Origin of the sequence: Paenibacillus sp. FSL R7-0128 (assembly GCF_038002245.1) — a bacterium.
Classification (GTDB): Bacteria; Bacillota; Bacilli; order Paenibacillales; family Paenibacillaceae; genus Paenibacillus_AQ; species Paenibacillus_AQ silagei.
In genome coordinates this window covers 1-45,967 of record NZ_JBBOCD010000002.1, presented here as the reverse complement: position 1 = coordinate 45,967, position 45,967 = coordinate 1, and the positions used below count along the sequence as shown (strand labels likewise).

The following is a 45,967-nucleotide window of genomic DNA, read 5'->3' as shown; positions in this document are numbered from 1 at the left end:
AAATAATTCGCAGATTCGTTTCGGATTCAGTTTTCAGGCGATCAAGCCTGGCAGGATGTTAAACCGATGGTTTGATATTTTCTGTAGCGATTTCGAGAAGCGTAGGCTTCGAAAAATCACGTTTGGTGGCGATAGCGGAGGGGTTCCACACGTACCCATCCCGAACACGACCGTTAAGCCCTCCAGCGCCGATGGTACTTGGACCGAAGGGTCCTGGGAGAGTAGGACGTTGCCAAGCACACATGACCACTGTTGAGAAATCAACAGTGGTCTTTTTGTATATCCGGTGGTGCAGCCGAAATTTGTTCTATTGTCCACTGGAGACGGACTTTAGTCCAAGAATTCGCTTACCGGAGGGCGGATTGCCTAATCCCTTCACAGAGCGGTGTAATATTCTTGACAGGCCAAATGCCCTTTGCTAAGATGGACAATAATATATTTTTGGACAAGCCTCTCAAACCTTAACAGAAGACACAATTATGTATAACTCCCAGGCCTCTACTGTTGTCTATCGGGTATGGACTTGACGCAGGAGTTTCTTTATTCATAAGTTGGCGGGCGGGTAGAGAAAAGAATTTAGAGGAGGAATGACCCAGGTGTGGGAAGATAAGTTTGGTAAAGAGGGATTCACTTTTGATGATGTGCTGCTGGTTCCGCGTAAATCCGAGGTATTGCCTAAGGAAGTGGACTTAACCACTGTACTCAGCAAGAATGTGAAGCTGAATATCCCTTTGATGAGTGCAGGTATGGACACAGTCACAGAAGCCGCTATGGCGATTGCTATCGCCCGTGAGGGCGGGATCGGCATCATTCATAAGAATATGTCCGTGGAGCAGCAGGCAGAAGAGGTGGACCGTGTGAAGCGCTCAGAGAGCGGGGTTATTACCAATCCATTCTCACTTACGCCGGACCACTGGGTATCCGATGCTGAAGTTCTGATGGGCAAATACCGCATTTCGGGTGTGCCTATCGTAAATGAAGAGGGCAAGCTTGTCGGTATTCTGACGAACCGCGACTTGCGTTTCATCCATGATTTCAATATTCAGATCAAAGAAGTGATGACTCATGAGAATCTCGTTACAGCTGCTGTAGGAACCACTCTTCAGGAAGCGAAAGGCATTCTGCAGCGCCACAAGATTGAGAAGCTGCCACTGGTAGACGAGCATAATATTCTCAAAGGTCTCATTACTATTAAAGATATAGAGAAAGCTATCCAGTTCCCCAACGGTGCCAAGGATGCTCACGGACGTCTGCTGGTTGGAGCGGCAATCGGGATTTCCAAGGACACGCTGGAACGGACTGAAGCACTGGTAAAAGCCGGCGTGGACCTGATTACCGTGGATTCCGCACATGGCCATCACATCAATATTATCGATGCAGTGCGTAAGCTGCGCGAGACTTATCCTGACCTAACCATCGTAGCCGGTAATGTGGCTACAGGCGAAGCTACCCGGGAATTGATTGAAGCAGGAGCCTCCGTAATCAAGGTGGGTATTGGTCCAGGCTCTATCTGTACTACCCGCGTAATTGCCGGTATAGGTGTTCCGCAGGTTACCGCGATCTACGATTGTGCGACAGTAGCCCGTGAATACGGCATTCCGGTGATTGCAGACGGAGGAATTAAGTACTCTGGAGAGATTACCAAGGCCATCGCTGCCGGTGCTGCTGCAGTCATGATGGGAAGCCTGTTCGCCGGTACGGAAGAGAGCCCGGGAGAGTCGGAAATCTACCAGGGACGTAAATACAAGGTATACCGCGGCATGGGCAGCATGAGCGCCATGAAGCAGGGCAGTAAAGACCGTTACTTCCAGGATGATGATAAGAAGCTGGTACCGGAAGGCATTGAGGGCCGAGTCGCTTTTAAAGGGCCATTGTCTGACACGGTTCATCAATTGATTGGCGGACTGCGTTCCGGTATGGGCTATTGCGGAACGAAGACATTAGAAGAGCTGCGCAATGATACCTCGTTCATCCGTATCACTGGAGCAGGCCTGCGTGAGAGTCATCCTCATGATGTACAGATCACCAAGGAAGCTCCGAACTATTCTCTATAAGCCGGGAAGAATCGCCTATTTTGTTGACAGGCAGGACTAATTTAGTCCTGCCTGTCTTTTTTTGCAGATACCCCTGTGTTAGAATAGAACAAGCACTGATTTGAGGATTAAAGGAGAGTTAATCATTGAAGGCCAAGCGAAAACTAAGCAGTAAGCAAATTGTGATTAAGACAGCGACAGTAGGTCTGCTTTTAAATATGTTGGCATTTCCTGCGGCTTCTGCAATGGCGGAGGCAGTAAATAAACCGGCTACAACCGAGGCGGGAACCAAAGCGGCGGCTACCCCTGCCAAGACAGCAGTAGCCAAAATCCCAACCGTGGAGTCTCTCGGACTGAAGCTGAAATCGGCAGTATTGATTGAGCCTACAACGGGTGAGGTTCTGCTCTCGCTTAATGCGGATCAGCCTATGCCTCCGGCGAGTATGACGAAGATGATGACAGAATACCTTGTAACTGAAGCGGTGAATAGCGGCAAGATTTCCTGGGATCAAAAGGTCATTATACAGGAGAATGCGTCCAAGCAGATCGGGTCTCGGATTTTTCTGGCAGCGGGCGATGAACATACGGTTAAAGAACTCTACATAGCGATGGCGGTAGGCTCTGCCAATGATGCTACAGTTGCTTTGGCTGAACTGGTAGCTGGCTCGGAGCAGCAGTTTGTGACCCAGATGAATGAGACCGCACAGAAGATGGGCATGAAGACGGCTTATTTCATTAATTCCACCGGTCTGGACCGGAAGGACATGCCTGCTAAATACCGGCCTGAAGAGGACCGTGAGACGGTAATGTCTGCGATGGATGCAGCGATTCTGGCCAAATATATTGTCACCGATCATCCGGAGTTTACAGATTTTACGACAATTCAATCGTATAAATTCCGCGAGCGTGATTCGAAGCCGATGATTAACTACAACTGGATGCTGGAAGCCAACAAGAATATCCCCAATTTCAAGGCATACGCTTATCCGGGCCTGGACGGACTGAAGACAGGACATACCACTAACGCCGGTAACTGCTTCACGGGTACTGCGGTGCGTGACGGCATGCGTCTAATCAGCGTAGTTATGGGAGCGGACTCTGAGGCCCACCGTTTCACCGAAACGAAGAAGGTGCTGGATTTTGGCTTCAATAATTTCGAGATTAAGCAGGTAGTTGCGCCTAAGGCCGTGATTGACGGCACTGAGACTGTGCCTGTGCTGAAGGGCAAGAATAAAGAGGTATCCGTAGTAACGGATGCTGGTGTAACATTCATGGTCCCTAAGGGTACTGTATCGCCGCAGATCAAGACCACTGTGGTCACGAATGATCCGGCTACGCTGGTCGCACCAATTGCCGGAGCCAGCAAGGTAGGTAAGGTCACGTACTCCTATAAAATTGAAGGAATGAATCAGACGCAAGAGAAGACGGTGAACCTGATTACTGCCGAGGAAGCGGAGAAGGCGGGCTGGTTCAAGCTGCTGCTGAGAGCCATCGGTGATTTTTTCGGTGATCTGTTCAAAGGAATTAAAAATCTGTTCTAACCTTAACAGGTGCATAGGTACTAGCTTCACGACAAAATCCCAGTAAATAGGTTGTATATATTACAGCCTTGCGGTAAAATAACATGTTAGATTAGGTTAGATCTAACGGGAGGCGTAGATATGGAAACAGGAACTTCGCGAGTCAAAAGAGGCATGGCAGAAATGCAAAAAGGCGGCGTCATTATGGACGTCATGAATGCAGAACAGGCGAAAATTGCTGAGGCCGCGGGCGCAGTTGCTGTTATGGCCCTGGAGCGTGTACCTTCCGATATCCGCGCAGCGGGTGGTGTCGCACGTATGGCTGATCCTACTATTGTAGAAGAGGTTATCAAGGTAGTGAGTATCCCTGTAATGGCCAAAGCGCGGATCGGTCACTATGTGGAAGCCAAGGTTCTCGAATCTCTGGGTGTAGACTATCTCGATGAGAGTGAAGTGCTAACTCCTGCCGATGAAGTGTTCCATATCAACAAACGCGAATTCACGGTTCCTTTTGTATGCGGAGCCAAGGATCTTGGAGAAGCACTGCGCCGGATTAGCGAAGGGGCCTCCATGATCCGCACCAAGGGTGAGCCGGGAACCGGCAACATCGTGGAAGCTGTCCGCCATATGCGCCATATCAACAGCCAGATCCGCAAGGTGACCGGCCTCTCGCTTGATGAGCTATATCATGAAGCTAAGACGCTGGGTGTTCCGTATGAGCTGCTGCTGGAGGTTCACGAGCTGGGCAAGCTGCCTGTCGTTAATTTCGCTGCCGGTGGTGTAGCTACGCCTGCCGATGCCGCGCTCATGATGCATCTGGGTGCTGATGGGGTGTTTGTCGGCTCCGGGATTTTCAAATCGGACAATCCTGAGAAGTTCGCCCGTGCCATCGTCGAAGCGACAACCCACTTCACGGACTACAAGCTGATTGCTGAAGTATCCAAGAATCTGGGCGCTCCGATGAAGGGGATTGATATCGCCACGTTGTCCCCGGCTGAACGCATGTCGGAACGCGGCCGATAATAGAGAGAAGGCTTCCGGATGAGAATTGGAGTGTTAGCGCTTCAAGGCGCTGTTACAGAGCATATTGTCAGTATTGAGAAGACCGGCGCGCAGGGCCTGCCTATTAAGCGTGTAGAGGAGTTAGACGGGGTAGATGGTCTGATCATTCCCGGCGGTGAGAGTACGACGATTGGCAAATTGATGCGCAAATATGGCTTTATTGAGGCTGTTCGTGAGTTCGCGGGTCAAGGGAAGCCTATTTTCGGCACATGCGCCGGGATGATCGTGCTGGCGAAGCGGATTGCCGGAGACGAGGCCGGTCATCTGGAGCTGATGGATATTACCGTGGCCAGGAATGCCTTTGGCCGCCAGCGGGAAAGCTTTGAATGTGATCTCGAGGTTAAGGGGATTGCTGAGCCTGTGCGGGCGGTATTTATCCGCGCTCCGCTTATTGAAGAGGTAGGTCCTGATGTTGAGGTGCTTACGCTCTATAAGGATGAGATTGTAACCGCGCGCCAGGGGAATCTGCTGGCCTGCTCGTTTCACCCGGAATTGACTGATGATTACAGGCTGCATCAATATTTTGCCGACATGGTAGAGGACCGTATTGCAGCCAATCTATAGAACCGCATATAAGGACACTTTGACTCTTTCAAAGCTGCAAACAAAACAGCATTTTGAAAGAGTTTGGGCTGTTTTCAGGAGGGAAACTTTGTGTTAGATGTTAAAGTATTGCGCAGCGATTATGCAAGAGTAGAAGAGGCACTGAATAAAAGAGGAAAGTCGCTGGATTTGATTGCCGGCTTCCCGGCTCTGGATCAGCGCCGCCGTGAGCTGCTTCAGGAGACAGAAGGGCTCAAGAACCGCCGGAACACTGTATCCGGAGACGTAGCCAAGAAGAAGAAGAACAAGGAACCGGCTGATGATCTGATCGCAGAAATGCGTACGGTATCTGACCGGATTAAGGAATTAGATGATGAGGTGCGTGAGCTTGAGGTCAAAATTGACGAGCTGACGATGAGCATCCCGAATATTCCGCATGAATCGGTGCCGGTAGGTACCTCCGAGGCAGACAATGTCGAAGTGCGCCGCTGGTCAGAGCCTACAGAGCTTGGTTTCACTCCGAAATCCCACTGGGAGCTGGCGCAGCAGCTGGATATCATTGATTTTGAGGCAGCGGCGAAGGTTACGGGTTCCCGGTTTGTCTTCTATAAAGGACTGGGTGCCAGATTGGAACGTGCCCTGATCAATTTCATGATGGACCTGCACAGCGGGGAACATAAATATGAAGAGATGCTGCCGCCTTATATTGTTAATAAGGACAGCCTCTATGGAACGGGACAGCTGCCGAAATTCGAAGAGGATCTGTTCAAGCTGCGGGATACAGAGTATTATCTGATTCCTACGGCGGAAGTGCCTGTGACGAACTATTACCGTGAAGAGATTATGACAGCTGGCGATCTGCCGAAGTATCATGTGGCCTATAGCTCTTGCTTCCGCTCGGAAGCCGGTTCTGCGGGACGCGATACCCGTGGTCTAATCCGTCAGCATCAGTTCAACAAGGTGGAATTGGTGAAGCTGGCCAGCCCGGAGAGCTCCTATGAGGAGCTGGAGAAGATGACAGCCGATGCTGAGCGCGTCCTGCAGCTTCTGGGACTGCCCTACCGCGTCCTGCTGCTCTGTACGGCAGATATGGGCTTCACCTCTGCCAAGACGTATGACCTTGAGGTGTGGCTGCCTGAGAGCGGCATGTACCGCGAGATCTCCTCATGCTCCAATACCGAGGACTTCCAGGCGCGCCGGGCCAATATCCGTTACCGCAAGGAGCCGAAGGCGAAGCCTGAATTCGTGCATACGCTGAATGGCTCTGCGCTGGCTGTAGGGCGTACGGTAGCAGCTATTCTGGAGAATTACCAGCAGGAGGACGGAAGTGTGCTGATTCCGGAATGCCTGCAGCCGTATATGCGTAATGTGAAATCCATTTCTGCAAAAACAGCTCAATAATAATAGTTGCATATTATTTGTGGGGCGTGGTATAATTCCTAATGCATGTGAAATTTCAGTGCATTGGAGAGGTACCGAAGCGGTCATAACGGGGCGGTCTTGAAAACCGTTAGGGTGCAAGCCCACATGGGTTCGAATCCCATCCTCTCCGCCATTCCTTTACATCTAAATAAGTGCAGATAGAAGCCGTTCTCTCAGGAGGACGGTTTTTTTGTTTGAAATATAAGAATTTATATTTTTCACGCTATAAATTATCCTTCTATTTCTCGCCAAAACGGTACCGTCCTTTAAAAGGACGGCAATGCCGTTTCCACTTGCCAAGGCCTCTTTTTCACAGAAGCGGTTCCAACGGGAATAAAAAGCCGTCTTTCTCCGCAATGTATTAGAGAAGGAGGCTGATAATAAAGATGGACCGACAATTGCAAGTAGATCAGCAGAGTCTGGTGTCTGCCTGGCAGGAGCGGCTGCCGGAACTGATGGAGAGTGGGGATAGCTTCAGTGTGCAGGGAGATGCGGCGAACCAGAACAGTCTGCTCATCCATTTCAATGCAGCGGGACGGCAGGGGTATTCTCTGGATTTCCGCTGCACCTATGTGGATAGCCGCGAGGTTGCTGTAGATTTGCTTGACGCCGAACAGGCCGGGGTACACGCGGATGAGCAACTGGATGCTGTTCAGCTTTTGGCGCAGCAGTATACGAGACAGATTCATGAGTGCGCACAGGCCCTTCAGGGCTTAACTAATCCATAGGAGGTAATCGAAGTGAGTAAACCCAAGAGCATGCCTGTACCCGGCGTACAGCAGGACAACCAGGGGCCCCGCAAGGAGCACCATTCTTCAGGTCCGGCGCCGTTATCCGGGTCTAAAAAGGTGAAGCAGGCCAACCATGTGGACCATAATAATCCGCAGGGTTAAACACATTTAACAATGAAAATGAAGAGAAATGTTTCTCATAATTGCCAAATGGTTTATCATTAGGGAGGGGAAAGAAACTTTTTACATGGGAGAGGAGAAAAATAATGAACAAAAAGTGGGGGTTATCCGCTGCCGCGTTACTGTTAACTGCTGCAGTAATTCTGCCGGGATGTGCAAAGAAAGAGGAGCCGAAGGAGGCTCTGACTTCAGCTGCGGCCAAAGCTACAGCTATGACATCTTACGAAATGAAGAGTAAGGTGGTCATTAACGATCTGACGATAGACACCGGTACTAATGAGGCTGACGCTTCGACGGGTCAGATTCTAAGCATGCTTAAGAATGCAGAGCTTACGATTGATGGAGTCTATCAGGCTGAGCCGATGCAGACAGAGCTTACAACGGTTCTGAATCTGAAGGGGGATATGGCTATGTCCTTCACGGTTCCGATGGTTATGTCCGGACAGAAGCTGTACGTCAAAGTGCCTTCGATTCCGTTCCTGCCGATTCCTGAGACGATTGTCAATAAATTCGTAGAGGTGGATCTGAAGAAGCTGGCCGAAGAGCAGGGAACAGAATTCAATCCTGCGCAGATGGATGCACAGAAAGTGCAGAAGCTGTCGAATGAAGTGATGAATACGCTGCTGGGCGAGTACGATGAAGCGAAATACTTCAACAATATCAAACCTAAGGATGCCGGCCTGCCTGAAGGCGTAGATGCCAAGCAGGTGGTTCAGTTCCAGGTAACCAATGATAATGTCAAAGAGGCGCTTACGATCCTCGTGAACAACGCATTGCCTAAGATCATGGATATTTTGAGTAAGGATGAATATAAAGATCTGCTGCAGGTTGACTCCGCTGATCTGGCCAAAGCCAAGGAAGAGCTGCAATCCAGCGAAGCACGTGCCGAGTTTGATAAGAGCCTGGCTGATCTGAATAAATATCTTACCATTAACCAGTTCCACCTGAACACTGCGGTTAATAAAGATGACTATCCGGTATACCAGGATATGCTCATGGACATCAAGGTTAATGATCCTGACAAGGGTGAGAACGTTACCTTATCTATGAATGCAAGCAACCAATACAGTAAGATCAATGAGAAGCAGACCTTCAAGATTGGCATTCCGCAAGGCGATGATGTCATTACTCTGGAAGAGCTGCAGCAGCAATTCGGAGGCATGGGTACGGGTACTTATTAATACCATAGTTCCGCACGCCAAAAACCCGTATGAGCAAATTGCGCTCATACGGGTTTTTGTGTGGACATATGAAGGTTAAGGGGATTCCTGTCCCTCTGGCAGGAATTCCTCAGCCAGAATGGCGTAGGTGCGGTGATCCTGCCATTCGCCGTTGATCCGGATGAAGCGGCGCGCGAGTCCTTCGGCCTGGAAGCCGTTCTTCTCCAGCACTCTGCGTGAACCGGTATTATGGGGCAGGATGGCAGCCTGTACCCGGTGAAGCCCCAGAGAGCGGAAGGCATACCCGAGGATCAGGTGTACGGCGGCACTGGTATAGCCTTGCCCCTGCTGCTCATGATCGATCAGATAGCCGATATCGCAGAATTGTCCGACTCCCCGCACTACATTGGAGATCGTAATCTGGCCGATCAGCTCCCCGCTGAGCAGATAAATCCCGAACATATACGCGCTGTCCTGCTGCGCATCCAGAATACGCTGGGTAATCAGCTGCCGCTGGCTCTCCAGGGTGAAGTAGTCTTCACTGCGCAGCGGTTCGAATTGCTGGTGAGCGATGCGGTTACGCAGACGGAGGCTAAGCAGCTCCTCAGCATCCGTAAGCTCCAGCAGCGAGAGATAGATCCCCTGTGCGTTGTTATACAGCTTGTACGACATCTGGCATTCTCCTTATGAGCATAATATAAGTGTTAATGGGCGTTCTAGAGCTTCGCAGGCCGCTTCCGCAGCTTGCGGAAGAAGGAGGTCAGAAGCTCCGCGCATTCCTCCTGCAGCACGCCCTGGATGACCTCTGTACGGTGATTAAAGCGAGATTCCTCCAGCAGGTTCATCAAGGTCCCTGCACAGCCGGCCTTGGGGTCTGGAGTGCCATACACGGTGAGCGGCACCCTGGACTGCACCATCGCTCCTGCACACATAGGACAAGGCTCCAGGGTAACATAGAGCTGGCAATCGAGCAAACGCCAGGAGCCCAGGGCTGTACTGGCTTCCCGGATCGCTACCATCTCCGCATGGGCAGTGGAGTCAAGCGTCGTCTCACGCAGATTATACCCGCGGCCTATAATTTGGCCTTCGTGGACGACCACGGCACCAATCGGCACTTCGCCCAAGGCCTCGGCCTTGCGGGCTTCTCCTATCGCTTCTGTCATCCAATGTTCATGAATGGCCCGCTCCTCCGCCGGCAGTTCTTCAAGCCTGGTATTCAAATGCATCTTCCCTTCTTCTATGCCCATTGTACAACGAACAAATATTCGTTCTTAACAAATTGTGGACAACTCTGTGGATAACGACCGACTTATACACAAATTTGTGCACATCGCGATTTGGCAAAATGTTTATATGTGCATAACCTGTGGATGGTTTCTTACCTATTGTAGTGAAACTGCCCCGATAATTCAATATCTGCCAGCACCCGGCTGTGGGGAAAGGCCTTTTCAAATGGGAGGGCAAAAGGTATGATTATGTTGAATGCCCGCTAGGATTTACCAGCGGATAAGAGGTGAACAATACGCTTGTCCATAAAAACGAAATTATCAGCGATTATATTTGGCTCGGTGCTCTTAATCTTGATGCTTAATCTTTCGCTCAATCTTTATGCTGCCCGGAATAATCTGCGGAATGAGAGTGTAAGCAACATGAAGATCACTGCGAAGCAGGTTGCAGTATCGGTGGAGCAGAGCGGCTACAGCTCGAATTACGTGCAGGATAAAATTGCCCAGAACCTGCGCTTGACCGCCATTCTGGCGTCCTATGAGCTGGACCCGGATATCAGGAATATTACCAATCAACAATTGAAGGCGCTATCCACCAAGCTGGGGGTGTCGAATATCTCGCTGCTGGTGAAGACTGCGGATGATATTATCGTAGCCAAATCTTCAGATCCTGCAGAGATTGGACTTTCGACCAGAGGCATGGGTTTTTGGTATGTGGCTTTTCTGGAGCTGTTTGCAGGCCAGCGGGTATCTGTCGATCAGGGGCAATCCCTGGAGAATTTCTGGTCCGGGCCGTTTGAATATTCAACCTCCAATCCGGAGTATATTGATAAATGGGGCTATTATTATGACGGGGCCCGCAATTATATCATAGATCCGTTCGTCCGGAGCACAGCGGTAAGCGATTATGTCAAAATTATGAGTCCCGATGAGATCATCCAGGAATCCAAAGCTGTAAATCCCGGAATTCTGGAGATTACGGGAATCAATCCGAAGACCTTCGGGGCCTCAAGCATGCTGCCTGATGGTACAGATCCCAAGAACACGAAGCTGCGGAACCGCCCTATTCAGTACGGAACCTATTCCTACGGCAATATTGCAGAGGACAAGGCGGCAATCCGTGAAGCATTGAACAAGGGCGAGCCGGTAACGCTGGATACGAAGGCATTGGGTAAAAGAGTGCTCAAAAGCTTCATTCCGATTGAGCGGCCGGGAGCGGCGGATTATGTGATCAGTGTAGTCATGGACTACCAGGCGATCTCCTCAGTCATCCGCGAGCAGCTGTTCAATAATATCACCACCTCGGTACTGCTGCTTATTATCTTTCTCTTGGCGAGTTATGTCCTGGCCGGTGTTGTTACACGCCCGATTCAGGATATACTGGCTAAGGTCAATGATGTGGCCAAGGGCAAGTTCGAGCCCCCGCTTAATGTATCCAGCCGCGATGAGCTTGGACAGCTGGCCCAGCGCATCAATGCGATGACCTCACATCTGCTGCAGCACACGAACCGGCTGGGGCAGACACTGGAGGAGAACCGTGCGGTTAAGGAGCATCTGGAGTCGGTCATTAACGGCACTTCGGATGCCATCCACACGGTGGATATGGAAGGGCGGATCATCAGTACGAACAGAGCGTTCGAGGATCTCTATGGATGGGGCGCTGCGGATGCTCTGGTCAAGCCGCCTTATCTGGTTCCGGCCACTGTGCAGCAGCAGGAGAGTATACGATTGCAGCAGCTTAAGGACGGGGCATCTCTGCCGCCTGTGGAGACCGTCAGGCTGAAGCGTGACGGTTCCCTGGTAGAGGTCAGCGTCAGCAGCTCGGTTATCCGGGATGAAGAGGGCCAGCCGCAGTCGGTTGTCCATGTATCCCGTGACATGACCGAGCGCAACCGGATCGAGGAGCTGCTCAGACGCTCGGAGAAGCTGACTACAGTCGGCCAGCTTGCCGCAGGCGTTGCCCATGAGATCCGTAATCCCTTGACCACCTTGCGGGGCTTCCTGCAGCTTCAGCAGGAGAAGAAGGTTCTCGTTCCGCTGCATATTGATCTGATGCTCTCGGAGCTGGACCGGATCAATATGATTGTCAGTGAGTTCCTGATTCTGGCGAAGCCGCAGGCTGTTCATTTCCAGCAAAGGGATCTGCGGCATATTGTCGGCGATGTCATCTCCCTGCTGGACAGTCAGGCCCACCTGTTCGGCATTGAATTCACCACACATTTCTCGGGAGTACCCGCCATGGTGCACTGTGAGGAGAATCAGCTGAAGCAGGTATTTATCAATGTAATCAAAAATGCGATCGAAGCGATGCCGGACGGGGGAACGATTACCGTGGAGCAGCAGGAGCAGGATGATTCTGTGGTTGTTGTGATCACGGATGAGGGCGGAGGCGTCCCTGAGGATATGCTGCCCAAGCTGGGAGAGCCGTTCTTTACGAACAAAGAGTCCGGAACCGGTCTCGGCTTGATGGTCAGCCAGCGGATCATTCAGGCTCATAAGGGCAGCCTGGAGATTAGAAGCGAGTATGGCCGGGGGGCACAGGTAATTATCAAGCTGCCTGAAGCGAAGGAGCCAGTACCGCCGGCCGTTATGAATATAGAACGGAGTGAAGACGAACATGAGAATCAATAAATTCATCAGTGAGACAGGCTATTGTTCACGCCGTGAAGCAGACAAGCTGGTCGAGGGAGGGCGGGTCACCATCAACGGGGAGCCCGCTATGCTGGGCAGCCAAGCCGAGGCCGGAGATATTGTCCTGATTGACGGACAGCCGCTTCAGACGGGCAGCAGGATCGTGTATATCGCGCTTCATAAGCCGGTTGGCATTACCTCTACTACAGAAGCGCATATTCAAGGCAATATTGTCGATTTCATAGGGCATGAGGAGCGGATTTTCCCGATCGGGCGGCTCGACAAGGATTCAGAGGGATTGATTCTGCTGACCAATGACGGTGACATTGTTAACAAAATTTTACGCGCAGAAGGCAAGCATGAGAAGGAATATGTGGTCACTGTAGATCGGCCCGTCACGCCTTCTTTTCTGACCGGTATGTCCACCGGCGTGAAAATTCTGGGCAGTAAGACACTTCCCTGTGAAATTACGCGTATTAGTGAGCGGGTATTCCGTATCGTTCTGACTGAGGGCAAGAACCGGCAAATCCGCCGCATGTGCAGTGCCTTCGGTTATGAAGTCCGGCGGCTGCAGCGCATCCGGGTAATGAATATCCGCCTTGGCGCACTGAAGACTGGAGAATGGCGGGAGCTGTCCCAGGAAGAGAAGCAAGAGCTGGGGGCTATGCTGAACTATCAGCTGCAATAAGATTATAATGCCCATACCTATAATAAGAGCTGCTCCGATAGACCCCTGGTAGGGCCGTTCGAAGCAGCTCTTATTTGTTTCCTTACTATCAGGGAGCTGTTACATTAGAGACATCCGTTGTCTCCGCAGCAGCGTCCTTATATTTACGCAGGATGGATACTTCTACCCGGCGGTTCTTGGCCCGCCCGGCAGCCGTAGCATTGCTAGCGATGGGATGATATTCGCCAGAGCCGGTCGGGCTGAACTTCGTCGGGTCCAGGTTGGGATTCAGCAGCAGAATCTTCATGAACTCAAGGGCACGATCTACACTAAGATCCCAGTTCGAGGAGTACGTGCTGTTGGAGATCGGAACATTATCGGTATGCCCCTGCACCAATACTTCATAATCAGGGAATTGCTGCAGCATAGTTGAGATCGACTTGGCCAACTGGCGGGATTCATCTTTCACTACAGCCTGTCCCGAAGCGAAGAGGGCATTGTCGCTAATCGTGATCATCAGCTGGGACTGATTCAGCTTGGTGCTAAGCAAGTCAGTCATTCCGTTGTTCTTGATGTACTGGTCGAACTGCTTCTTCAGCTTCTCCAGATCCTCCTGCTCCTTGGCACGGAGCTTGGACAGATCGGAGGTGCCGGTGTTCTTGGAGATCACGCTGTTCATTTTATCCTGCTTGCCCTGGTCCAGCTGGGTGCTGGTCGGAGAATCCGACCGGTACTCCAGGACGCCGCCGCCGCCGCTGAGCGCTGAATTGAAGGCTTCAGCCATTTGCTGGAACTTCACGGCGTCCGTAGCGCTCATGGCGTACATAACAAGGAACAGAGCAACCAGCAAGGTCATCAGGTCGGAATAGGGAAGCAGCCAGGATTCATCGGCGTGCTCTTCATGTTCCTCATGCCTAGTCTTTTTGCTCACTGGAAGCCCCCTCCTTCTCGCTCAGCTTGGCACGCTCGGACGGAGTCAGGAAGACGGACAGCTTCTGGTTAATAGCTATGGTAGACACCCCGGACTGGATGGAGAGCAGACCCTCCACCATCATCAGGCGGACTTCAATCTCGCGTTTGGATATCCGCTTCAGCTTGTTGGCCATAGGGTGCCACATGACATAACCGGTGAATATCCCGAGCAGGGTTGCAATGAAGGCACCGGCAATCGCGTGGGCCAGGACGTCCATATTACTCATATCACCCAAGGCGGCAATCAGCCCGATAACAGCCCCGAGTACCCCTAGTGTAGGGGCATACATCCCGGCTTGGGAGAAGATCAAGGCTCCGGCTTTATGTCTGTCTTCAGTGGCATGAATATCTTCCATTAATACATCACGGACGAACTCCTGATCATTGCCGTCAATAATCATCCGCATGCCGTTTCGGAGGAAATTATCTTCAATTTCATCGACATTGGACTCCAGAGCCAGCAGCCCTTCGCGGCGGGTAATGGATGCCCATTCCATGAACATGGTAATCAGTTCGGGCTTACCGACCATCTTTTTCTTCGTAAACAGGATCTTCAACAGCTTAGGGAAATTCTTGACTTCCGACATCGGAAAGGCCATGAAGATGGAGGCAGCCGTGCCAAGAAAAATAATGACATAGGCAGCGGGGTTGTTCAAGCTTGCAAGTGGAGCATGCTTGAGTATCATCCCCCAGATTACTGCGATCAGACCAAACACCAGGCCTAGAATTGTTGAGATTTCCATTTATGCACCTCGTCCATGAGAATTAAGAAGTGATCGACTAACCGCGTAATTCGTCCTTGAACCGCGGGAGAACACTCTGTTCGTAACCAAATCACGTATATTCTTCTTTATCGACATCATTCCCTTTTTTGTGAAGTGATTTTTTCGGCTATAATAGATAAGGTAGGTTATTATTCATCAGCGAAGAAAACGGAGTGATTGATGTGGGAGTTAAGCATGGCAGGGATTACGGTGAAATTCTGGTTGAACTGACAGGAGCCGTTGGACGGATTACAGACGGGTACATTTTTTTTGAAATGGAGCCTGAAGAGTGGACGAATCTGCCGGAGGAATCGAGGCAGGAGGTCTGGGAGGCGCTTGCGGAAGACCTGTTCTACGCACTGGGCAACGAGCCGGTCATTCAGGTGGGCAGCGGAGTTGTGATGTACGATAAAGAAACACACCGCATTAATATTCTGCTGGGCGATGAGGATCTGGCTTCGGTCGTTCTTGTATAAAGCAGGGGAAAAATGCGGCAGCGGGTTTGTCCCGGGCATCCGGCCATGTTAAAATTGGAAGTGGAGTACTAATTGCCGGGATGTCAGAATACATTTAATCAAAAATCTTTGGCCTGGCACATCCCTTGGACTTTCAGAAGCTGAGGGATGTTTTATTTGAAGGAGAAGAGCAGGCTGAAGGAACCGTTAACTTAGCAAGGGAGGAAACGAATTGCAATTAACTGAGGAACAACTGCAGGAGCAGATCGGCAAGCTTGAGGGCTGGAAGCTGGAGAGGGATAGGCTGGTGCGCAAATATATGTTCAGTGAATATATGAAGGGAATTGCCTTTGTGGATGAGGTAGCGACAATTTCGGAGGCCTTTGACCATCACCCGCATATCACCATTGATTACAAGACGGTTGTTCTGCGGCTGGCTGCAGATGTGGAGAAGCTTGATCTCCGCCAGGCGCATGAATTTAATGAGGCATTCGAGAAGACCCGCTAGAGGACAAGGCCCCTATGGAGACAACAGGAATATCTAATTAATAGAAATGCCCGTGCAAGGATCGTTCGTTATCCTCGTCACGGGCATTATACATTTAAAATGAGGAGCATGGTGTGAGTACAGGTTGCGGATTATTTCTTCTCGGCCAGCCATAGGGCTACATTCGCAATCTCTTCAGGGGCCAGCCTGTCTTTGAAGGGAGGCATCTGTCCGCGGCCCTTGGTGACTATGCTGAAGATCTGAGCTGCGTCATGCGAAGCGCCTTCCTGCTGCAGGCTGGGTCCCGCCCCGCCCTGAAGCTGGTCTCCGTGGCAGGAGATACAATTGGCCTTCACTGTGGCTTCTGCGCCCGCAGCGTCCAGCACAACCTCCGGCATGGTCGGCTTGTTCTGCTCCGCCACCTCGGATTTACCGGGTAGGGTAAACATTAAGATTACTGCAAAGGCACAGGCGGCAAAAAACAAACCGCTCATGATCCATTTCTGCATCTGCATCCGTCCCTCCATGTAAGCTGCTGTCTCCATTATAGCGGATGGTGAAGCGTTATCATAGTATGTGTGTCAAAAAAATGAACACAAATGATCCATTTTTTGCAAAACTCTCTTGTCTCCGGTGCTATTCCTCATAGACCATGCAATAAAAAGGCTTATTACCGGTCGGAGTGCGGCGTTCATAGGTATCCGTTATGGTGAACCCGCATTTCTGGTAGGCGCGGATGGCGCGCTGGTTCCAGGTCAGCACCTCCAGGTCGATCTCACATTCCGGGTAACGCGACCGTGCTGCCTGCACAATAGCCTTCATGAACAGATGCCCCATTCCATGGCCGCACAGCTCGGGCCGCATTCCGACACCAAGCCGGACTACCCCCTCCATCGGAAAGAGCTGGGCGAAGCCGCACAGATCCCCCTCTCCATTCACAACCGATACATATTGCCTACTTCGCAGCTGCGGGTCTCCGAACTCCACGCCCAGCGCCTGCATCTGCTCCCAGGACATCCAGCCGTAAATATTATACGGCGGCTTGTAGCTCCACTCACAGATCTCAGCGGCATGCTGCGGCTCCATAGGCACCACGTAAAAGGTTAGCGGGGAGCTAATCATTAGGCGAGGCCTCCTTCCAGGGGAAATAAATTCAATATAATTATATACAAAAACAGCGAGTTTCGACGCAATTTCCGTGCGGAAATCCAGAAACTTGACAAACGCCAAAATATATTTTCCGAAAGCGCAGAATCAGTGTTTTACAAATATAGAGAGGGGTAAGTAATTTTATAGACAAAAAAAGCCCTTCTCCAAGATTTCGGCAAAAATCTCGGAAAAGAGCGTTAGGTTACAAAGGATTATTGTACATCATCGTTGTCTTGGGAATCCGAAGCTACAGTCTTGTAGGCATCTGTACTCATGATTCGCTTGGCGCCAACGTAGCGGTTGACGTAATAGCTGTCACTCAGCGAACTGATGGTTACACCACGTGAGGAAGAGGCATGGGCGAATTCGCCGTCACCAACATAAATACCTACATGGGATATGCCCTTACCGCTTGTATTGAAGAATACAAGATCGCCCGGTCTCATCTCGTCACGGGACACGGCAGAGCCCATCTGATACTGGGAGCCGGATTGATGGGGCAGGTTAATGCCGATCTTATCAAAAACATACATTGTAAATCCGGAGCAATCAAACCCGTTAGTTGATGTACCGCCGGACACGTATTTGGTTCCGATGGCTTTGTCGATCACTTTATCCATTTTGGAATCCGCGAAAGCGCTTCCTGCTCCGATGGTGAAGATAATGGACAAGCTTAGTACTGCGGCTGCTAGCTTCTTCTTCAAAAGTAAATACCCCTTCCAATGCCTACGAGGTTAGCTTAAGGGTTCGGTTGAAGGTCCCCTATGACCCCTCTTAGAATAGGAGGTCAATTCACCCAAAGTGGTTCCCCCGTTTCCCTAATTCATTAGGGAACTCGGCACGACTGTTGATTAGGATTAGCGGTTCATTCAATACATGACAAAACCTTTGTTAAAATCGATTCAATAATTACAAAAATGTTACTAAAAACTCACTGCGATAATTGTAACAAAGACTTCGGCGCTTGGCAATCACTTATAACATATTAATGCATCTTTTTTGCTGTTTTTTAGAGTTATAGCCCTTTCCAAAGACTCATATCTATGCGCAGGGGTTAATTTATATGATTATTTCTTTGTTTTTGCAAAAAAATGCTGTTTCAAGGCTGCGAATTCGGTGTAAAAGGTAGAATAAGGAAAAGGAAAAACCCGGAAATGATTACGGCAATAATCATCCCGAGCTCGTATAAGTTACATTTAGTTGTTAGAGGCTGAAATATTCGGGGTATGCTTCAAGGGGTCAATCGTAAGCGACAGCTTGGTAGGCTGTTGTGCTCATTACTCGTTTGGCGCCAACGTAGCGGTTGGCCCAGTAGGACTGGCTCATCGAACTGATGGTTACACCACGTGAACTTGAGGACTGTGCGAACTTCCCGTTTCCAACATAAATACCGACATGGGACACTCCGTTACCCAGGGTATTGAAGAACACGAGATCACCGGAACGCAGATTGCTCTTGGATACACTTGTTCCAACTTTGAACTGTGCTTTGGAGGTACGGGGCAAGGTAAGCCCGACATTCTTGAACACATACTTGGTAAATCCGGAACAGTCGAAGCCGCTGGTGGTTGTGCCCCCGGTTTTATACGACGTTCCAATGGTTTTTGAAATCACAGTATCCATTTTGGAATCTGCGAAGGCACTGCCCGCTCCGAGTGTGAATACCATCACAAGACCCAGCGCTGCTGCGGTGCATTTTTTCTTGAAATTCTGACTAATCAAAAGATGTACTCCTTCCAGGGCCTGCGAGGTTAGCTTAAGGATTCGGTAGAAGGTTCCCCTATGACCCCTCTAAAGCGAGATCAATTCACCCAAAATATGGTTCCCCCACTTCCCGGTGCAGGGAATTCGGCGTTTTATGCACCAGAACAGTGACTTATCGGTATTGCTTAAATTGCAAGAGTTACGGAATATTTTGCTTGAAAGATTACAACTTTGTTACTACTGGTACAGCCATCATTGTATCAGAGGATTTCCCCTTTTGCAAATGCTTTTGTCCTCCGTTCAAGCAAAAAAGAGTCCTGCTCCCTGATAAGGGGCTGTGACTCTCTTTAGTATGCCGCTTCAGCAGCTTATTATTGTGGAAATGATTTACTGGACCAAAGGTGGTACTGGGCAGCGATTCCCCACATATCGAACAGCGTGGAGGGCAGCGGAGCTGCCTGGCGGAGCATAAGGGCCGGCAATCCGGGATAGAACAGAGCAGAGGCGCTGCAGAGCAGAATTACGGCCAGGCTTCCCGCCCCCAGAACGATGGATATACCGATCGAAGGCAGCAGCATCTTCAGGCAGATCAGCAGTGAGGAGAACATGCCGGTACCGGCGGTATAGCCGAATTGCATATAGAGCAGAAGCTTGCGGACAAGGAAGAGATAGAGCAGCCAGCCCAGCACATAAGGCACCAGCTTCAGCAGAAGCTGGACATCGAGAACACCGCTGAGCAGATGACGGTACATACGCGGAAGCAGCCAATAGAGCGGCAGGAGGGTTAGCGCCCATTCGATGAGGCTGAACACCAGCACCGGCAGCCCATATTTTCTCATTCCGGGAAAAAAGAACAGTCCCCGCGCTCCGTCGCGCTCCTGGTGAAGCTCGTGCAGCAGCCCTGCACGGATAAAGGGAGTCACCAGCAGCCTTAGCACTGTCAGCGCAAGCAGCATCCACAGCCAGTGCTGGACGGCGGGGTCGGTGTGCAGCGCGGTCTGCCCCTCGATATAATACAGCAGCCTGCCTATTCCGCTGCCGCCGGCATTCGCATCCGGGTAGCGGAGCAGGACGGGGACAACCGCGCTTTTAATGAATTTGTACAGGAAATATCCCCAGAACAGCCGGTAGATAAATAGCAGAATCAATATATAGAATTGCTCTTTCATGCTGATCCAACCGCGGGCAATTGAACTTTTCACCATTCCTTCACCTCACCAGACAAGAGTTCCGAGCAGGGTTTCAAGCAGAGTTGATGCACTAAGCGTCCAGCGGGAGAGTGTACGAGGCTCAAGCTCCGCCATTCTGAAATTATTAAGATGCCTGCTCTCCAGCAGAATGGAATGCCCCGGATCGATCTCTGCGGAGACCAGCGGCGCTTTATACGCTAACTCAAAGGAAGTAGCCTTACCCTCGCCATTCCAGTATTGCTGCACTGTGTACCCGTCTGCGAAGGTGAATTTCACGGGAACATCGGGGTACAGGCTGCCCTTATTGCTTACATCAACCACAGCGCTGTAGCGGCTCCCCCCGCCGTCACTGTTGTCCTGTCTGACGGTGAGCCTGATATCGTCGACTGCGAAGTCGGGTGCACCCCCGCTATAGACATACCGCTCAAAATAAGTCTGCCAGGATTGCTTGGTCACTTTCTCCACAACCTTCTGGAAGTCGGCGGTGGACGGATGCTGGAAGCGGTATTTGCGGGCATAGGCGGCGAGGATGGCATCCATATTCTTGGTCCCGGCGATGCGTTCGATATCCTTCAGCACCAGCTTGCCCCGGATGTATACATTGCGAGTGTAGGCGTCATCACCGGTGTATTTCCAGGTCTCCAGCTTAAGCGGCTGTGAAGAGGAGACCAGGCTGGACTGCAGCGGGAGGCTTGAGACCACACCGTATTCCTGTTCCATCAGCCGGTCTTCGGCATAAGAGGTGAAGCTCTCATCCAGCCAGGCTTCTTCGAATTCATTGCTAGCCACCAGGCCGTAGAAATATTGGTGCCCGATCTCGTGGATGATCGTGCGCTCCAGGGAGGTGCCCGGTGAAGTGTCCGTGGCGCCGAATGCGGTAATCAGGGTCGGATACTCCATTCCTCCGGCCCCGTTGCCGGACTCCGGCGGGACAACAATCGATAAGGTGGAGTAGGGATAAGGGCCGTACCACTTGCTGAATGCCATCAGTGCAGCCTCAGCCGCCTGGAAGTAACGCTCCTGGAGATGCTTATGCAGCGGGTCCAGATAGAGCTTAATCTTCACCCCGGGCACCTGCGGCGCGGAGAAGGCCTTCTCGGCAACCACGAAATCAGGCGATGCCGCCCAGGCGAAGTCGTGGACGTCATCTGCATAGAACTGATAGATCTTGCGCCCCTTCACCACCTTGGCGTCTCTCACCGGAAACCCGGTTGCGGCGACCTTATACTCGGGCGGGACAGAAATCGATACATTGTAAATTCCAAAATCACTGTAGAACTCGGAGTTGCCGTGGTATTGATGCAGGTTCCAGCCTTCTTCCTTGAGTCCTCTTCTGCCGGCAGGCTCATAGACGCTAAGCTTCGGAAACCACTGGCCGGCCATCACGAAGTCGTCAGCGGTTCCCATCCGGGCAAAAATTTTAGGCAGCTTGACCTCGAATTTAAGCCTTACTGTAACGCTCTCACCGCCGTTCACCGGCTGCGGCAGATGGACCTTGAGCAGTGTTCTGTCATTGACATTGCCGTCATCCGGCTGCACATATTGGGTGCGCTGCATCAGCGAAATGCCCTCGGAGGTCCGCAAATCTGTCAGGGTAATGCTCCCGTAACCCCCTGCAGGCATGGTGTCACCGCGAAGCGTGCCCCCGGACTCCTTCATGAAGGTAGTGCCGGCGGATGAGAATGCATTGGGATACAGATGAAAGTAGAGCTCCTGGACCGGCTTTGCGCCCGGATGGGTCCAGGTCAGCGTCTCGGAGGCGACCAGGGTCTCCGCACCCGGCAGGAGCTCCACATCCATGTGATATTCAACCACGCGCTGGCTTAAAGCCTCTGTCTCCGATGTGTAGATCGTATCTGAGAGATCGGACTGCACGGGCTGCTGCCGGGGGATAATGGCGGGGGACTTGGCCTCTTTTGGAACAGAGGCAGTCCATACGGCAGGGCTATGCCCTGACAGAAACCATATTCCGCCTCCAAGCAAGGTGAGGACAGCCAGGACTGCGAAGATGAGGGTATACCTTAATGAATGTGGCTTCATACTATGATTCCTCCCGTGACAAGCATCTACGGGATGTATATGTTTGCAATCGCCGCATTATTAGCTAAAATTAAATAATTAGTGAATGGAAAGGATGTGCACATGTGGATAACGTACAACCGGAGGGCAAAAAACAAATTGCCTTGAATATTGTGAACGCCAGAGCCAAGCATAAAGGCTTCGGTGCAGGCTCGATTGATCTGAACAATGTATCGCCTGTCATTATTGATCAGGGCATCGCCGTTATTGATATAGGTGCCATGCATGCCAAGAGCAAAGTGGAGAAGGGAATTAAATTCTCTATGAACCGTGAGGATGTTCCGGCGGGAAGACAGGTATGGGTCGTATGGGTCGCCGTTGACCGTACCCCGGAGGGACAGTTCTACGGCGGAATTACCGCCTGTGAGATGTGGATTGACACCGAAGCGCGGCGCGGCTGGAAGATTCTTGCGGATCATGTCAATAAGCTGGATGCGGCCTTGAAGCGCAAGCTTATTCTGGATGGACTTGGAAGTGCTGAGCGGGCAGCGCTGAAATCCCTGCTGATGGCCCATAATGAAGAGTGGTGGGCCGCTTCGCCTGAGGAGCTGAAAGCTGCGCTATCGGAATAGAATATCAGGTTATATGCTTCGCCCAAAAATTAAGGCTTGGCCCCAACGGGGCCAAGCCTTATCTGATGTCTAAACAGGGATGAATGGATAACGGTTACTGCGGATCTGTTCTGCCGGGAGTGTTCAGCTTGCGCTTGAGCTGGCTGACTCTGGCTTGGCTGATGCCGAGAACCTCGGCAAGCTCCTTCTGGTTGGCATAGGGATGATCTTCGATCGCTTTCATAAGACGCAGACTCATTTCTTCGGTCTTGCTTCTCCGTCCCCCGCGGGCTGGCTCGGGATGCTCTTCTGCTGAACTAGGGGAGGCATGGATGGGTTCTGATCCGCGGTCGGGGTCACTAAGCTCCTTCAGACAGGTGTTGCAAATGAACTGATCCTTATAGTAGGTCACATGATCAAGACTTCTGCAAAAGGTGCATTCTGTGGAGGTGTACTTTCGGAGGACGATGATATCCTCATCCAGTATAAAAAATTCGATAGGATCCCCAATGTCAATATTACGTGTCATGCGGATTTCTACGGGAACCACAATTCTTCCGAGACTGTCTAAGCTTCGGATCATGCCTGTATCTTTCATCCCATGTCCCTCATTTACATCTTTATATTTTTTGTAGATATATATGATTATAGCAGTAATTGTAAGTTTAGAGAACGGGGGAAGCGTATACAAATAGGGGGATTTATTGTCATTTTATAGGAGTGTTTATCATTTTTTGGCGCCTGAGGGTGCGGAGATCAAAATATAGAAGAAAAACCTCTCCGCCTGGAAAGTTCCAAGGGAGAGGCTGATTAGGGTTCTCTTATTAATACCCAATATACCACAGCCGAAACAGCAGTATAGGCCTTTAGACCAGCCTGTGGGGCTGTGCCTGCGGATCGCTGACCGAGACATAAGGATTGCCCTTCAGATAGAAGCGCCAGGGGCGCCCGGCATACTCTTCCGCATAAGGAATATTGATGCGCGGGGCCTCGACAATATCCAGGGACTCCGGGTCATCCCCCTGCTCGATGCTCAGCGGGCCTTCCGGCAGATCGAACCTGGTATTGTTAAGACTCTTGTCAATCCGCAGCGCCCGGCACAGCTTGCCCGGCCCGCCCGAGAGATCCGAGGGCTTCCTCACGGCAACTCCCCTGTATGCCTTCATAAGCTCGGCATCTCTCTCCGTAAGCGGTTCTACTGCCCGGATCAGAACGGCATGAGGCTCGTCCTGTGCAGCAGTTACGACATTCAGGCAATGGTACATGCCGTAGATCAGGTATACATACACTGCGCCTCCGGCGCTGAACATGACCTCTGTACGGGCGGTCCGGCGGCTGCCATACGCATGGCTGCCTTTATCCTCAGCGCCTCCATAGCTCTCTGTCTCCACAATACGGCAGCGGATGTCCCCGTCTTCTGTGCGGCGGACGAGATGCTGGCCAAGAAGGCGCGGTGCTGCTTCAACTGCCGGGAGCTTGTAGAGCTCAGGCTGGAGCAGCTGTGGCGCGTCCGGCTCAAGGCCGGCGGAGTGATTCGGCTTCATGAATGGATGACACACCTTCCTGCGGCGGAGTTAGGCGGGCGTACGCCTCTGCCAGTCTCCCCATCGTATCGCAGACAGCGGGGAGCGGCAATCCCCGGTTAGTTCATCCACCAGCGCTTGATATTATTCCATAGGGAATGCTCTTCCTTGACCGGATCGGCAGGGCCGGAAGGATCGGAGCTTCCGGAAGCACCGGGTTCACCGGAGCTATGCTGGTCACAATATGCGGTAGGCTCTGTGCCGCTGATGAAGGTCTCCAGCTTTTTCTCCGGACAGTCTGCTGTAGCCAGCATGCCGGACAGCGGATCGACATATACGCTGACCACGCCATCGGGAATGGGAAAAATCTTCGGCGGCACATTCTCCAGTGCTTTTTCCGTGAATCCGGCAAAGATCGGTGCTGCCCGCCTGCCGTCGGTGGTCGCAATATCGCGGCCCTTATCGTATCCGACCCAGACGGCGGTTGAGAGCTCAGGCGTGAAGCCTACCATCCATCCGTCGGTATCTGTAGTGCCGGTCTTGCCGGCAACCGGACGCTTGATCATCGAGGCCACCCGGTTCCCGGTGCCTCCGCTCTCGAAGACCCCCTCCATCAGCCGGGTTAACACGTAAGCCGCTGCCGGCTCAACCACGGGCTGACCCTCTGGCTGCGGAGCTTCATATAGAAGATGTCCGCCCGCATCCGTGATCTTCAGGACCGCAGTGACCGGCTGCTTCACTCCGCCATTCGCAATCACTGCGAAGGCTGCGGCCATCTCCAGCGGGCTGACAGGCGAGGTTCCAAGCGCCAGAGAAGGAACGCTCTGCAGCGGGCTGTTAATCCCCATGGCGGCCGCCATGGCGGCGACCTTATCTGCCCCGATCTTCATAATAGTATTCACTGCATAGATATTGTCGGACGCAGCAATGGCCTGCCGCATATTAATCTCTCCCAGATATTTATCCCCGAAATTCCGGGGCTGGTACGTCTTGCGGTTGTTATCATAATGGAACAGCGTCGGCTGGCTGTTGAAGACGGACAAGCCGGTCATTTCTTTGGTCGACAGCGCCGCCAAATACATAATCGGCTTAAAGGAAGAGCCGGGCTGGCGCGTCTTCGCCAGCGCATGGTTGAAGGAGCTGGTCCGGTAATTCGTGCCCCCGACCATAGCCTTCACATAGCCGGTGCGGGGATCAACAGAGACGAGGGCCGTCTCCAGCTCGCTGCTGTGGTCCATCCCTTGATCCACCGCCGCTTCCGCAGCCTGCTGCATATCCGGGTCAAGCGTTGTATAGACATTCAGCCCGCCCCGGTCCAGCTCGTCACTGCTGATATGCAGGCTGTCGATCACCTGACTGCGCACATAATCGCGGAAATAGGGTGCAGCCACCGTGGTATCCTTTTGACCCTGCGGGCTCAGCTTCAGCTGCTCCTTAGCGGCCTCCTGTGCCTGCGACTCCGTAATATCCCCCGTCTCGACCATGGCAGCCAGGATAATGCCTTGACGCTTCAAGGCGCTGTCCAGATGATTATAAGGAGAATAATAGGTGGGTCCCTTGGGCACTCCGGCCAGCAGGGCGCTCTCCGCCAGATCCAGATCTGCGGCAGCTTTGCCGAAATACATCCGGGCCGCAGCCTCGATTCCGTAAGCGCCGTGTCCGTAGTAGATTTCATTTAAATACATATTCAGAATTTCATCCTTAGAGTATTTCATTTCCAGCTGCAGAGTGTATAGCGCTTCCTTGGCCTTGCGGGTCCAGGTCTTCTCATGGGTCAGGTACAGATTGCGCGCGAGCTGCTGGGTTAAGGTGCTGGCCCCTTGCGTGCGTCTGCCCGCCTCCAGATTGGCGAGCACCGCTCTCCCCATGCCTTTCAGATCAAAGCCGATATGATTATAGAATTTCCGGTCCTCCACAGCCAGCGTGGCCTTGATGAGCAGCGGGGAGATCCGGTTAAGCTCAACAGGCTCGCGGCTGCGGCCGTCTGTAGTGAAGGTGGTCATCACATTGCCCCGTGCGTCAAGCAGTCTGGAGCGGACATCATCCCCGAGCGGGGGGAGCGGCTTCTGATATAGGTATCCAAGCAGAGCGCCGGCTGCCAGGAGGAAGAGCAGGGCGGAGACGGCCAGCAGCCGAAAGAGCAGGCGGAAGCGGCGTTTGCGGACTTTGGGTGTGGCAGAATCGCGCGTCATGGTATCAGGCTCCTTCGAATTCAAGCAGTGACACAGGCTGGCCCCGTGAGGGCTGCCGCGGCTTGTATTCCTCATTATGGGAAAGGATGAGAGGAGATATTCACCATTGGCAGAGAAAGCGGAACTTGCCCGACCCGGCGGGGAACTTGGGAGTGTCCTTTAAAAGGACGGCAAAGCCGTTTCTACTTGTGAACGGTTATGGTAAAATTTTAGATACTTATGAAAATGCATGTAACTATCATGCCCGGGAGGACTGCCGCCATGGCTTTTCGCGTATCTGCTGTACAATATCATCTGCACACCATCTCCTCCTTCGGGGAGTTTGCTGCCGAGTGTGAGCACTATATCAAGACGGCCGGCGAGTACGGCGCCGAATTTATTCTCTTCCCTGAATTTCTTACGACACAGCTGATGTCGATCGGAGGCGAGGACGGGGAGGCGCTGGGGATTGAGGATCTGCCGCAGTTCACGGATCGTTACCTGGAGATGTTCTCCGGGTACGCGAGGAAGTATGCGGTACACATTATTGGGGGGACCCATGTGCTGCGGCGCAGCGGCAAGCTGTATAATGTAGCCCATCTTTTTTACCCGGACGGAAGAATTGCCGAGCAGGCCAAGCTGCATATTACCCCTGCTGAGGTAGAGGGCTGGAATATGGGGGCGGGTGAGGAGCTTCAGGTATTCCAGACAGATCATGGGACCATTGCCATGCTGACCTGCTATGACATTGAATTCCCTGAGATTGTGCGCATGGCCCGGGCCAAGGGCGCAGATGTGATCTTCTGCCCGTCCTGCACGGATGACCGCCACGGCTTCCACCGGGTACGGTATACAAGCCACGCGCGGGCTATCGAGAATCAAGTCTACGTGGTGCTGACCGGGACCGTAGGCTCCTTACCTACCGTTGATCTGATGCGGGCCAACTTCGGCCAGGCGGCGATTATCACACCCAATGACATTCCGTTCCCTCCGCAGGGTCTGCTGGCCGAAGGAGAGATCAACAACGATATGATCATCACCGCCGATCTGGATCTGGAGCTGCTGTACCGCGTCCGGGAACACGGATCTGTAACGACGTGGCGTGACCGCCGCACCGATCTGTACACCGACTGGACGTAAGGGGGAGACAAACGGATGTATTATAAGAAGTTCTACGCTCTGGACGGCAAGACGCCGGTGCCTGCGGTGATCCGTTCCTATACGGAAGCTGACTTCACCGAGCTGATCACGATTCAGTCCGAGGCGTTCCCGCCGCCTTATCCTGCGGAGCTGTGGTGGAACCGGGAGCAGCTGCTGAATCACGTGACACTTTTTCCGGAAGGGGCCTTATGTGTAGAGGTGGCCGGGGAGCTGGCCGGATCGGTTACCGGATTCCTGATGAATTTTGACCCGGAGGCGCAGGCGCATCATCATACGTGGTCAGAGGTTACGGCAGACGGTTATCTCACTACGCATCAGCCGGGCGGGAACACGCTGTATATCGCGGATTTGTGTGTCCGTCCCGGATACCGCAAGCTGGGTCTGGGCAAGGAGCTGGTCCAGTCGTTATACCATGTGGTCGTGGAACAGAAGCTGGAGCGGCTGCTGGGAGCGGGCCGGATGCCGGGCTATCACCGGGTGGCCGGGCAGATGACAGCGGAAGAGTATCTGGCCGGGGTTATCGCCGGAAGCTGGTCTGATCCGGTGATTACTTTTCTGCTGCGGTGCGGCCGGTCTCCCGTTCGTGTGGTCGCAGGTTATCTGGAGGACGAGGAATCAGGGAATTACGCAGCGCTGATGGAATGGCGGAATCCTTTTCAATAAATGAATACAGCCTATCACTTGGAGGAGATCCCTTGACTATGGATTATAGAAGAATTACAGATATTGCCGACCCGTTGTTCAGAGAGGTGCATCAGCTGCTGTCGGATGTATTTCCGCCCGAGGAAGTGCTGGAGTACAGCTTGTGGAAGGAGCCGCTTGCCGATCCGGGAATACGCGTGTTCGCTGCGGTGCATGAAGGGAAGGTTGTAGGCACTACGGAATACCGTTACTATGCCGACTGGAATGTAGCGATGACCGATTTCACCATCATTGGACGGGAAGGGCTGGGCATTGGCCGTTTTCTGGCGCGTCAACGCTTGAAGGACCTGGAGAAGCTGGCGGCTGAGAATCACACGGAGCTGCTGGGGATGTTCGCTGAGATCTATGATCCGTACCGTGTGGGATATGATTTTGGCGGAATTAAGCCGATGGACCCGTACGTCCGCCGTGAAGTTCTGTCGCATTTGGGCTATAAAAGAATAGATATTCCCTATGTCCACCCTTCCTGGCAGGGAGATGGCGAGGCCGTGTCCGGTCTGGACCTCTGCTTCATGCCCGGAGATGAGGAGCTGGAGAGCCTCGCGGCGCCGCTGGTGGCCGATTTCCTGACCCGTTATTACGCCGTGCTGGAGGGCAAGCCGGAAGCCTGGACATCGATGATCAGCCAGCTTCGCGGCAGGGAGAGAGTGGCGTTATTGCCGCTGTGAGGGCCAAGGCAGATGAAAAAGCGATTGAATTGCCCTCCTGATCTGGATATAGTGTACAATGGGAAAGCGAATATGACCTCTATGATTACAAGTACGAATAAGCGGGGAACATGTGATGACTGAAGGACCGCAAGGCAAATACGGCGTTTCGGTAACGCTGGAGAGTGTGCAGGGCACAGAGCGTAGTGTGGTACATGCTGCAGGAGAGGCTATTGCCAAGGGGCAGGCGCTGTACATCATTTATGAAGAGCAGCAGACCGCGCCCGAAGGCGCAGCAGTTGCGGTACGCAACACACTGAAGATTTCAGAGGGCAGAATCAAGCTGATCCGCCATGGCGCTGTCCAGTCGGAGCAGTCCTTTGAGCTGGGGCAACCGCTGCCCGGATTCTACCGCTCGCCTTATACACAGTTCAATCTCACCACAGACACGAAGACACTGGACATCAAGCGCGAAGGAAGATCGCTTGCCGTTTCATGGGAATATGATCTCTACGTATACGGGGAAATATCAGGACAGTTCGCTATAAGTTTGAATATACAGGAGGAACCACAATCATGACACAATCTTTAAATCCGCTCCAGCTTGCCCATGAACGGGTGAAGGAGGCCATCGCCGATGCGGTCGTAGCCGCAGGTCTGGTGTCCCGCGAAGAGCTGCCGGCCATTGTGCTGGAAGTACCGAAGGACAAGGCCCATGGAGATATGGCTACGAATGCTGCGATGCAGCTGACCAAGATAGCTAAGCGTAACCCCCGGCAGATCGCCGAGGCGATTATAGAGCATCTGGATACGGGCCGCGCTTCTATCGAGAAGGCGGAGATTGCCGGACCGGGCTTCATTAACTTCACTTTGTCCAAAAGCTATCTCTACCCCGTGATCGCACTTGTGGCCGAGCAGGGTGACGGTTATGGCCGTGTGAACATAGGCCAGCGCAAGCGTGTAGAAATGGAGTTCGTCAGCGCGAACCCTACCGGGAGCCTTCATCTGGGACATGCCCGCGGGGCTGCGGTCGGCGATGCCCTGTGCAACGTGCTGGATTATGCCGGCTACAACGTGACCCGGGAATACTACATTAATGATGCCGGCAACCAGGTCGCCAATCTGTGCAAATCCATCGAGACCCGGTACCTGCAGGAGCTGGGCCAGCCGGCCGAGATGCCGGAGGACGGTTATCATGGAGAGGACATCAAGGGCTTCGCCAAGGAGCTGGTGGCGGAGAAGGGCGATTCCCTGCTGGCTATGACACCGGGCGACCGGGCGGCATTCTTCCGTACCTACGGGCTTGCCAAGGAGCTGGACAAAATCAAACGCGACCTCAGCCGGTTCCGGGTTAACTTCGATATCTGGTTCAGTGAAACCTCCCTCTATGAGAACGGAGAAGTGCTGCGTTCACTGGATGAGCTCCGCGAGCGCGGAGAAGTCTATGAGAAGGAAGGCGCCACCTGGCTTGCGACCACCAAATACGGCGATGATAAAGACCGTGTGCTGATCAAGAACGATGGCACGTATACGTACCTCACACCGGATATCGCCTATCACAGCGACAAATACGGCCGCGGCTACGACACGATGATCAACATCTGGGGAGCCGACCACCACGGCTACATCCCACGGATGAAGGCGGCCATGGCGGCGCTCGGCAATGATCCCGAGAAGCTCGTAGTGCTGATCGCCCAGATGGTCAGCCTGTTCCAGGACGGCGAGAAGGTCAAGATGTCCAAGCGTACCGGCAAAGCCGTCACGATGGAAGACCTGATGGAGGAAGTCGGAATCGACGCAATCCGTTACTTCTTCACCATGCGCAGCATGGATTCGCATCTGGACTTTGACATGGATCTGGCGATTTCGACATCCAATGAGAACCCTGTATTCTATGTACAATACGCACATGCGCGGATTTGCAGCATATTCCGCCAAGCGGAGGAGCAGGGGATTGTAGTGCCGGATGCAGCCCAGATTGATTACAGCAAGCTGACTGCCGTACATGAATATGATCTGCTCCGCAAAATCGGTGAACTGCCTGCAGAGATTACCATTGCCGCCGAAGGCTATGCGCCGCACCGCCTGGTCCGTTATGTATACGACCTGGCTTCGCTGTTCCACAGCTACTACAAGGCAGAGCGCGTAATCACTGAGGATGCTGCTCAGACGGTAGCCCGCCTTGCCCTGCTGGGCGCTGCACGGACGGCCATTGCCAATGTCCTGCGGCTGGTTGGTGTTACCGCACCGGACCGGATGTAACTATACTTGGAAAGCGCCGCCCCTATTTTCTGGGGGCGGCGCTTTTTGATCTCATTATGCCACTGTACCTTACGCCTTTGCCGCCGCAGCGGCCTTCGCTCCGCTGCTGCTTCCGCCGCTGCCACCGGCTCCGCTGCCTGCGGCGCTAGCGGCGCTGCCGCTGCCGCGCCGGGCCCGGATGCCTACGCGCAGCAGCCGCAGCGCATCGGCCGCGCCGCCGCCCAGCGATGCGCGGCGCTGGCCCTTACGCAGCCGCACCGGCGAGGCGGTGCGGCGCAAGAGCAGCTTCAGCTCGCGGGGCGACAGCCCCGGCCGCAGCGCGAGCAGCAGGGCCGCGGCACCGGTGACATGCGAGGTCGCCATGGAGGTGCCGCTCATTTCCTTGTACCCCTCCCGCAGCCAGCAGGAGGGGATGCCCTCGCCCGGACCGTACACATCGATGTACGGTCCGCGGTTGCTGAAGGCTGCGACGCGCTGCCTTCTGTCAAGGGCGCCTACGGCAATCGTCTCCGGATAGCGCGCGGGGTAATCCCCGCCGCGCTTGCCGTCGTTGCCGGCGGAAGCGATGATGGCAATCCCGGCCCGGTAGGCCTTGATCACCACATCATGCAGAGCCTTGCTCCGGTTCCTCATCCCGAAGCTCATGTTAATGATATCGATTTTGTTCTGTACGCACCAATCGATGCCAAGGACAATATCCGACACATAAGCGGAGCCGTTGTGGTCGAAGGCCTTGACCGGATAGAGCAGCGCCCGGGGGGCTACGCCCATCATGTTGCGCGCGCCCCCGGCCGCCGCCAGGGTGCCGGCAATATGCGTGCCGTGGCCGTTGTCATCCAGCGGCATCATGCCGCGGTTCAGCAGGTTGACCCCGGAGGCCAGAGAATGCCGGAGATCGGGGTGGCGGAAATCGACGCCCGTATCGATGACGCCGATCTTCACATGGACGCCGGTCGATCTGGACCAGGCCTGCGGAGCACGGATGGCCCTGATCCCCCAGGGCATCAGGGCGGAACCGCTTTTGTCCGCCAGGGGCGAGTGAACCTTAATCCGGTGGTCTTCTTCTATACTGAGGGAATCTGCATAACGGTCCATCAGCCGCTCTGCTCCGGCGGCGGGCACGAAAAAAGCCCGGATCAGCGTAGAGACCTGAACCTGCCGCAGGCCAGGCTTTTTACTCTTCAGAGATTTCCACTGCGACAAGGCGCCGGCATACATGCGGGGGTCGTTGAAGGTCACAATGTGCCGTGGTGCACTTTTGGAGGCAGCCTTCATTTCTTCAAGCAGCATCTGCCAAAATCCGTAATAATCCATAGGTTACGCCGTCCCCTCCTCGGTGCCGTGCTGCCATATTGTATGAAAGGGGGATGGCGTCCGAATGGGAACTTGCCCTTTTTTAACGAAATAGGCTGCCCATCGTGTCAAAAGGCTGGAGTTTACATAAAATAAACAGAGGGAACCGCGAGGCGCCCTGCAACATCCCGTAAGGAGCCGATCCTTGGCGTGGATACAGTCATGCGCGGAGGGGTAACCCCTCCGCCTTTTTGGAATGAAAAGCCCGTCCATGCTCATCCCATTTATTGCCCTGTCCAGGCGGACAAGCCTTCTTCCAGCGGCAGGACCGCAGAATCTGTTTCCCTGATCTTGCTGCAATAGACTTGCAATTTACCCGCAAATAGGTTTTACTTAGTTTTGTTAATGGATATCATGAATGAAGCATGATTGAATGTGAACAATGCGTGAGAGGAAGTGTCCTTTAGTGAGTACGCCACTCAATTTAAAGCTGGACCCTGAGAAAGTAAAAGAAATGCCGATGGTAGACCTGGCCTTCCTGGTGCTTAAGGCAGCCAATACGCCTTACTACTACCGTGATCTGATGGTGGAGGTTGCCAAGCTGCGCGGGTTGACCGATCAAGAGAGCCAAGATACGATCGCCCAGCTATATACCGAGATTAATATTGACGGACGTTTTGCCTGTGTCGGAACCAACCTGTGGGGGTTGAAGCGCTGGTACCCGCTCGAACGCTCCGATGACCCTGTCGGCAACACCAAGCGTGTGCGGATTATCAACGACGAAGACGACGATCTGGAAGATGACGACTTCACTGATGAAGAAGAGAATTATGCTGCCGAGGAAGAGGATTTCGATGCGATTGACGAAGATCGCGACGACCTCTATTCTGACGACGACAGCGAAGAGGAAGTTGACGAAGATGTGGTCATCGATGAAGACGACATTGACGAAGACGAATCGGATGATGAAGATTCCGAAGACGGCGAAGAAGACGATGCCGACGATGAGGACGAGGAAGATAAATTTTAGAACAGTCTTTGCAGCGCGCAATTCCTCCCTTGACAGGGGCGGGACGCTCAGAGTAAACTATTGCATGGGCTTATAATGAAAGTTAATATTGTTTTCTAAAATAAAAAGTGCCCCGGGTCTACGGGTGTCACTTTTTTGTTTTTTTACAAGATAAGAAGGAATAGGCTTCGCTTAATTTGTATGCCAAGAAGCTGCGGTTTTCCGCGATTTCCAGGCTGCCGGCCTTGAATTTTGGCGGGTGGAAGCAACTTTCGGGTTCCCCGGTTGGATGATGGAAAAAAGGGATACGATAAGGGGCAAGCGTCCCCTGAATTTCTGGACTTTATTTAGGAGGGTTTTACAGTGACAAAGTATATTTTCGTAACGGGTGGCGTTGTGTCTTCCCTTGGCAAAGGCATTACCGCTGCTTCGCTGGGCAGACTGCTCAAGAACAGAGGGCTCAAGGTAACGATCCAGAAATTCGATCCTTACATTAACGTGGACCCGGGAACAATGAGTCCTTATCAGCACGGGGAAGTATTCGTGACCGATGACGGCGCGGAGACCGACCTCGACCTTGGGCATTACGAGCGGTTTATTGACATTAACCTGTCCAAGAACAGCAACGTAACCACAGGCAAAATCTATTCCTCGGTCATCAGCAAAGAACGCCGCGGGGAATACTTAGGGGGAACCGTACAGGTTATCCCGCATATTACGAACGAAATCAAGGAACGCGTCTTCCGTGCAGGCCGTGAGACCGGCTCCGATGTAGTGATTACCGAAATCGGCGGCACCGTGGGCGACATCGAGAGTCTACCGTTCATGGAAGCCATCCGTCAGATCAAGAGCGACATCGGCCGGGAGAATGTCATGTACATTCACGTAACCCTGATTCCTTATATCAAAGCAGCCGGAGAAGTGAAAACAAAGCCGACCCAGCACAGTGTCAAGGAGCTGCGCAGCATCGGGATTCAGCCCAATGTGATCGTATGCCGTACGGAATATCCGCTCACCGACGATATGAAAGCCAAGCTGGCTCTGTTCTGTGATATTGATGCGAACGCCGTTGTGGAATGCCGCGATGCCTCGACGCTCTATGAAGTGCCGCTGAATCTGCGCGACGAAGGTCTGGATGAGATCGTCGTCAATCATTTGAAGCTGACCACTCCTGCACCGGATATGCGCGAATGGGAGAGCATGCTGGAGCGGATTCAGAAGCTGGAGCGTACCGTTGAGATTGCCATCGTCGGCAAGTATGTGGCGCTGCACGATGCTTACCTGAGCGTGGTTGAATCCTTGTCCCATGCCGGGTTTGCCTCCAATGCCGAAGTGAAGCTCCGGTGGGTTGATGCAGAGCTGGTGACGGATGAGAATGTGGACGAGCTGCTGGGCGGCATCGGAGGTATTCTGGTTCCAGGCGGCTTCGGTGACCGGGGAATCGAAGGTAAGATTTCGGCCATCCGCTATGCGCGGGAGCAGTCCATTCCGTTCTTCGGCATTTGCCTGGGAATGCAGGTGTCTGTCATCGAGTACGGCCGTTCCATGCTGGGACTGGCAGGAGCGAACAGCTCCGAGATCGATCCTGCGACTCCGCATCCGCTGATTGACCTTTTGCCAGAGCAGAAGGATATCGAAGATATGGGCGGCACGATGCGCCTCGGCCTGTATCCTTGCAAGCTTTTGCCGGATTCCCTGGCTATGTCCTGCTATGACGATGAGCTGGTCTACGAACGTCACCGTCACCGGTATGAATTCAATAATGCGTACCGTGATGAGATGGAGAAGGCAGGTCTGGTTATTTCGGGAACCTCGCCTGACGGACGTCTGGTGGAGATTGTGGAGCTGCCGGGTCATCCGTGGTTCCTGTCCGTGCAGTTCCATCCGGAATTCACTTCCCGTCCGAATCGTCCGCAGCCGCTGTTCCGTGAATTTGTCAAAGCCTCGCTTACACATTCCGAGCAAATGTAACTATAGAATGAATAGGCCAGACAGGCCTGTGAGGAGCTCCCGGTACGGGGGCTTTCTTTTTGACAAAACACCCTTTGCACAATAGCTCCCGGAATGCAAGGGGACTGTATTCCCGCTTTTTCGCCGGAATTCCTCCTTTATATGGCATAGATTTACGCATTTTAGCCAATTAGCAGGATTTTGGCTGCAAAGCACGAATAATAGGTTTCGTATAGACTAAGTTGAAGCGGGGCCGTTAGCTGTTGAGAGGGCGCGGTATGGACAATCTGCCTTAAACTCTGGGAGGGTAACGTATGGAAAAGAAAAAAGTGTTAATCGTCGACGATCAGAATGGAATCCGGATTCTTCTCATGGAAGTATTCAATAGTGAAGGTTATGCCACCTTTCAGGCAGCTAACGGGAAATTGGCGCTGGACATTGTCAGGAACGAATCGCCGGATATGGTTTTGCTGGATATGAAAATTCCGGGGATGGACGGACTCGAGATTCTCAAGCATCTGAAGGAGCTTAATCCGGCGATCAAGGTCATTATGATGACGGCCTACGGAGAGCTGGACATGATTAAGGAAGCGACCAAACTGGGAGCCCTGATGCATTTTACCAAGCCGTTTGATATCGATGAGATGCGTGTTGCCGTCAATATGCACCTGCACAACAAATCAGTAGATCAATGCAGCTAGCTTAGAAATTATAGTTTGGGGACATCCTGTTATGGATACGCTAAAATGAGCAAATGGTCCGCCGGCAAAGGGTTGGCTGAATATCGTCCCACCGGGACATTTTTTTGTGTATCCTATTTAGTATTTAACACAGGATGTGCTATAATAGGCCTGTATGTGATGTCGGCTTATATAAGCAACCCAATATTTTAGGAGGATTGAAACCATGCCATTAGTATCTATGACAGACATGTTGACCAAAGCACTTGAAGGAAAATATGCAGTTGGCCAGTTCAACATCAATAACCTGGAGTGGACGCAAGCGATTCTTGGTGCAGCAGAAGAAGAGAAGTCACCGGTAATCCTTGGCGTATCCGAAGGCGCAGCTCGTCACATGGGCGGCTTTTACACAGTAGTTAAGATGGTTGAAGGTCTTATTCATGACATGAAAATCACCGTTCCTGTAGCCATCCACTTGGACCACGGTTCAAGCTTTGACAAATGTAAAGAAGCTATCGATGCCGGATTTACTTCCGTAATGATCGACGGCTCCCACCACCCGATTGATCATAACATTGAGATGACCAAGAAGGTTGTTGATTATGCTCACGCTAAAGGTGTTTCTGTAGAAGCAGAAGTTGGTACTGTAGGCGGACAGGAAGATGACGTTATCGGCGGCATCCAATACGCTGACCTTAACGAATGCGTACGCATTGTTAAAGAAACAGGCATCGACACTCTGGCTCCTGCACTGGGTTCCGTACACGGTCCTTACCTGGGCGAACCAAACCTTGGATTCAAGGAAATGGAAGAAATCCGCGATGCAGTTAACCTTCCGCTTGTACTTCACGGCGGTACTGGAATCCCGGTACATGACATTCAGAAATCCATCTCCCTGGGTACTTCCAAGATCAACGTTAACACTGAGAACCAAATCGCGTTCGCTAAGGTTGTCCGCGAAGTTCTTGCTGCTAAGCCGGATGCTTACGATCCGCGTACATTCATCGCACCGGGCCGCGATGCTATCAAGCAGACTGTTATCGGCAAAATCCGCGAATTCGGATCCAGCAACAAAGCCTAATTACCCTGCCGCATAACGTTTTTCCGCACAAGCTATTTCGTTTTCCTCAGAAACGGGTGCCGTCCTTCAGGTAAGGGCGGCGCAGCCGTTTCTTCTTCTAATCACCAATCACAAGCAGTCCTTATGTCACCTTAAGCCACAACTGGTATTGCCACAACAAGCTGCAATACACGTAGGGGGAACCAGATAAATTTATGGAAAAATTAATGATTGGCGGCGGACGTCCGCTAGAGGGCGTTGTTACCATCAGCGGAGCAAAGAATAGCGCCATTGCGCTTATTCCTGCAGCCATTTTGGCGGAGTCTGAAGTTGTGCTGGATAATTTGCCTGCGCTTAGTGATGTTGCCGTTTACTCCGAGATTCTGGAGGAGCTTGGCGCGAGCGTGTCATGGACAGGCAGCCAAATGAGAATTAATCCCTCCCGTATCGTATCCATTCCCATGCCTAACGGACCGGTGAAGAAGCTCCGGGCCTCTTATTATATGATGGGCGCACTTTTGGGCCGGTTTAAGGAAGCGACCATTGGATTACCCGGCGGCTGTAATTTTGAGCCCCGTCCGATTGACCAGCATATCAAAGGCTTTGAGGCGCTTGGTGCGACTGTTACCAATGACCATGGCTCGATTCACCTGTATGCCAAAGAACTGCGCGGTGCCAAGATCTATCTGGATGTATCCAGTGTCGGCGCCACTATTAACATTATGCTCGCGGCCTCCCGTGCCAAAGGCTCTACAATTATTGAAAATGCGGCTAAAGAGCCTGAGATTATAGATGTAGCTACCCTGCTCAACTCCATGGGCGCTGTTATTAAGGGCGCCGGTACCGAAACAATCCGGATTGAAGGCGTAGACGAAATGCACGGTTGCCGACATTCGATTATTCCTGACCGTATTCAGGCTGGAACTTACATGATTGCCGCAGCGGCTACGCGGGGCAATGTCTTAATTGATAACGTGATTCCCAAGCATCTGGAGGCGCTCACTGCCAAGCTGCTGGAAATGGGAGTTGACATAGAAGAACTGGATGAGAGTATCCGGGTGATCGGCAAGGCCAAGTACCAGCACGCGGATGTCAAGGCGCTGATCTATCCCGGTTTCGCGACCGATCTGCAATCTCCAATGACGAGCATGCTGACTCAGGCTGAAGGCGTTAGCGTCCTGAGCGATTTCGTCTACAGTAACCGGTTCAAGCATGTTCCTGAATTGGTCCGCATGGGCGCTAAGATTCGTGTAGAGGGACGTTCCGCTATCATTGAAGGGGGCCGGCTCAATGCAGCCAAGGTGAAGGCTGCCGACCTCCGTGCAGGCGCAGCGCTGGTGATTGCCGGTCTTACTGTTGAAGAAGGTATCACCGAAGTGACAGGTGTAGAGTATATTGACCGCGGTTATGACAACCTCGTAAGTAATCTTCGCAGTCTGGGAGCCGATGTCTGGCGCGAGAACGAATAATGAGAATACCCGGATTGGCAAGGGCAGAAATTGGCTGCTTAAATGCATATCTCCTTCCAATTCGGGTAATCCTATCCTAATAAGCATTTTCATAGACTCATAGTTTAGAACTCATCATACACAAATTGAATAGGTGGTTATAGCACATGGATCTTCAAATTTCCGATCTGGAAGAAATGAAGCTTACCGATCTGTATAAGCTCGCCAAGAAATACCAGATTCCTTATTACGGAACGCTTAAGAAGCGGGAGTTAATCTTCGCTATTCTTAGAGCACAGGCAGAGCAGAGCGGTCTAATGTTTATGGAAGGCGTGCTTGAGATTCTGCCGGAAGGCTATGGCTTCCTTCGGCCGATTAACTACTTGCCGAGTGCGGAGGATATCTATATCTCTGCATCGCAGATCCGCAAGTTCGACCTTAGAAGCGGTGACCTGGTCTCCGGGAAATGCCGGACGCCGAAGGAGAACGAACGCTATTTCGGACTCTTGCAGGTGAATGCCGTCAACGGCGAGAACCCGGCAACTGCAGCTGAACGGTTACATTTTCCGGCGCTTACGCCGCTTTATCCGCAAGATAAGCTGCCGCTCGAAACATCCCCAACTCATTTATCGACCCGTATCATGGATTTGCTTGCTCCTGTAGGTCTGGGGCAGCGCGGTTTGATTGTAGCACCTCCCAAAGCAGGGAAGACGCTCCTCCTCAAAGAAATTGCCAACAGTATCTCTACGAACAATCCCGAGATTGCACTGTTTGTTCTGCTGATCGATGAACGTCCCGAGGAAGTAACGGATATGCAGCGTTCGGTAAAAGGTGAGGTAGTGGCTTCGACATTTGATGAGCTGCCGGAGAATCATATTAAAGTGGCAGAGCTTGTGCTTCAGCGCGCGCTGCGTCTGGTAGAGCACAAGAAGGATGTCGTTATTCTGCTGGATAGCATTACCCGTCTTGCCCGTGCCTACAATCTCGTAGTTCCGCCATCCGGCCGGACACTTAGCGGAGGGATTGATCCTGCCGCGTTCCATCGGCCTAAGCGTTTCTTCGGTTCCGCACGTAACGTGGAGGAGGGCGGCAGCTTAACTATTCTTGCCACCGCACTGATTGATACCGGCTCACGGATGGATGATATTATTTATGAGGAATTCAAGGGTACAGGGAACATGGAGCTCCATCTGGACCGTAAGCTGGCTGAACGCCGGATCTTCCCGGCAATTGATATCCGCCGTTCGGGTACGCGCCGTGAAGAAGTATTGCTTAGCAAGGAAGAGCTGGATACCATCTGGTCGATCCGTAAAAATATGAATGAATCCTATGACTTCGTAGAAGGATTCCTGAAGAAGCTGCGTGACAGCAAGACGAATGCGGAGTTCCTGGCCTCCTTCGATGTGGCTGGAGGCAAGGATTCCTCGTCAGCAAGCGGTACGGCCAGCAAAGGCGGTACCTCGAACAGCGGCTCGTCCGCCCGCCGCACCACGCGTCCCAAGGCGCCTTCTGTGCCGACTACCTGAGAATAGATAACAAGAGGAGAATAACATGTATTTGGTATATGCCGACGAACAAGGAAACGTATATGATCATCCCGAGCTGTATGCCCTGGCCCGCAGTGGCGATATGATCGTTGAGATACTGGAGGAAGAGCTGGTTCCGCTGCCTGAGGGGGCCACGCTGGTCGGGCTCCCGAGCACCCGGGCGATTGGGATGAATCCGGAGACCGGCGAGATGCTGCCCCTGCCGGCAGGTTCGCAGGCTGTTGGAGCCTTGCTGCCGCAGGGATACACCCGTCTGTGCCTTCCCGGTTACGTCAAGACAGACAAGACCTACAAGCTTCCGCTCTTCGGATATTCCGCTGTAGTATGGAAGGACGGCGGATTCTATGTGGCGGCTGATCTTACGGATGATCCGGAGCAGTGGAACCCGCTTAACTGCGACCGGGACGATGTGAGGACTGGTGTGGGCGAACTGACTGCCAAATACCCGGAGAACCGTCTGTATAATCACTTGTCCAACTGCGCGCTGGAATATGAATGCTTAACCTCGTCCAATACCTTCCTCGGCCGCTGGGAAGGCGCTGTTCCGGTCTCATACTCCTGCAACGCCGGCTGCTTCGGTTGTATCTCTGAACAGCCCGATGACAGCGGGTTTGTGTCCCCGCAGACACGGATGAGCTTCCGTCCGGCAGTGAACGAAGTATCGCAAGTGATGCTGGAGCACCTGAAGACGCCGGAATCCATTGTCAGCTTTGGACAGGGCTGTGAAGGTGAGCCTTCTACGCAGGCGAAGCTGATTATTGAATCTATCCGTGAAGTCCGGTCCATTACGGATATGGGCTATATCAATATTAACACCAATGCCGGCTTAAGCGATCATATCCGCGGCATTGTCGATGCCGGTCTTGATCTGATGCGGGTTAGTACCATCAGTGCGCTGGATGACCATTATAACGCCTATTACAAGCCTCGCGGGTATACGCTGGCTAACGTGGAGAAGTCGCTGAAGTACGCTGCCTCACAAGGCGTATACACCTCCATTAACTATTTGATTTTCCCGGGGGTTACAGACCGTGAGGAAGAGATTGAAGCGATGGTGGAGTTCGTCAGACGTACAGATCTTAAGCTCATTCAGATGCGTAATCTCAATATTGACCCGGAGAGCTATCTGGAGCTTATTCCCCCTGCACGGGGTGAGATCCTTGGAATGAAGACCATGCTGGAGATCTTCCGTGAGGAGCTCCCGGAGGTTGTGATTGGTTCCTTTACCCATGTCCCCCCTGCTGAGCTGGCCCGTGCCAAGCAGCGCAGAGTGCAGCTTTAGGCCTTAGGTTTTTAAGAACGGCTGGCCTATTGCAGGGCCTGGGCCTTGCATGCTAGAATGTAGCTTGCGTAATCATATAACTCTAGGCCCGCATGAGGCTTAGGGCGTGAGAGGTGAGATTTCATATGCAAACAACCATTCAACCCAAGTACAATGTAACGAAGGTAACCTGCGCTTGCGGCAACACGTTTGAAGCCGGCTCGACAGTACAGGAGCTTCGCGTCGAAATTTGCTCAAGCTGTCACCCGTTCTTCACCGGTAAGCAGAAGTTCCTGGATGCCGGCGGCCGTGTGGACAGATTCAAGAAGAAATACGGTGTCTAATATTGCATAGTTGATTTTTGCCTGTCCGTAAGCTATACTTATCTTCGCCGTGCTAGACGGGGAGGTAGCGGTGCCCTGTAACTCGCAATCCGCTGTAGCGAGGTTGAATTCCTGTTAGAGGTGCTGTCGATGTGAGGCCTTGGTTCCTATGGGCTGTGTTGACGGTTGGGTCCTCCGCAATGAGTGCTTGTGAACCTGGTCAGGTCCGGAAGGAAGCAGCCATAAGCGAGTTTGCTCTTGTGCCGGAGGGTGGCCTAGCCCGAGCAGTTTTGTAGGGTTACCGCTTGGATCGCAGCCATCAATAACAGGTGCACGGTTTAAATAAGGATGATGATAGCGTCTTTGCTACAAGCAAAGATGCTTTTTGTTTTTCTAGGTATCCTAGGTAATAAGATATTATTCCCGCTCTGACAAATATCCTTACCTTTCGGACGGTGAGCCGCTTCTGCTTGGTCAAAGACTTGGGAATATAGTATAATAAATTAGCGACAAATGCCGGAAAGCGGCAGCCTGAGAGAGGGTAATGCATAGTGGAACATATCGCGCTGTACCGTGCCTGGCGGCCGCAGTCGTTTCAAGATATGGTAGGGCAGCAGCATATTATCCAGACGCTGCAGAATGCGATCCGTGAACAGCGGGTTTCGCATGCCTATCTGTTCAGCGGACCGCGGGGGACCGGTAAGACGAGTGCGGCCAAGGTATTGGCCAAGGCAGTCAATTGCGAGCGGGGCCCGGGTCCTGAGCCCTGCAATGAGTGTCCGTCCTGCCTGCGGATTACGGCAGGCAACATCATGGACGTTCAGGAGATCGATGCGGCATCCAACCGGGGCGTTGAAGAGATTCGCGATCTGCGGGATAAGGTGAAATATGCACCTACCGAAGTACGCCGTAAAGTGTATATTATTGATGAAGTGCATATGCTGACAACAGAGGCATTCAATGCTCTGCTGAAGACGCTTGAAGAGCCTCCGCAGCATGTGATGTTTATACTGGCGACTACCGAACCGCACAAGCTGCCGGCTACGATTATCTCGCGTTGCCAGCGGTTTGACTTCCGCCGGGTCTCACTGGAGGAACAGACGGGCCGCCTGACCGAGATTTGCCAGAAGGAAGGCATTACAGCAGATGCAGATGCGCTCCAGTATATCGCCCGCCTGTCTGACGGGGGAATGCGGGATGCGCTCAGCATCCTGGATCAGATCTCATCCTTTACAGATGGGAATGTGACCTATCAGCAGGTGCTGGGAATGACCGGGGGCATCCCCTCCGAGCAGTTCGCGCGTCTGGCGAATGCTATTCTTGAGAGTGACATGGGGCAGCTGCTGGAGCTTGTGGAGCAGATGATGCATGAGGGTAAGAGCGCAGATAAGTGCCTGGAGAATCTTCTGTATTATTTCCGCGATTTACTGATGATCAAGATGGTGCCTGGAGCGGATCAGCTAACGGACCGCGTGCTGAATCCGGCAGATTTCCGCGATATGGCTAAGGCCTTTACCCGCGACCGCTTATTCCTGATTGTGGAGACGCTGAGCCGTTATCTGGGAGAGATGAAGTATGCTACACATCCGCAGACCATATTCGAGGTAGCGCTGATGAAGCTGTGCAGCGGTCCGCAGGATGCTGCTGCTCCCTCTGTAGGCGATCCGGCAGTGAATGCAGCCGCACCTGCAGCTGCAAATGGTTCTCCGCAGGTACAGTCCGTTGAGCTGGATCAGCTCAGAGCGCAGATTGCCGCGCTGGAGAAGAAGCTGGAGCAGGCTATTCAAGCCGGCGGAGTTGCCGGCGGCGGGCGTGAGCAGGCAGCGCAGCGTACTGCCCCGCCAAGCGCTCCGCGCGTATCCTCGGCCTCTAAGCTTCCCCCGCAGCTGGATAAGTTTATTGCGGGTAAGGACAGTCCTGATTTTAGCGCGGTCTATAAGCAGTGGAGTCTTGTTCTTCAGGGTGTGAAGGAAGAGAAGGTCACGGTACATGCGTGGTTTGTGGACGGTGAGCCGGTGGCGGTGATGGAAGATGCCGTGCTGGTTGCTTTTAAGAATACCATTCACCGGGATACTACCGAGAAGCCTGCGAACCGGCAGGTCATCGAGAACGTAATGAATGCCAAGCTGGGTAAGCCATTCCGGCTGGTAACTATGATGATGCGTGACTGGAATGAAGCTGCGACGAAATCTGCGGCTTCGGCCGGAACAGAGGAGCTGCGTCTGGAGCATGAGCACGAGAGCGGCGAAGGCAAGTCCGAACCATGGATTGATGAGGCGATCCAGCTCTTTGGAGAAGACCTTGTTGTCATAAAAGAATAAGGATTCAGCTATCAGCGCGAAGATGCGCATCCCAAAGGAGAGATGATCTATGAATAATATGAACCAAATGATGAAGCAGGTTAAAAAAATGCAGGAGCAGATGCTCAAAGCCCAGGAAGAGCTGGGCAGTAAGACGATTGAAGGTTCATCCGGCGGCGGCGTGGTTACCGTTCAGGTGAACGGACACAAGAAATTGCTGTCCATTCAGATCAAACCGGAGGTTGTAGATCCGGAGGATATCGAAATGCTGCAGGATCTGGTGATCACTGCTGTTAATGATGCTCTTACCCAGGCAGAAGAGTTGGCGAACAACGATATGGGTAAATTCACAGGCGGAATGAAGATTCCTGGCTTGTTCTAGGCTTACTCCACTCCCTGCCAAAGGAGAACCGATACTTTGTATTATCCAGAACCGCTAGCCAAGCTAATAGAAGCTTTTACACGTTTGCCCGGGATTGGCCCGAAGACAGCTGCCCGGCTGGCCTTTCATGTGTTGAACATGAAGGAGGACGAGGTGATTGATTTCGCCAAAGCCCTGGTCAGCGTCAAGCGTAATCTTCATTATTGCTCGGTCTGCTGCAACATAACGGATACCGACCCGTGCCGGATCTGCCAGGACAAAACCCGCGATGCTTCGGTAATCTGTGTGGTTCAGGACTCGAAGGATCTGGTGGCTATCGAACGAACCAAGGAATTTGACGGCTATTATCATGTGCTCCAGGGTGCAATTTCGCCGATGGAAGGCATAGGGCCGGATGATATAAGGCTGAAGGAGCTGCTGACCAGACTCAGCGATGAGCGGGTGAAGGAGCTGATTATGGCTACCAACCCCAACATTGAAGGGGAAGCCACTGCCATGTATATCTCGCGTCTTGTCCGTCCCTTTGAGATCAAGATCACCAGGATAGCCCATGGCTTGCCTGTAGGCGGCGATCTTGAGTATGCGGACGAGGTAACCCTGTCGAAGGCGCTGGAAGGCCGTCGTGAGCTGTTCTGAGTGTTGTGCTGTTGTATTATAAGTGTAGGGAGCCCTCGGGCTCCTTTTTTGATTTTCGGAAGAAGCGCTCATATTCTGCTAAAAGTTCTGCTAAGCCCCTTCTCCCGGTTCTAAGTTTGTCCCTATTCCGATATGTATGAGATTAACGGGTGTGAATCACCGGTTGTATCTGCAGTTATTCATATATCTTAGGAGGGATTGCAATGGGTTGGTGGAGTACCAAGTGGTTGAGCGGGAATACGGATAAGGAAAAGGCAGTGCAGACGGAAGAGGAATGGGGGACAGTATACCAGGAGGTACGTAAAGCGCAGTCTGAATGGGAGCGGGCTTACCTGATGTTTGATGAGGCGCTAGGCCAGGATCAGATTGACTATGCAATCTATATCCTGGAGGCGGCTGAGCGCAAATATCAGATACACCTTAAGGATGCCAAGCGGCTGGGGCTTAACCGGAGCCAGCTGCAAGTATGAACAGAATGAGTCAGCGAGGAGGAGAACAATGCTAAGAACTGTTGCGATGGGTGTGCTGATTATATCTACAGCGCTGCTGGTCCTGATTGTATTCAGGAAAAGACTGGGCTGGGCTTGGTTGAGTGTATTTGGAACCCATCTTATATTGGCGGCGCTCGGGATTTATATCGTTAATTTCTCAGGAGTTGTAAGCGATCTGCACATTCCGCTTAACCCTACAACCATAGGTGCTGTAACCATTCTTGGGCTGCCGGGAGTGGCGCTGTTATTGGGATTAAAATTAACTTTGTTTTAGAGGTTGACGAAGGCTCCTGATTCATGATACATTAAGTCTCGGCCCTTTGGACAGGAGATCTTCGGATCACTTGCTGGAAGCTAAAGCGAAAAAAGAAATTAAAAAAACGCTTGACTGAAACAAGGGTGCTGTGATATATTATAAAGGTCGCTGCTGAGACAAACATCAACGACAAAAGATGAGACATTGATCTTTGAAAACTGAACAACGAGTGAGTGGGAAATCACTTCGGTGAGATCCAAATTAGAGAATATAACAATTCTCGTCAGATGTTTCAAAATGAGCAATCGCTCTTTCTAAATACCAATTTGGAGAGTTTGA

The 45,967-nt window shown here is 52.4% G+C and carries 45 protein-coding genes, 1 tRNA gene, 1 rRNA gene, 1 other RNA gene and 2 riboswitches; of the genes, 34 read left to right on the top strand and 14 right to left on the bottom strand.

Features of this window, described 5'->3' with window-relative positions:
* The first annotated feature begins 121 nt into the window (after positions 1 to 121).
* The 10 genes from rrf to NST26_RS33885 all read left to right on the top strand — a co-directional run bounded on the left by rrf (position 122) and on the right by NST26_RS33885 (position 8,672).
* A 5S ribosomal RNA gene (gene rrf / locus NST26_RS33930) occupies positions 122 to 238 on the top strand.
* Between the two features lie 358 nt (positions 239 to 596).
* The gene (guaB, locus tag NST26_RS33925) at positions 597 to 2,054 is read left to right on the top strand and encodes an IMP dehydrogenase (protein WP_209879538.1); all 1,458 of its coding nucleotides are present in this window, start codon (positions 597 to 599) and stop codon (positions 2,052 to 2,054) included.
* Between the two features lie 125 nt (positions 2,055 to 2,179).
* Entirely contained in the window at positions 2,180 to 3,574 is a 1,395-nt protein-coding gene (locus NST26_RS33920) for a D-alanyl-D-alanine carboxypeptidase family protein (RefSeq protein ID WP_339312207.1), read from the top strand.
* A 120-nt stretch (positions 3,575 to 3,694) separates the two neighbouring features.
* Complete coding sequence (gene pdxS / locus NST26_RS33915; RefSeq protein ID WP_036724406.1) at positions 3,695 to 4,576, top strand: pyridoxal 5'-phosphate synthase lyase subunit PdxS; 882 nt, start codon at positions 3,695 to 3,697, stop codon at positions 4,574 to 4,576.
* An 18-nt stretch (positions 4,577 to 4,594) separates the two neighbouring features.
* Positions 4,595 to 5,179 carry a pyridoxal 5'-phosphate synthase glutaminase subunit PdxT gene (pdxT, locus tag NST26_RS33910; RefSeq protein WP_036724408.1) on the top strand — a complete coding sequence of 195 codons (585 nt, stop codon included), beginning with the start codon at positions 4,595 to 4,597 and terminating at the stop codon, positions 5,177 to 5,179.
* Between the two features lie 90 nt (positions 5,180 to 5,269).
* Complete coding sequence (gene serS, locus NST26_RS33905) at positions 5,270 to 6,559, top strand: serine--tRNA ligase (protein ID WP_340980916.1); 1,290 nt, start codon at positions 5,270 to 5,272, stop codon at positions 6,557 to 6,559.
* Between the two features lie 65 nt (positions 6,560 to 6,624).
* Positions 6,625 to 6,713: transfer RNA gene (locus NST26_RS33900), tRNA-Ser, on the top strand.
* Positions 6,714 to 6,966: 253 nt separating this feature from the next.
* The gene (locus NST26_RS33895) at positions 6,967 to 7,308 is read left to right on the top strand and encodes a hypothetical protein (RefSeq protein ID WP_036724411.1); all 342 of its coding nucleotides are present in this window, start codon (positions 6,967 to 6,969) and stop codon (positions 7,306 to 7,308) included.
* Positions 7,309 to 7,320: 12 nt separating this feature from the next.
* Positions 7,321 to 7,473 carry a small acid-soluble spore protein P gene (locus NST26_RS33890; protein WP_036698929.1) on the top strand — a complete coding sequence of 51 codons (153 nt, stop codon included), beginning with the start codon at positions 7,321 to 7,323 and terminating at the stop codon, positions 7,471 to 7,473.
* A 104-nt stretch (positions 7,474 to 7,577) separates the two neighbouring features.
* Positions 7,578 to 8,672 (top strand): DUF6612 family protein, encoded by a 1,095-nt coding sequence (locus tag NST26_RS33885; RefSeq protein ID WP_036724413.1) that lies wholly within the window; start codon positions 7,578 to 7,580, stop codon positions 8,670 to 8,672.
* 75 nt (positions 8,673 to 8,747) lie between these two features.
* On the opposite strand, the gene NST26_RS33880 is transcribed toward NST26_RS33885, so the two are convergent.
* Positions 8,748 to 9,323 (bottom strand): GNAT family N-acetyltransferase, encoded by a 576-nt coding sequence (locus NST26_RS33880; RefSeq protein WP_340980914.1) that lies wholly within the window; start codon positions 9,321 to 9,323, stop codon positions 8,748 to 8,750.
* A gap of 44 nt (positions 9,324 to 9,367) precedes the next feature.
* The gene (gene tadA / locus NST26_RS33875; RefSeq protein ID WP_268748444.1) at positions 9,368 to 9,871 is read right to left on the bottom strand and encodes a tRNA adenosine(34) deaminase TadA; all 504 of its coding nucleotides are present in this window, start codon (positions 9,869 to 9,871) and stop codon (positions 9,368 to 9,370) included.
* Positions 9,872 to 10,234: 363 nt separating this feature from the next.
* On the opposite strand from tadA, the gene NST26_RS33870 reads away from it, so the two are divergent.
* Both NST26_RS33870 and NST26_RS33865 read left to right on the top strand, forming a co-directional pair.
* On the top strand, positions 10,235 to 12,508 hold the full coding sequence (locus NST26_RS33870; protein ID WP_245368690.1) for an ATP-binding protein: 2,274 nt from the start codon (positions 10,235 to 10,237) through the stop codon (positions 12,506 to 12,508).
* Positions 12,495 to 13,196, top strand: coding sequence for a pseudouridine synthase (locus tag NST26_RS33865; protein WP_209879523.1), 702 nt, complete (start codon positions 12,495 to 12,497; stop codon positions 13,194 to 13,196). Before NST26_RS33870 ends, NST26_RS33865 begins: the two co-directional genes overlap by 14 nt.
* Positions 13,197 to 13,284: 88 nt before the next feature.
* Here NST26_RS33865 and motB read toward each other — a convergent pair whose 3' ends face one another.
* The gene (gene motB, locus NST26_RS33860; protein ID WP_339252727.1) at positions 13,285 to 14,106 is read right to left on the bottom strand and encodes a flagellar motor protein MotB; all 822 of its coding nucleotides are present in this window, start codon (positions 14,104 to 14,106) and stop codon (positions 13,285 to 13,287) included.
* Complete coding sequence (gene motA, locus NST26_RS33855; protein WP_036724422.1) at positions 14,090 to 14,890, bottom strand: flagellar motor stator protein MotA; 801 nt, start codon at positions 14,888 to 14,890, stop codon at positions 14,090 to 14,092. The genes motB and motA overlap by 17 nt, the downstream gene beginning before the upstream one ends.
* A gap of 203 nt (positions 14,891 to 15,093) precedes the next feature.
* On the opposite strand from motA, the gene NST26_RS33850 reads away from it, so the two are divergent.
* A complete protein-coding gene (locus tag NST26_RS33850; RefSeq protein ID WP_339252729.1) occupies positions 15,094 to 15,387 on the top strand; it encodes a hypothetical protein in 294 nt (97 codons plus the stop codon).
* A 211-nt stretch (positions 15,388 to 15,598) separates the two neighbouring features.
* Positions 15,599 to 15,874 (top strand): 4a-hydroxytetrahydrobiopterin dehydratase, encoded by a 276-nt coding sequence (locus tag NST26_RS33845; RefSeq protein WP_036724424.1) that lies wholly within the window; start codon positions 15,599 to 15,601, stop codon positions 15,872 to 15,874.
* A gap of 131 nt (positions 15,875 to 16,005) precedes the next feature.
* Here NST26_RS33845 and NST26_RS33840 read toward each other — a convergent pair whose 3' ends face one another.
* The 6 genes from NST26_RS33840 to NST26_RS33815 form a co-directional block, all read right to left on the bottom strand.
* A complete protein-coding gene (locus NST26_RS33840; RefSeq protein WP_036724468.1) occupies positions 16,006 to 16,362 on the bottom strand; it encodes a c-type cytochrome in 357 nt (118 codons plus the stop codon).
* A 127-nt stretch (positions 16,363 to 16,489) separates the two neighbouring features.
* Positions 16,490 to 16,975 carry a GNAT family N-acetyltransferase gene (locus NST26_RS33835; protein ID WP_036724425.1) on the bottom strand — a complete coding sequence of 162 codons (486 nt, stop codon included), beginning with the start codon at positions 16,973 to 16,975 and terminating at the stop codon, positions 16,490 to 16,492.
* 239 nt (positions 16,976 to 17,214) lie between these two features.
* Positions 17,215 to 17,706: a C40 family peptidase gene (locus tag NST26_RS33830; RefSeq protein ID WP_209879512.1), complete on the bottom strand. Its 492-nt coding sequence runs from the start codon at positions 17,704 to 17,706 to the stop codon at positions 17,215 to 17,217.
* 4 nt (positions 17,707 to 17,710) lie between these two features.
* Positions 17,711 to 17,853: riboswitch (cyclic di-AMP (ydaO/yuaA leader) on the bottom strand.
* Between the two features lie 388 nt (positions 17,854 to 18,241).
* Positions 18,242 to 18,670 carry a C40 family peptidase gene (locus tag NST26_RS33825; RefSeq protein WP_051477954.1) on the bottom strand — a complete coding sequence of 143 codons (429 nt, stop codon included), beginning with the start codon at positions 18,668 to 18,670 and terminating at the stop codon, positions 18,242 to 18,244.
* Positions 18,671 to 18,727: 57 nt separating this feature from the next.
* A riboswitch (cyclic di-AMP (ydaO/yuaA leader) is annotated at positions 18,728 to 18,866 on the bottom strand.
* A gap of 211 nt (positions 18,867 to 19,077) precedes the next feature.
* A complete protein-coding gene (locus NST26_RS33820) occupies positions 19,078 to 19,911 on the bottom strand; it encodes a hypothetical protein (RefSeq protein WP_340980909.1) in 834 nt (277 codons plus the stop codon).
* A 9-nt stretch (positions 19,912 to 19,920) separates the two neighbouring features.
* Entirely contained in the window at positions 19,921 to 21,936 is a 2,016-nt protein-coding gene (locus tag NST26_RS33815) for a M1 family aminopeptidase (RefSeq protein WP_340980908.1), read from the bottom strand.
* 104 nt (positions 21,937 to 22,040) lie between these two features.
* Here NST26_RS33815 and NST26_RS33810 point away from each other — a divergent pair, with 104 nt between their 5' ends.
* The gene (locus NST26_RS33810) at positions 22,041 to 22,547 is read left to right on the top strand and encodes a YwhD family protein (protein WP_036724431.1); all 507 of its coding nucleotides are present in this window, start codon (positions 22,041 to 22,043) and stop codon (positions 22,545 to 22,547) included.
* A gap of 94 nt (positions 22,548 to 22,641) precedes the next feature.
* Here NST26_RS33810 and NST26_RS33805 read toward each other — a convergent pair whose 3' ends face one another.
* The 3 genes from NST26_RS33805 to NST26_RS33795 all read right to left on the bottom strand — a co-directional run bounded on the left by NST26_RS33805 (position 22,642) and on the right by NST26_RS33795 (position 26,241).
* Complete coding sequence (locus tag NST26_RS33805; RefSeq protein WP_036724433.1) at positions 22,642 to 23,124, bottom strand: AbrB/MazE/SpoVT family DNA-binding domain-containing protein; 483 nt, start codon at positions 23,122 to 23,124, stop codon at positions 22,642 to 22,644.
* 268 nt (positions 23,125 to 23,392) lie between these two features.
* Positions 23,393 to 24,070: a DNA-3-methyladenine glycosylase gene (locus NST26_RS33800; RefSeq protein ID WP_340980907.1), complete on the bottom strand. Its 678-nt coding sequence runs from the start codon at positions 24,068 to 24,070 to the stop codon at positions 23,393 to 23,395.
* 98 nt (positions 24,071 to 24,168) lie between these two features.
* Positions 24,169 to 26,241: a transglycosylase domain-containing protein gene (locus tag NST26_RS33795; protein ID WP_209879501.1), complete on the bottom strand. Its 2,073-nt coding sequence runs from the start codon at positions 26,239 to 26,241 to the stop codon at positions 24,169 to 24,171.
* Positions 26,242 to 26,502: 261 nt separating this feature from the next.
* Here NST26_RS33795 and NST26_RS33790 point away from each other — a divergent pair, with 261 nt between their 5' ends.
* The 5 genes from NST26_RS33790 to argS all read left to right on the top strand — a co-directional run bounded on the left by NST26_RS33790 (position 26,503) and on the right by argS (position 30,992).
* Positions 26,503 to 27,360: a carbon-nitrogen hydrolase family protein gene (locus tag NST26_RS33790; RefSeq protein ID WP_036724439.1), complete on the top strand. Its 858-nt coding sequence runs from the start codon at positions 26,503 to 26,505 to the stop codon at positions 27,358 to 27,360.
* Between the two features lie 15 nt (positions 27,361 to 27,375).
* A complete protein-coding gene (locus tag NST26_RS33785) occupies positions 27,376 to 28,044 on the top strand; it encodes a GNAT family N-acetyltransferase (RefSeq protein ID WP_076084838.1) in 669 nt (222 codons plus the stop codon).
* Positions 28,045 to 28,082: 38 nt separating this feature from the next.
* Complete coding sequence (locus NST26_RS33780; RefSeq protein ID WP_340980906.1) at positions 28,083 to 28,751, top strand: GNAT family N-acetyltransferase; 669 nt, start codon at positions 28,083 to 28,085, stop codon at positions 28,749 to 28,751.
* Between the two features lie 115 nt (positions 28,752 to 28,866).
* Positions 28,867 to 29,310, top strand: coding sequence for a DUF1934 domain-containing protein (locus NST26_RS33775; RefSeq protein WP_340980905.1), 444 nt, complete (start codon positions 28,867 to 28,869; stop codon positions 29,308 to 29,310).
* Positions 29,307 to 30,992, top strand: a complete 1,686-nt coding sequence (argS, locus tag NST26_RS33770) for an arginine--tRNA ligase (RefSeq protein ID WP_340980903.1) — start codon at positions 29,307 to 29,309, stop codon at positions 30,990 to 30,992. The genes NST26_RS33775 and argS overlap by 4 nt, the downstream gene beginning before the upstream one ends.
* Before the next feature lie 69 nt (positions 30,993 to 31,061).
* On the opposite strand, the gene NST26_RS33765 is transcribed toward argS, so the two are convergent.
* Positions 31,062 to 32,306 carry a S8 family peptidase gene (locus tag NST26_RS33765; protein WP_339252749.1) on the bottom strand — a complete coding sequence of 415 codons (1,245 nt, stop codon included), beginning with the start codon at positions 32,304 to 32,306 and terminating at the stop codon, positions 31,062 to 31,064.
* Between the two features lie 445 nt (positions 32,307 to 32,751).
* Here NST26_RS33765 and rpoE point away from each other — a divergent pair, with 445 nt between their 5' ends.
* From rpoE to NST26_RS33695, 14 genes are all read left to right on the top strand, one after another.
* Positions 32,752 to 33,315 (top strand): DNA-directed RNA polymerase subunit delta, encoded by a 564-nt coding sequence (gene rpoE, locus NST26_RS33760; RefSeq protein ID WP_036724449.1) that lies wholly within the window; start codon positions 32,752 to 32,754, stop codon positions 33,313 to 33,315.
* A gap of 342 nt (positions 33,316 to 33,657) precedes the next feature.
* Positions 33,658 to 35,265: a CTP synthase gene (locus NST26_RS33755; protein ID WP_036724451.1), complete on the top strand. Its 1,608-nt coding sequence runs from the start codon at positions 33,658 to 33,660 to the stop codon at positions 35,263 to 35,265.
* Between the two features lie 293 nt (positions 35,266 to 35,558).
* On the top strand, positions 35,559 to 35,945 hold the full coding sequence (locus NST26_RS33750) for a response regulator (protein WP_036698896.1): 387 nt from the start codon (positions 35,559 to 35,561) through the stop codon (positions 35,943 to 35,945).
* Between the two features lie 205 nt (positions 35,946 to 36,150).
* Complete coding sequence (gene fba / locus NST26_RS33745; protein ID WP_036724454.1) at positions 36,151 to 37,005, top strand: class II fructose-1,6-bisphosphate aldolase; 855 nt, start codon at positions 36,151 to 36,153, stop codon at positions 37,003 to 37,005.
* Positions 37,006 to 37,199: 194 nt separating this feature from the next.
* Entirely contained in the window at positions 37,200 to 38,453 is a 1,254-nt protein-coding gene (locus NST26_RS33740; protein ID WP_036724455.1) for a UDP-N-acetylglucosamine 1-carboxyvinyltransferase, read from the top strand.
* 146 nt (positions 38,454 to 38,599) lie between these two features.
* Complete coding sequence (gene rho, locus NST26_RS33735; RefSeq protein ID WP_076162080.1) at positions 38,600 to 39,958, top strand: transcription termination factor Rho; 1,359 nt, start codon at positions 38,600 to 38,602, stop codon at positions 39,956 to 39,958.
* Between the two features lie 25 nt (positions 39,959 to 39,983).
* Entirely contained in the window at positions 39,984 to 41,261 is a 1,278-nt protein-coding gene (locus tag NST26_RS33730) for a radical SAM protein (RefSeq protein WP_340956871.1), read from the top strand.
* A gap of 125 nt (positions 41,262 to 41,386) precedes the next feature.
* Positions 41,387 to 41,584 (top strand): 50S ribosomal protein L31, encoded by a 198-nt coding sequence (gene rpmE / locus NST26_RS33725; protein ID WP_036724459.1) that lies wholly within the window; start codon positions 41,387 to 41,389, stop codon positions 41,582 to 41,584.
* Between the two features lie 47 nt (positions 41,585 to 41,631).
* An RNA gene (ffs, locus tag NST26_RS33720) (signal recognition particle sRNA large type) lies at positions 41,632 to 41,900 on the top strand.
* A gap of 214 nt (positions 41,901 to 42,114) precedes the next feature.
* The gene (gene dnaX / locus NST26_RS33715; RefSeq protein WP_209879484.1) at positions 42,115 to 43,884 is read left to right on the top strand and encodes a DNA polymerase III subunit gamma/tau; all 1,770 of its coding nucleotides are present in this window, start codon (positions 42,115 to 42,117) and stop codon (positions 43,882 to 43,884) included.
* Between the two features lie 49 nt (positions 43,885 to 43,933).
* On the top strand, positions 43,934 to 44,245 hold the full coding sequence (locus NST26_RS33710) for a YbaB/EbfC family nucleoid-associated protein (RefSeq protein WP_036698884.1): 312 nt from the start codon (positions 43,934 to 43,936) through the stop codon (positions 44,243 to 44,245).
* A 36-nt stretch (positions 44,246 to 44,281) separates the two neighbouring features.
* Positions 44,282 to 44,881 carry a recombination mediator RecR gene (gene recR / locus NST26_RS33705; RefSeq protein ID WP_036698882.1) on the top strand — a complete coding sequence of 200 codons (600 nt, stop codon included), beginning with the start codon at positions 44,282 to 44,284 and terminating at the stop codon, positions 44,879 to 44,881.
* Positions 44,882 to 45,084: 203 nt separating this feature from the next.
* Positions 45,085 to 45,351: a DUF2508 family protein gene (locus NST26_RS33700; RefSeq protein WP_076084853.1), complete on the top strand. Its 267-nt coding sequence runs from the start codon at positions 45,085 to 45,087 to the stop codon at positions 45,349 to 45,351.
* A gap of 28 nt (positions 45,352 to 45,379) precedes the next feature.
* Complete coding sequence (locus tag NST26_RS33695; RefSeq protein WP_340956869.1) at positions 45,380 to 45,646, top strand: pro-sigmaK processing inhibitor BofA family protein; 267 nt, start codon at positions 45,380 to 45,382, stop codon at positions 45,644 to 45,646.
* Positions 45,647 to 45,967: the final 321 nt, after the last annotated feature.

Bases quoted from the DNA above. Each gene is read 5' to 3' on its own strand.
- pdxS (WP_036724406.1), top strand. From the start codon at position 3,695: ATGGAAACAGGAACTTCGCGAGTCAAAAGAGGCATGGCAGAAATGCAA.
- pdxT (WP_036724408.1), top strand. From the start codon at position 4,595: ATGAGAATTGGAGTGTTAGCGCTTCAAGGCGCTGTTACAGAGCATATT.
- NST26_RS33895 (WP_036724411.1), top strand. From the start codon at position 6,967: ATGGACCGACAATTGCAAGTAGATCAGCAGAGTCTGGTGTCTGCCTGG.
- NST26_RS33885 (WP_036724413.1), top strand. From the start codon at position 7,578: ATGAACAAAAAGTGGGGGTTATCCGCTGCCGCGTTACTGTTAACTGCT.
- NST26_RS33880 (WP_340980914.1), bottom strand. From the start codon at position 9,323: ATGTCGTACAAGCTGTATAACAACGCACAGGGGATCTATCTCTCGCTG.
- NST26_RS33870 (WP_245368690.1), top strand. From the start codon at position 10,235: ATGCTTAATCTTTCGCTCAATCTTTATGCTGCCCGGAATAATCTGCGG.
- NST26_RS33865 (WP_209879523.1), top strand. From the start codon at position 12,495: ATGAGAATCAATAAATTCATCAGTGAGACAGGCTATTGTTCACGCCGT.
- motA (WP_036724422.1), bottom strand. From the start codon at position 14,890: ATGGAAATCTCAACAATTCTAGGCCTGGTGTTTGGTCTGATCGCAGTA.
- NST26_RS33840 (WP_036724468.1), bottom strand. From the start codon at position 16,362: ATGCAGAAATGGATCATGAGCGGTTTGTTTTTTGCCGCCTGTGCCTTT.
- NST26_RS33835 (WP_036724425.1), bottom strand. From the start codon at position 16,975: ATGATTAGCTCCCCGCTAACCTTTTACGTGGTGCCTATGGAGCCGCAG.
- NST26_RS33825 (WP_051477954.1), bottom strand. From the start codon at position 18,670: ATGGTATTCACACTCGGAGCGGGCAGTGCCTTCGCAGATTCCAAAATG.
- NST26_RS33820 (WP_340980909.1), bottom strand. From the start codon at position 19,911: ATGGTGAAAAGTTCAATTGCCCGCGGTTGGATCAGCATGAAAGAGCAA.
- NST26_RS33815 (WP_340980908.1), bottom strand. From the start codon at position 21,936: ATGAAGCCACATTCATTAAGGTATACCCTCATCTTCGCAGTCCTGGCT.
- NST26_RS33805 (WP_036724433.1), bottom strand. From the start codon at position 23,124: ATGAAAGATACAGGCATGATCCGAAGCTTAGACAGTCTCGGAAGAATT.
- NST26_RS33800 (WP_340980907.1), bottom strand. From the start codon at position 24,070: ATGAAGCCGAATCACTCCGCCGGCCTTGAGCCGGACGCGCCACAGCTG.
- NST26_RS33795 (WP_209879501.1), bottom strand. From the start codon at position 26,241: ATGACGCGCGATTCTGCCACACCCAAAGTCCGCAAACGCCGCTTCCGC.
- NST26_RS33790 (WP_036724439.1), top strand. From the start codon at position 26,503: ATGGCTTTTCGCGTATCTGCTGTACAATATCATCTGCACACCATCTCC.
- NST26_RS33785 (WP_076084838.1), top strand. From the start codon at position 27,376: ATGTATTATAAGAAGTTCTACGCTCTGGACGGCAAGACGCCGGTGCCT.
- NST26_RS33780 (WP_340980906.1), top strand. From the start codon at position 28,083: ATGGATTATAGAAGAATTACAGATATTGCCGACCCGTTGTTCAGAGAG.
- NST26_RS33775 (WP_340980905.1), top strand. From the start codon at position 28,867: ATGACTGAAGGACCGCAAGGCAAATACGGCGTTTCGGTAACGCTGGAG.
- argS (WP_340980903.1), top strand. From the start codon at position 29,307: ATGACACAATCTTTAAATCCGCTCCAGCTTGCCCATGAACGGGTGAAG.
- NST26_RS33765 (WP_339252749.1), bottom strand. From the start codon at position 32,306: ATGGATTATTACGGATTTTGGCAGATGCTGCTTGAAGAAATGAAGGCT.
- NST26_RS33750 (WP_036698896.1), top strand. From the start codon at position 35,559: ATGGAAAAGAAAAAAGTGTTAATCGTCGACGATCAGAATGGAATCCGG.
- fba (WP_036724454.1), top strand. From the start codon at position 36,151: ATGCCATTAGTATCTATGACAGACATGTTGACCAAAGCACTTGAAGGA.
- NST26_RS33740 (WP_036724455.1), top strand. From the start codon at position 37,200: ATGGAAAAATTAATGATTGGCGGCGGACGTCCGCTAGAGGGCGTTGTT.
- rho (WP_076162080.1), top strand. From the start codon at position 38,600: ATGGATCTTCAAATTTCCGATCTGGAAGAAATGAAGCTTACCGATCTG.
- NST26_RS33730 (WP_340956871.1), top strand. From the start codon at position 39,984: ATGTATTTGGTATATGCCGACGAACAAGGAAACGTATATGATCATCCC.
- rpmE (WP_036724459.1), top strand. From the start codon at position 41,387: ATGCAAACAACCATTCAACCCAAGTACAATGTAACGAAGGTAACCTGC.
- NST26_RS33710 (WP_036698884.1), top strand. From the start codon at position 43,934: ATGAATAATATGAACCAAATGATGAAGCAGGTTAAAAAAATGCAGGAG.
- NST26_RS33700 (WP_076084853.1), top strand. From the start codon at position 45,085: ATGGGTTGGTGGAGTACCAAGTGGTTGAGCGGGAATACGGATAAGGAA.
- NST26_RS33695 (WP_340956869.1), top strand. From the start codon at position 45,380: ATGCTAAGAACTGTTGCGATGGGTGTGCTGATTATATCTACAGCGCTG.